This is a genomic window from Chryseobacterium sp. JUb7, assembly GCF_024806495.1.
Lineage (GTDB): Bacteria > Bacteroidota > Bacteroidia > Flavobacteriales > Weeksellaceae > Chryseobacterium.
Genome location: NZ_JANUFF010000006.1, coordinates 173,015 through 230,685 on the forward strand (window position 1 = coordinate 173,015; position 57,671 = coordinate 230,685).

43 protein-coding genes (2 of these 43 running past the window's edge) are annotated in these 57,671 nt (G+C 35.8%); 8 read left to right on the top strand and 35 right to left on the bottom strand.

Features of this window, described 5'->3' with window-relative positions; genetic code table 11:
* From M2373_RS13110 to M2373_RS13150, 9 genes are all read right to left on the bottom strand, one after another.
* Positions 1-91: the 5' portion of a PepSY-like domain-containing protein gene (locus tag M2373_RS13110; protein WP_259111439.1), read on the bottom strand. It extends 344 nt beyond the left edge of the window; only the first 91 of its 435 coding nucleotides appear in the window; the start codon lies at positions 89-91; its stop codon lies off the left edge, out of view.
* Between the two features lie 232 nt (positions 92-323).
* A complete protein-coding gene (locus M2373_RS13115) occupies positions 324-3,341 on the bottom strand; it encodes an efflux RND transporter permease subunit (RefSeq protein ID WP_259111442.1) in 3,018 nt (1,005 codons plus the stop codon).
* 95 nt (positions 3,342-3,436) lie between these two features.
* Positions 3,437-4,363 (bottom strand): efflux RND transporter periplasmic adaptor subunit, encoded by a 927-nt coding sequence (locus M2373_RS13120; RefSeq protein WP_259111443.1) that lies wholly within the window; start codon positions 4,361-4,363, stop codon positions 3,437-3,439.
* A 2-nt stretch (positions 4,364-4,365) separates the two neighbouring features.
* Entirely contained in the window at positions 4,366-5,538 is a 1,173-nt protein-coding gene (locus M2373_RS13125; protein WP_259111446.1) for a TolC family protein, read from the bottom strand.
* A 200-nt stretch (positions 5,539-5,738) separates the two neighbouring features.
* Positions 5,739-6,326 (bottom strand): phosphatase PAP2 family protein, encoded by a 588-nt coding sequence (locus M2373_RS13130; protein ID WP_259111448.1) that lies wholly within the window; start codon positions 6,324-6,326, stop codon positions 5,739-5,741.
* A gap of 14 nt (positions 6,327-6,340) precedes the next feature.
* Positions 6,341-8,299, bottom strand: coding sequence for an LTA synthase family protein (locus M2373_RS13135; protein ID WP_259111451.1), 1,959 nt, complete (start codon positions 8,297-8,299; stop codon positions 6,341-6,343).
* Positions 8,280-8,666: a diacylglycerol kinase gene (locus tag M2373_RS13140; RefSeq protein WP_259111454.1), complete on the bottom strand. Its 387-nt coding sequence runs from the start codon at positions 8,664-8,666 to the stop codon at positions 8,280-8,282. Before M2373_RS13140 ends, M2373_RS13135 begins: the two co-directional genes overlap by 20 nt.
* Positions 8,667-8,984: 318 nt before the next feature.
* Positions 8,985-9,887, bottom strand: coding sequence for an SDR family oxidoreductase (locus M2373_RS13145; protein ID WP_259111456.1), 903 nt, complete (start codon positions 9,885-9,887; stop codon positions 8,985-8,987).
* A gap of 40 nt (positions 9,888-9,927) precedes the next feature.
* Complete coding sequence (locus M2373_RS13150; protein ID WP_259111458.1) at positions 9,928-10,497, bottom strand: Crp/Fnr family transcriptional regulator; 570 nt, start codon at positions 10,495-10,497, stop codon at positions 9,928-9,930.
* A 549-nt stretch (positions 10,498-11,046) separates the two neighbouring features.
* On the opposite strand from M2373_RS13150, the gene M2373_RS13155 reads away from it, so the two are divergent.
* The 3 genes from M2373_RS13155 to M2373_RS13165 all read left to right on the top strand — a co-directional run bounded on the left by M2373_RS13155 (position 11,047) and on the right by M2373_RS13165 (position 14,937).
* Complete coding sequence (locus tag M2373_RS13155; RefSeq protein WP_259111461.1) at positions 11,047-11,847, top strand: AraC family transcriptional regulator; 801 nt, start codon at positions 11,047-11,049, stop codon at positions 11,845-11,847.
* 102 nt (positions 11,848-11,949) lie between these two features.
* Positions 11,950-13,356, top strand: coding sequence for a serine hydrolase (locus M2373_RS13160; protein ID WP_259111463.1), 1,407 nt, complete (start codon positions 11,950-11,952; stop codon positions 13,354-13,356).
* 69 nt (positions 13,357-13,425) lie between these two features.
* Positions 13,426-14,937 carry a serine hydrolase gene (locus tag M2373_RS13165; RefSeq protein WP_259111466.1) on the top strand — a complete coding sequence of 504 codons (1,512 nt, stop codon included), beginning with the start codon at positions 13,426-13,428 and terminating at the stop codon, positions 14,935-14,937.
* Positions 14,938-15,194: 257 nt separating this feature from the next.
* On the opposite strand, the gene M2373_RS13170 is transcribed toward M2373_RS13165, so the two are convergent.
* From M2373_RS13170 to M2373_RS13180, 3 genes are all read right to left on the bottom strand, one after another.
* Positions 15,195-16,277 (bottom strand): alkene reductase, encoded by a 1,083-nt coding sequence (locus M2373_RS13170; RefSeq protein WP_259111468.1) that lies wholly within the window; start codon positions 16,275-16,277, stop codon positions 15,195-15,197.
* A gap of 31 nt (positions 16,278-16,308) precedes the next feature.
* Complete coding sequence (locus tag M2373_RS13175; protein WP_259111471.1) at positions 16,309-16,758, bottom strand: nuclear transport factor 2 family protein; 450 nt, start codon at positions 16,756-16,758, stop codon at positions 16,309-16,311.
* 124 nt (positions 16,759-16,882) lie between these two features.
* On the bottom strand, positions 16,883-17,185 hold the full coding sequence (locus M2373_RS13180; RefSeq protein WP_259111474.1) for a helix-turn-helix transcriptional regulator: 303 nt from the start codon (positions 17,183-17,185) through the stop codon (positions 16,883-16,885).
* 290 nt (positions 17,186-17,475) lie between these two features.
* Here M2373_RS13180 and M2373_RS13185 point away from each other — a divergent pair, with 290 nt between their 5' ends.
* The 3 genes from M2373_RS13185 (at position 17,476) to M2373_RS13195 (ending at position 20,772) form a co-directional block, all read left to right on the top strand.
* Positions 17,476-18,600: an AraC family transcriptional regulator gene (locus M2373_RS13185; protein WP_259111478.1), complete on the top strand. Its 1,125-nt coding sequence runs from the start codon at positions 17,476-17,478 to the stop codon at positions 18,598-18,600.
* 159 nt (positions 18,601-18,759) lie between these two features.
* Positions 18,760-19,695, top strand: a complete 936-nt coding sequence (locus M2373_RS13190) for an alpha/beta fold hydrolase (RefSeq protein ID WP_259111480.1) — start codon at positions 18,760-18,762, stop codon at positions 19,693-19,695.
* Between the two features lie 30 nt (positions 19,696-19,725).
* Complete coding sequence (locus tag M2373_RS13195) at positions 19,726-20,772, top strand: serine hydrolase (protein WP_259111482.1); 1,047 nt, start codon at positions 19,726-19,728, stop codon at positions 20,770-20,772.
* A gap of 141 nt (positions 20,773-20,913) precedes the next feature.
* On the opposite strand, the gene M2373_RS13200 is transcribed toward M2373_RS13195, so the two are convergent.
* The 7 genes from M2373_RS13200 to M2373_RS13230 form a co-directional block, all read right to left on the bottom strand.
* Positions 20,914-21,546 (bottom strand): nitroreductase family protein, encoded by a 633-nt coding sequence (locus M2373_RS13200; RefSeq protein WP_259111484.1) that lies wholly within the window; start codon positions 21,544-21,546, stop codon positions 20,914-20,916.
* 65 nt (positions 21,547-21,611) lie between these two features.
* A complete protein-coding gene (locus M2373_RS13205) occupies positions 21,612-22,055 on the bottom strand; it encodes a nuclear transport factor 2 family protein (RefSeq protein ID WP_259111487.1) in 444 nt (147 codons plus the stop codon).
* Between the two features lie 134 nt (positions 22,056-22,189).
* Positions 22,190-23,197, bottom strand: coding sequence for a VOC family protein (locus M2373_RS13210; protein ID WP_259111489.1), 1,008 nt, complete (start codon positions 23,195-23,197; stop codon positions 22,190-22,192).
* Between the two features lie 202 nt (positions 23,198-23,399).
* A complete protein-coding gene (locus M2373_RS13215; protein WP_259111492.1) occupies positions 23,400-23,762 on the bottom strand; it encodes a hypothetical protein in 363 nt (120 codons plus the stop codon).
* Positions 23,763-24,040: 278 nt separating this feature from the next.
* Complete coding sequence (locus tag M2373_RS13220) at positions 24,041-24,898, bottom strand: SDR family oxidoreductase (RefSeq protein WP_259111494.1); 858 nt, start codon at positions 24,896-24,898, stop codon at positions 24,041-24,043.
* A gap of 116 nt (positions 24,899-25,014) precedes the next feature.
* A complete protein-coding gene (locus M2373_RS13225; protein ID WP_259111496.1) occupies positions 25,015-25,593 on the bottom strand; it encodes a Crp/Fnr family transcriptional regulator in 579 nt (192 codons plus the stop codon).
* Between the two features lie 78 nt (positions 25,594-25,671).
* On the bottom strand, positions 25,672-26,109 hold the full coding sequence (locus tag M2373_RS13230; RefSeq protein ID WP_259111498.1) for a hypothetical protein: 438 nt from the start codon (positions 26,107-26,109) through the stop codon (positions 25,672-25,674).
* A 329-nt stretch (positions 26,110-26,438) separates the two neighbouring features.
* Here M2373_RS13230 and M2373_RS13235 point away from each other — a divergent pair, with 329 nt between their 5' ends.
* Together M2373_RS13235 and M2373_RS13240 are read left to right on the top strand one after the other, a co-directional pair.
* Positions 26,439-27,191 carry a hypothetical protein gene (locus M2373_RS13235; RefSeq protein ID WP_259111500.1) on the top strand — a complete coding sequence of 251 codons (753 nt, stop codon included), beginning with the start codon at positions 26,439-26,441 and terminating at the stop codon, positions 27,189-27,191.
* A 153-nt stretch (positions 27,192-27,344) separates the two neighbouring features.
* The gene (locus M2373_RS13240; RefSeq protein WP_259111502.1) at positions 27,345-29,750 is read left to right on the top strand and encodes a hypothetical protein; all 2,406 of its coding nucleotides are present in this window, start codon (positions 27,345-27,347) and stop codon (positions 29,748-29,750) included.
* Positions 29,751-29,909: 159 nt separating this feature from the next.
* Here the strand turns inward: M2373_RS13240 and M2373_RS13245 are convergent, their stop codons facing one another.
* The 16 genes from M2373_RS13245 to M2373_RS13320 form a co-directional block, all read right to left on the bottom strand.
* Positions 29,910-30,587: a type 1 glutamine amidotransferase domain-containing protein gene (locus tag M2373_RS13245; RefSeq protein WP_259111504.1), complete on the bottom strand. Its 678-nt coding sequence runs from the start codon at positions 30,585-30,587 to the stop codon at positions 29,910-29,912.
* Positions 30,588-31,069: 482 nt separating this feature from the next.
* Positions 31,070-32,317 (bottom strand): hypothetical protein, encoded by a 1,248-nt coding sequence (locus M2373_RS13250; protein ID WP_259111507.1) that lies wholly within the window; start codon positions 32,315-32,317, stop codon positions 31,070-31,072.
* A 273-nt stretch (positions 32,318-32,590) separates the two neighbouring features.
* On the bottom strand, positions 32,591-36,646 hold the full coding sequence (locus M2373_RS13255) for a T9SS type A sorting domain-containing protein (RefSeq protein WP_259111509.1): 4,056 nt from the start codon (positions 36,644-36,646) through the stop codon (positions 32,591-32,593).
* Positions 36,647-37,226: 580 nt separating this feature from the next.
* Positions 37,227-40,433 (bottom strand): T9SS type A sorting domain-containing protein, encoded by a 3,207-nt coding sequence (locus tag M2373_RS13260; RefSeq protein ID WP_259111512.1) that lies wholly within the window; start codon positions 40,431-40,433, stop codon positions 37,227-37,229.
* Between the two features lie 19 nt (positions 40,434-40,452).
* On the bottom strand, positions 40,453-41,631 hold the full coding sequence (locus M2373_RS13265; RefSeq protein ID WP_259111513.1) for a hypothetical protein: 1,179 nt from the start codon (positions 41,629-41,631) through the stop codon (positions 40,453-40,455).
* Positions 41,632-42,071: 440 nt separating this feature from the next.
* Positions 42,072-45,272: a T9SS type A sorting domain-containing protein gene (locus M2373_RS13270; protein ID WP_259111514.1), complete on the bottom strand. Its 3,201-nt coding sequence runs from the start codon at positions 45,270-45,272 to the stop codon at positions 42,072-42,074.
* A gap of 19 nt (positions 45,273-45,291) precedes the next feature.
* On the bottom strand, positions 45,292-46,467 hold the full coding sequence (locus M2373_RS13275) for a hypothetical protein (RefSeq protein ID WP_259111515.1): 1,176 nt from the start codon (positions 46,465-46,467) through the stop codon (positions 45,292-45,294).
* A gap of 441 nt (positions 46,468-46,908) precedes the next feature.
* The gene (locus tag M2373_RS13280; protein ID WP_259111516.1) at positions 46,909-49,461 is read right to left on the bottom strand and encodes a T9SS type A sorting domain-containing protein; all 2,553 of its coding nucleotides are present in this window, start codon (positions 49,459-49,461) and stop codon (positions 46,909-46,911) included.
* A 694-nt stretch (positions 49,462-50,155) separates the two neighbouring features.
* Positions 50,156-50,938: an SDR family oxidoreductase gene (locus M2373_RS13285; protein ID WP_259111517.1), complete on the bottom strand. Its 783-nt coding sequence runs from the start codon at positions 50,936-50,938 to the stop codon at positions 50,156-50,158.
* Positions 50,939-50,991: 53 nt separating this feature from the next.
* On the bottom strand, positions 50,992-51,816 hold the full coding sequence (locus tag M2373_RS13290) for an amidohydrolase (RefSeq protein ID WP_259111525.1): 825 nt from the start codon (positions 51,814-51,816) through the stop codon (positions 50,992-50,994).
* Between the two features lie 25 nt (positions 51,817-51,841).
* Positions 51,842-52,171: an L-rhamnose mutarotase gene (locus tag M2373_RS13295; RefSeq protein ID WP_259111530.1), complete on the bottom strand. Its 330-nt coding sequence runs from the start codon at positions 52,169-52,171 to the stop codon at positions 51,842-51,844.
* Entirely contained in the window at positions 52,168-53,019 is an 852-nt protein-coding gene (locus M2373_RS13300) for a fumarylacetoacetate hydrolase family protein (protein ID WP_259111531.1), read from the bottom strand. Before M2373_RS13300 ends, M2373_RS13295 begins: the two co-directional genes overlap by 4 nt.
* Before the next feature lie 63 nt (positions 53,020-53,082).
* Positions 53,083-53,847, bottom strand: coding sequence for an SDR family NAD(P)-dependent oxidoreductase (locus M2373_RS13305; protein ID WP_259111532.1), 765 nt, complete (start codon positions 53,845-53,847; stop codon positions 53,083-53,085).
* Positions 53,848-54,013: 166 nt separating this feature from the next.
* Positions 54,014-55,654, bottom strand: coding sequence for a UxaA family hydrolase (locus M2373_RS13310; protein WP_259111533.1), 1,641 nt, complete (start codon positions 55,652-55,654; stop codon positions 54,014-54,016).
* Between the two features lie 147 nt (positions 55,655-55,801).
* Complete coding sequence (gene fucP / locus M2373_RS13315) at positions 55,802-57,082, bottom strand: L-fucose:H+ symporter permease (RefSeq protein ID WP_259111534.1); 1,281 nt, start codon at positions 57,080-57,082, stop codon at positions 55,802-55,804.
* Positions 57,083-57,471: 389 nt separating this feature from the next.
* Positions 57,472-57,671: the end of a RagB/SusD family nutrient uptake outer membrane protein gene (locus M2373_RS13320; protein WP_259111535.1), read on the bottom strand. Its footprint extends 1,339 nt past the window's final position; only the last 200 of its 1,539 coding nucleotides appear in the window; the start codon falls outside the window, past its right edge — the gene reads right to left on this strand; the stop codon is at positions 57,472-57,474.

Genomic DNA, 57,671 nt, shown 5'->3' on the forward strand with positions numbered 1-57,671 from the left:
CTTCTACTCCTTCGTTTTTTTCTTCTTTTTCCTGAGAATATGCAAAAGTGCTTATACCAACTAATGCCATTGCTAAAACTAATTTTTTCATTTTAATTATGATTTTTTATTAACGATGTGAAGTTGATATCCGATTCTGTAGAGATGCTGAATTTTTACATTACAACAAAAAAATATTCAAAATAAATCGTAAATGATTTTGTAATTATATAAAAAACAGATTTCATATTAAAAATTTTATATCAGCAAAATAAAAACCTAATTCTGAATAAATTCTGAATATTTATTATCGTCGACTCAATTATAATTATTGATATATACTTTTATTTAAAATGTATTTTACTCAATAATGTCGGCAAAACAATGAGTAAAAGCGGCAATGCAACAATAAATCCACCAATAACGGCAATGGCTAAAGGTTGATGCATCTGCGCTCCGGTTCCGATTCCTAATGCTAAAGGCATTAAGGCGATAATAGCTCCCAAAGCGGTCATTAATTTCGGTCGAAGTCTTGTGCTGATGGCGTAAATCACAGCTTCTTCTTTGGTTTTCGTTGCTAAACTTTCGTGGAATTGCAGGTAGGTAAAAATGGCATTTTCTCCAATGATTCCGACCATCATAATCAATCCGGTATAACTTCCGACATTCAGTGGTGTGTTTGTGAAATACAATAGCAAAATCCCTCCCGAAAGCCCTAAAATCGAAACAAATAAGATGATCAATGCTACCAAAACATTTCTGAATAAAAACAGCATCACCGAAAAAACCAATAAGCTGGAAACGACCAAAATAATTAATAATTCCTTAAACGATTGTTGCTGTTCTGCGTAAGCTCCACCATAAACGACAGAATATCCGCTTGGCAGTTTTATTTTCTGATCAATCTGTTTCTGAATTTCCTGAATCGTTCCGCCCAGATTTCCATTATCCAGCCTTGCTGTTACAATTCCTAATGTCTGTAAATCTTCTCTGTTGACTTCGGCAGAACCTTTTACAACGCTTACGATTGCAAATTCGCTCAAAGGTTTTAAAGTTCCGTTGGGTAAAACAATCATACTGTTGTTGACGTCGCTTAAAGACTGATTACTTTTTTCGTTGTACAATAATCGAATCGGCGTATATTGTACATTATCAAAAATATTTCCGGCTACATTTCCATCCAGATTTGCCTGCAACTGATTCTGAAAATCGGGTAACGAAATATTGTATTGCGCTAAAACAGGCAGTTTCGGAGTAACAACCATCGATGGCCCTGCAATCACAATTCCATCAAAAACATCGGCTGTACCATTTACCTTTTCTACAATTCCGGCTATTTTCTGAGAATAATCTTCAATCACTTTCTGGTCGGTTCCGAAAACTTTAATTTCAATCGGCTGTACACTGCTCATCAAATCTCCGAGCATATCCGTAATCACCTGTCCGAAATCTACGGTCAAGGGCAAACCTGAAGCATCTATTTTCGCCCGGATATCGTCGGTAACTTCATTCGTCGTTTTGCTTCTGTTTTTCTTTAACTGAATTAAATAATCACCCCGGTTTGGCTCCGTAATGAAAAATCCCATCTGAGTCCCTGTTCTTCGGCTGTATGCTACAACTTCGGGCGTTGAAGTGATAATTTTCTCGACTTCTTTCAATTCTCTGTCAGTTTCTTCGAGTGAAGTTCCCGGAGGAGAATTGTAATCTAAAACGATACTTCCTTCATCCATATCTGGCAAAAACCCGGTACTGATATTGGGAAGAATAATCGCTGTTAAAACAATTAATATTAAAATAAATGCGTAACTGAATAATGGTTTTCTGATAAAAAATCCAACCCATTTTCTTTCTTTTACGTCGTGATGCTCGAGATTTTTTTCTTTTTTCTTTCCTGATGACAATAATAAATAAACGACGGGTAATAAGATCCACGTTGTAAAAAATGAACAGATTAATGTGATAATCATTGTGTCTGTCATGACTTTAAAATAAGCTCCCGCAACACCGCTCATCAACATAAAAGGCAAGAAAATCACAATCGTACTGAGTGAAGATCCGATCATTGCTTTTAACAAATAATTTATTGCTTTTTGTACTAATGTTTTTGAAGATTCTTCGGGATGTTCCTCGTGGGTTCTATGGATTTGTTCAACCACAACAATCGCGTCATCAATAATTAATCCTATCGCTGCGGCAATTGCTCCCAAAGTCATGATATTGAACGTCTGTCCCATCGTATACAAAACAAGCATCGTAAGACTTAGCGTTATCGGAATCGTGATTAAAATAACGGCACTCGCCTTCCATGAACGAAGGAAAATAATCGCTACGATAATTGCCAAAATCAATCCTATCCATAAAGCATCGGTAACGCTTTTTATAGAATCATTCACAAAATCTGCCTGAACATAATAAGGTTTTAAAACAATATCTTTCGGTAACATTTTTTGAAGTTCTGCAATTTTTGCCTCCATTGCTTTGCTTAGATCAACCACATTTGCATTGGGTTGCTGAATGATGGCAATCAAAATGCTTTCCTGTCCGTTAGCATTTACTTTAATATATTGTTTCGCGTTATGAACATTGATTTGCGCAATATCACTCAACAGAACGATTCGGTTTCCATTATTGCTTACCACCAGATTTTTCAATTGATTTTCATTACGAATCTGCGCATCGGTAAGTGTTAAATATAAATAGCGAAAATCGGAGGAATATCCATTTGACTTAATAAAATTACTATTGTTGATCGCCTGTTCCACTGAAGCTGGAGTAATTCCCAATCTCGCCATCATCGCCTGATTCATCACCACACGAAATTCCTTGTCCTGACCGCCGATAATTCTCACTTCACTCACTCCCGCAACCTGTGAGAGAAAAGGTTTGATAGTGTAAAGCGCCAATTGTTTCAATTCAATCGGGTCTTTTGATGTTGAATTCAACGAATATCCCATAACCGGAAGGATCGACGGATTCATTTTTTCAACAGAAATATTGATGTCTGGTGGTAATTGGTTTCGAACTTCATTAACACTGCTTTCAATTTGCTGTTTGGCTAAATCAACATTCACATTCCAATCCATAAAGGCGGAAATTTCGCAACTTCCCCGGCTTGTGGTACTTTTTAAAACCTGCAAATCGGGAACTCTTTTCACAGCATCTTCCAATACTTTGGTGACACCAACTGTCATTTGATTCACAGGTTGTTGTCCTGCATCGGCTATGATTTTTATTTTCGGAAAAGTAATCTGAGGAAATAAAGCCGACTGAATTTTGGTATAAGAATAAATTCCGCTCGCCAAAATCAGGAAAATCAATACCAGCAAAGGACTTTTATAGGTTACAAAAAATGACTTTTTCATTTGTAGTTATATATTTTTTTTAAATTGCCAAATGGAATTCGCCAAAGTAAATTTTGTTATCAATCGAAGAGATTTCAATGGCTCATTTCATCGCATTAAGGTTTTTGGATTTTCACAGTTGCGGTATCACTCAATCCGAAATTTCCTGAGATAATTACTCGGTCTTTCGTGGTCAAATTCCCTGATTTTATCTGAATATATTTATCGGTTTCAACTCCTTTTGTGATCTCTGTTTTTACGGCTGTCGTATCATTGATTAATTTCATCACCCAAAAAGAAGACTGGGTTTCATCACTTACTACCGTCATTTTAGGAACGGAAATTCCAGAAGCTGAAGTTTTGGAAAAACTAATCGTACCAATCAGATTTTCAGGAATATTGTTGTTAGAAACTTGTAAAAGCACCTTCACAGTTTGGGAAACTGCATCAACAGAAGGCATCACTTTTGCGATTCTTCCCTGCAAAACTGTATTATCAGGTAAAGTAATCGGTAAAGAACCTTTATTTTTGATGATTTGAAGGTATTCGTAAGGCACATCGACCACAAAACCGAAACTGCTCGCGTCCGTGATTGTTGCCAAAACTTCCCCATCCTGCACATAATCTCCAATTTGATGATTCAACATGGCGACATAACCTGTTGCTGGACTTGTAACCGTAGTTGCTCCGTTAAAACGGAAAGATTTATCCAATTTATTGATGGTATTTCCTAATGCTCTTGCTTCTTTGGTCTGTAAACCGAAAAGTACCGAGCCTTTGCCAACATGATCTGCCAGTTTGATGGTCATTTTTGTGATATAACCGTTGCTGTTGGCTTTTACGTCAGACTTTAACAGATAAGTTGCTGTTGCATTCAACGTTATTGTATTATTGAGTTGAGCGGTATCGGAAGGATAAGCCACAGTGACTAATGTTTTAGGTTTTGTGTCTGTTGATGTTGCATCTGCAGGAGCATTTTCTGCGGTTTTATTACAACTCAAAACAATCAGAGAAACTATAATGAGGGTGATTATTTTTTTCATAATTATTGAATGATTAAATATTGTAACTGATTTTTCAGGTTGAATAAAGTTGTATTGTACTGAATGATATTTCCTTTGAGAATCAATAAATGATTAATGGATAAAATAAAATCCACCATTCTTACATCCCCTGTCGGAAGCTGTTTTGCATTGGCTTCAACCAACGTTTTGGCATAGGTAATCTGTTCATTCGCCTTGCTGATCATTTTATCATACTGTTCCATTTGGTTATTAACCTGAAGAATCTGCTGTTGATATTGTCTTTGAGTCTGTTCAAGATATTTCTTTCGGGTATCAAGTGATAATTGATTTTGCTGTAACAACATTTTTTTCTGATGACCATCATAAATCGGAATCGTGACACCAACTCCTACACTCATCCCGAAATTCTTATAAGGAGTTGTTGTAAATGAAGACTGATAACCGCTATCTGAAAATGCTGTGATTTTTGGTTTATAATTATATCGGATGATTTTTGCGTCATTTGACAACTTTAAGCTGTCCGCCTGAAAAGCTTTTGCGTACATACTTTCATCAAAAGAAGTTGGATTAAGTGTTTCGATGAAAGAAGGTTTTTCAACAGGTTCAAAAGCATCATCTACAATTCCTGACAGATATTTCAACAGAGAATAATTGTTTTGCCAGTCGGCTTTTTGTTGTTCTAAGGTTAATTCATTTTGCTGAAGGGTAACCTTGAATGTGAGATAATCCGTTTGTTTGAAAACCGCCGCCTGAGTCAGTTTTTTTAACACAATGTCTTCCTGATTAAGCAAATGAATGATTTCTTTACTCAAATTATATTGCTGCTGACTCGCGTAAGTCGCAATATATTGATCGGCAATCTGTTTATTAAGGGTTTGAAGACTTATATTTTTCTGCGCTAAAACCTGCGCAATACTTGCATTAATTCCGGCAAGCCTTGTATTTAAATTATTACGGCTGATAAATTCTTTGGCAACGCGAACACCTGCGAAAAGAGATTGTCCGTTGGTTAAAGCACTGTCGTATCCCCAACCTTTTATATTCGGAGAATATCCTGCAGTTCCTTCTCCGGTAACAATAAAACCATACGTTGATTTTAATTTTAAGCTGTCAATTTTATTGGAAATCACCTGATTATTGTAGTCGTTTAGAACAGGACTATTGTTTTTGGCTGTTTCAAGAAAATATAACAAAGTATTATTTGATTGCGCTTTTGTATTAAAACAACCAAAAAATACAGACAAAAACAAAAAACTGCGAATAAGATATGTTCTTAAAATATCCATGATGTGCTAATTATTCAGTAAAGATTATACACGATTCTGTAGAAATTCTGAATAAAAAAAAGATTGATCTCACGATCAACCTTTTCAGCTAAGAATATCTTAATCAGTTATTTATTTAAAGATGTATTACCCTTAAAAATAATTTTGAATATAGTCCAAATGGTTATGCCCGATAGTATTCCGACAATTGCCCCACCAATTACATCCGAAGGATAGTGTACCCCATTATAAATCCGACTGTAAGAGACTAGTATTGCCCAGAATAAAAGAACAAATTTTAACCATTTATAGGTTGAAGGCAATACCAAAAAAAGGAATATCAAAAGTCCAAATGCATTGGCACTGTGTGAAGAAACAAATCCATACATTCCACCTGGTCCCGCTTTACTCAAATGAATGAGAGGAATTAATGAAGGCTCGTGGGAAGGACGTAAACGCATTACTGTTTTTTTTATCAATCCGGAAGCTATCTGATCCGATAATGTAATGGTAATACCGATCGCCAGTAAAATATATACACTGAATTTTTTATAAATTTTAATCATAAAAAATAATAACACTGCATAAAAAGGAATCCAGAACAACTTGTCGCTTGCCCAATACATAATAATATCAAAGAAAGCACTGTGTTTTCCATTAATGAATAAGAACAATGCTGTATCAGATTTTTTTAAACTATCAAAAAGTGATTCCATTGGGCGCATTTAATTTATTTAGTTTTCATTTTTCCGTTTTTAAATCTTACACTTGCGGTCTGATAATAAGAAATTGTTTGAGAAGCTAATTCTTGATTTTTTGTTTTAATTTCTGATAAAGTCTGTTTTTCATTCCCTGAAACGGCAAATTGTTTTAATCTTTTCCTGTCATCAATCTGGGTAAAAATATTTCCTTTCAACATTCCTAAAGTCCGGTAATTACCTATGAAAGCACGTTCGTCTCCAATTTTCATCTGATTGATGTCTTTTCCGTACAAACTTGTATTGTAATTCCAGCCCAGATATCCGAATAAAGTTGGCATCACATCGATCTGTGAAGTTAGACGGTCAATTTTTTCAGGCTGCTGATTAAGGTTATAAATAATCGCAGGGATATGATGTCTATCAATATTAATTTCCCATTTTCCGGCACTGCTTGCACAATGATCAGCAACAATCACAAAAACAGTATTTTTGAACCACGGCTTCGTTTTCGCAGCGGCAATGAATTTTCCTAAAGCATAATCTGTATATTTCACAGCAGCATTTCTATCACCTTGTGGAAGGTCGATTTTTCCGGCTGGGAAAGTATAAGGTTTATGATTAGAAGTCGTCATTACAAACTGGAAAAATGGTTTGTTGGCTTTACTACTGATATCTGCATATTTTATCGATTGGTTGTAAAGGTCTTCATCACAGATTCCCCACGCATTTTCAAATTTCACCTCATTATCGGGAATTGCAAATCTTTGTGTTTTGATTTCGTCTGATAAAGGATTTCCTCGATTCCGGTCAACGATGTCAAAGCCTTGCCCTCCGAAAAAATTATTCATATTATCAAAATATCCATCGCCGCCGTAAATAAAATAAGGCTGATAATTTTTTGATTTTACGATGGTGGAAACAGAGAATAAATTCTGATTATTTGGTCTTCTTACAATACTGTTTCCCGGTGTTGGCGGAACAGACAATGTTAAAGCTTCCATTCCTCTTACCGTTCTGGTTCCTGTTGCATACAGGTTGGTAAAGAAAATACTTTCGTTTGCAAGCTTTTCATAATTAGGCGTAAGATTATCTTTATTTCCAAAAGTGCTCAAAAAATCAGCACTGAAACTTTCTATGGCAATCAGTATTATATTTGGTTTTTGCTCCTGTCCTTCCTTAGTAATTCTGGAAATATCATCATATTTTGTTGATGTATAATTTTGATTTTCCTGTAAAAGGGTTCTTTTAACGATGGAATATGCTTCTTTTTCAGAAAGTTTTGGATAAAACGTTTCGTAATCCAATTCGTTGGATTTAAATGCGGTCACAAATGAAAATGCACCATTCTTCCCCACTTCGTTCATCACAAGATTGTTGCTGAAATCTGCCTGTTTGTTTTTCATTACAAGCCCTAATATTATTGCAATTGCTAAAACAGGAACGGCAAAAAACAAACGTTTACTGATCGAAATTTTACTTGAAAAGGTTTCTTTGAAAATATTTAGTTTTTTAAATATAAAAAATGTAGAGACGATCAATCCTATTAAAACAACTCCAATTAAAGGTAAAGGATATGACTGGTTGATGTTTTCTACAACTTCATATGTATAAATCAGATAATCTACCGCAATAAAATTAAATCTAACGCCAAATTCATCCCAAAACGGAATTTCTGCCAGTAAGCTGAAGTAAATAATGATGAAAATTAAGATGAGATAAAAATAGGTAAAACATTTATCAAACAAAGATCCGATCCACCTTTTTGGGAAAATTAATAAATAGACAGCATACAAAAAAAGAAATAATGACCCGATGGTAAGATCATAACAAAATCCTGTGAAGAAAGCTCTTAATATATACACTAAACTCAGGTCTGCGTCTCCTGCGGACCATAAAAGAAGTGTTATTCTTACCGCAAATGATAAAATAACATACAAAGCGAGAACACTGAAAAGTGCAGAAAACCTGCTACGAAATAAATTTTTCATATAAATAGGGGTAATAAATAATAATGAGTATAATTAAAACAGAAGTAACTGCAAACGTCATCGCTCCGGAAGCAATATCTTTTATGAAACCTATTTTTTCATGATATTCGGGATGGATAAAATCGCATACTTTTTCTATAGCTGTATTAAGGCTTTCTGCTGTAAGGATCAGTCCAATTCCAAAAACCTGAAACATCAATTCTATTTTGGAGATTCCAAAATAAAACCCCGCAATCATAAGAACTAGACCTACGACCGACTGGGTAATGATGGAATGCTCGGTATTTAACAACAGAAAAGCACCTTTTACAGTATAATTGAGACTTTTAAGCCTTCCTTTCAGAAAACTATCGTTTATATTTTTCATTCAATTTAAATATCAAAACAATGTGAAATACAATCAAGTACTATCTTAAAATTAAAATACATCAATAAATCAATCGGTAAATCTAAAGTTGAATTCTGAATAAATTTTGAATTTTTAATATTTCAGGAAAAATGTATAAATATTAAAAACAAATCTGCTTGTAAAAACGTATGTCTGCTTCACAAATAGACAAATGGCGCCACTTTAATATAAGTGGCGCCATTTTTAATAATCTACAAAATATTTGATTTCATGTAAATAGCAACATTGAAGATGTGGTCTCTGCCGTTTGCCAGTTTGGATTAATCTATATATTCATTAATCTAATAATTCCCCCATCCCAAACTTGATTAGACCTTTCGCAAACTGTTCTGCAACTGCCTGATTTGCGGCATCAATATATTCTCCTGTTATCGGATCAACAACAGTTCTCAGAGGTCTTTTTCCTTTTTCGGTAGTGATCAGTTTTACAATGGCATCAGCGACATCCTGCGGGTTGGTTTTATGAGTTTGAATCAATTCACCAAGAGCTGCAACCATTTTATTAGGAATCTCAGCGATCGCACCATACCCTTCAAATACTGACTGGTCTGAAGCATACGTTGTTTTTTGTGACATTTCAGTTGGAAAAGCACCCGGCTCTAGGATGGCAACATCAACTCCCAAGCGTTTAACTTCGTAATGTAGTCCTTCGCTTAGTCCTTCCAAACCAAACTTCGACGCGGCATACACTGTTGCGAAAGGAAACGAAACCCTTCCAAATCCGCTGGTTACATTAATGATCAATCCATCTTCCTGTTTACGCATAGCCGGCAATACCTGCTTCATGAATCTCCATGGTGCGAATACATTCACATCAAACATGCCCTGCACATCAGAGATGGTAAAGCTTTCCGCCACACCATTCATTGAAAATCCTGCGTTATTGATGAGTACATCAATAGAATCTTCTTTAGCAATAATAGTTTCTACAGCTTGCTCAACACTTTTATCATCTGTAAGTGTGACATCGAGAACAGTTACGTTTTCAAGTGCCGAGAGTGCCTGTGCTTTATCTGCATTTTTGCCTTCGGTATCTCTCATTGTGGCGTAAACCTTGTGACCTAATGCTGCAACGCTGTGTACGGTCAACCAACCAAAACCACTATTTGTTCCTGTAATCAATACGATTTTTCTGCTCATCTTTTTATTTTTTAAATGACTGATGCAAAGGTTGTTCAACTCAAGTAAAAAACATTTACCATTTGGTAAAAAGCAATATTTAGCGGATATTTTTCCTGATTCTGCTGAGAGACTGTTGGGTAATGCCAAGATAAGAGGCTACCTGCGAAAGCGGAACACGATTAACAAGTCCCGGAAATTGATTGATAAACGATAAATAGCGGGTTGTAGCATCTTCAGAAACCAGCGGGCTCCTCCTTTCTAACGTTTTCATCAGACAGTTTTTCACGATAAGATTCTCTATATCTTTCCAGCCGACAATGGTATTTCCAATCTCGTCCCAGTGCTTTTTTGAAAAAACAAGCAACTCGCAATCTGTTATAGCCTGAATATATTCTGAAGTAACCATTTGCATCTCAAATTTTTGCTGATCCGAAACGAAATTATTTTCCTCCACAAATGAATGGGTAATTTCTTCGCTTTTATTGTTGTAATAGCAGAATCGGGTTACCCCTTTTAGAAGAAATCCAACATAACGAGGGATTTTCCCGGCCTCCGAAAAATATTCCTCTTTGTGAAGCTCCATTTTTTCTGCCTTACTCAGGATCAGCTCAATCTGTTGGCTGTTCAGGTTGCCAAATTGTAATATGTAGTTGACGAATGCTTCCATGATGCAAATTTCGGGTTTATTGAGTAGAACATATTTACCAAATGGTAAAAACTTTATTTAGAATAAAAATCAATCAAATCAACAACAAAGTATTGAAAGATATAATTATTGAATACATTATGAATAAAATAAAAAATTCTTGAACAAAAATTATGATAAAACATCAAATATTTTAATTTGGTAAGAATTAAATTTGTGTTTCTATTAAAAACTATGGATAAATACAGCTTTTTGGAAATAACCGCTTTTATTGGAATCTTTCTTGTATTTTTTCTTGCGTTGTTTTTATTGACTGTAAAAACTAAATATAGACTTGCCAATTGCCTTCTCGCTTTTTTTCTTTTTACAAATGCCGTTGATGCCATTAAATTTTTGATGCGAGAATTTCCCGTGGATTATATCAACCTTGAGGCTTTTCGTTGGAGTATCAATTATTTGGTTCCAGCATCCTTTTATCTCTATGTACTATCGATTTGTTTTTCCAACTTTCGATTAAAACCGAAACATTTATGGCATATCATTCCGTTTGTTGCTTTCAATTTATATTTAATGTCGGGGATATATTTTGAAGATAGAGCTGCAAAAGTGAGTTTCATCAATGCGATGAATCAAACGTCTATCATGCAATTTTTTTATTTTCTTTTTGAATTTCTATTTCAGGTGTATTTTATTGCCTCATTTTTGGTTATAAGAAAGTCTAAAACCGTCTATCTTGAGAATTATACGAATCCAAATATCTCTACTCTTAATGCACTTTATAAAATAACAATTCTATATTATCTCTTACATTTTATAGTGCTTATAAGATGGCTGGTTACTTTTATTTTTGGTTGGGGCGAGATCCGAGCCTGGATTGTAACGCTTGATGGGTTTGCATTTTTATTCTGTACTTGCTGGTATCTATTTACTGCATTAAACAATCCTGAGCTTTTCAGAGGAGTGAATTCCGATCTAAGGCCCATTACAGGAGCTATTCCAAAACAAAAACTTAGTATTCCGGCAGATGACGAAAAAAATAAGCAAATTGAATTCTTAAAAGATTTTATGTTGGAAAAAGAACCTCATCTGGATTCATCTTTAACCATTCAGGATTTATCTGAACAAGTAAAAATCCCTGTAAAAGATTTATCTACTTTGATTAACCTTTATATGGATAAGCACTTTTTCGATTTCGTAAATGAATATAGAATTGAAAAAGCAATGCAAATTCTTAAAGATTCTTCTCAAAAAGAACTGACTGTTTTAGAAATCTTGTACCAAGTTGGTTTTAATTCTAAATCTTCCTTTAATACTTCTTTCAAAAAATATACAGGAAAAACACCAACAGATTTTAGAAAAGAAGCTTTGTAAAATCAAATTATTTTTCAAAAATGAGTTCGATTTTTTTTATTCGGTCGCGTTCTGAGGGTTTTTAAAGCATATTTGCAACAAAATATAAAATCAGAATCTATTATGAGAAATTTCCTATTTGCAGTTTTGGTGCTTTTATCAATTTCTGCTTTTAGTCAATCTAAAACTGAATTAAAACAAACAGTACCTCTTGAAAATATAAAGGATCAAATTGACTCCGTCATGACAAAATCTTATCAAAGAGGTTTATTCAACGGAAATATTCTTATTTCTAAAAATAATAAAATCATCTATCAAAAATCATTTGGTTTTACTGATGAAACAAAACAAACATCTTTAAACAATACGTCAATATTCAACATTGGTTCTATTGCAAAGGAATTTAATGCTGTTGCCGTCATGATTTTGGTTGAACGTGGTCTTCTTAATCTTGACGACAAGGTATCTAAATTTAATTTAGGATTACCCAAATGGTCAGAAAAAGTTTCTATACGTCATCTGATTAATTATGCAAGTGGTATTCCTCCAATCGAACAATTAAAACCTGAAAATGACGCGGATACATGGAATATTTTGAGAAATAATGATAATTTACTGTTTGAACCTGGAACTAATTACAGATATGACAATGGAAATGTATTTTTACAAAGAAGGATCATTGAAAAGGTCACCGGAATGTCTTACCAAGAATTTGTCACTAAAAATATAATTAAGCCTTTGAAAATGACCAATTCAGTATTTGATCCCTCATTTGGCTCTAAAAATAGAACTTCTTGTTATGACTTTGACAATATCCGATGCCCGGAATTGAAATTTATTAGCGGCTGGCTTTGGATAGATATCAATGATCTCAATAAATGGATTGAAGCTATGAACTCTAATCGTTTAATTTCCAAAGCATCATTTCAAACTCTGTTGAATAATCCATACGCAAAAGAAGAAGGCGGATCGCTTGGTCGATTCTATGAAGAAGAAGACCTACAACGACACAATGGAGTTTCATATAAATTTGAATCGATCTTTTTAAATGATTTTAAAAATAATATAACCATAATTTTAGTATCAAACAATCTCAATAGAGTTTGGGATTTAGGACATATTATTCACAATTTAATGTTAGGAAAAGCTTATGAAATTCCGAAAAAATCTGTTTATCAAGCGATAAGAAAAGAAGCTCTAGACAACATACATAAAGCGATAGAGACATACTATTTACTCAAAAAAAATTCTAAAAGTGAATATAGTTTTGAGAACTCAGGTGAGCTTAATAAATTAGGATATGAATTATTAAGACTCGGAAAAATCAATGAATCTATAACCATATTTAAATTGGCTACGACTGAGTTTCCTAAAGATGCTAATCTTTTCGATAGTTTAGGGGAAGCTTATCTTACAAATAAGCAATACGATTTGGCATTAGATAATTATAAAAAAGCAATCAGTCTTGGCGGAACGAAAGGGAATGCTGAAAAAATGATAGAAAAAATAGAGAAAGAAATGGGGAAGTAAAATTCTCCCAAAATGTAACAATACCTTTCTCCAGATTGTCTTATTAATTAGATAATCAATTATTTATATATGAAAAAACTAAACCTACTCCTACTGCTGTCTTTATCATTACATGTTTTTGCACAAAATGTTAAAGATAAAATACAAACATTTGAAGATAATCTGCTTAGTTGGGATACATCGAAAACTAAAAAATGGACTTTAAAAGAAAGAATGGCTTTCTACAATATGAATGCGGTAAGCTTCGCGGTCATAAAAGATTATAAAATAGAATGGGCAAAAGCTTATGGTTATGCAGATGTTGCTGAAAACAGAAAAGCAACTACCCAAACACTGTTTCAAGCGGCATCTATCTCCAAATCTATCAACAGTCTTGGTCTTTTACAATTGGTTGAGCAAAGAAAATTAGGTTTAGATGATGATATTAATAACTATTTAAAAACCTGGAAATTTCCATACGATTCGGTTTCAAAAGGGAAAAAGATTTCTATTGCAAATCTGTTGAGCCATAAAGCAGGTTTGTCTGTCCACGGTTTCGGAGGTTATCAAAAAGGAACAGAATTACCTACAATAAAACAAATTCTTGATGGACAAAAACCAGCCAATTCTTCAGCGGTGCGGTCTGTGTTTGAGCCCAATCTTAAATTCCAGTATTCTGGCGGTGGAACAACCATTTCACAATTAATTCTTGAAAATACGACAGGTGAAAAGTATGAAGATTACATGTTGAAAAATATTCTTTTACCCTTGGGGATGAATGAAAGTTCTTATAACCAACCTCCTTCTCCAGATAAAGAAAAACTACTTGCAACAGCTTATAATAACGGGAAAGAAGTAAAAGGAAAATATCATATCTATCCTGAAAAAGCCGCCGCCGGTTTATGGACCAATCCAAACGATCTGGCAAAATATATCATCGAAACCCAATTGTCACTAGTAGGAAAATCAAATAAAGTTTTATCAAAGGAAATGTCTTTGAAGAGAATTGAGAATAATTACGGTGTATTTCTAAATGATTTCAAAGGCACAAAATATTTCGGACATAGTGGTGGAAATGAAGGATTTGTATGTTACTATATTGGAAGTATTGAAGATGGAAACGGTTTAGCAGTGATGACTAACGGTAATAATTTTAAGCTGATAGAAGAAATCCTTTTAAGCATTGCCAGTTTGAACCAATGGAAAAACTATCCTATCGAGCCACAAAAGGAATCTATTAGATTAACAATCAGAAAAGAATGCTTAAAAAATATTGATAAAGGTATTGAACTTTACAAAAAACTGAAAAAAAATACACCAGATGGCTATAATTTTGACAACGAAAATGAATTGAACGAGCTTGGCTATGAATTTCTAAGAGATGGAAATGTGGACTCAGCTATTAAAATTTTCAGCCTTAATGTTTCTGAATTTCCTCAATCAGCCAACGTTTATGACAGTCGCGGGGAAGCCTATTTCAATAAAAAAGAATATCAGTTATCAAAGGATGATTATCAGAAATCATTAGAGCTAGAACCAGCCAATCAAAATGCAAAGGAAATGATTTTGAAAATCAGCCCTTTTTTATCCAATAAAAAATAAATCATACTTTTAGTATTTGGTGATGGCCATTATTTTTCTGAAAAATTTCCCGGTCGTAGCTGCGAAAATCATCTAAATCTGCTGTTAGATACTTCGGCACTATCTATAGATGATAAAAGGCAATAGAAGTAAACTAAAGGTTTGAAGATATATGTTTATCTTGATCACCATCAGATGAATGGCGCTACTTTAAAACAAGTAGCGCCATTTTTTTTTAATTGAATGTAATTATTCCGTTATATATTGAGAATCATTAATTACAGAAATTTATAGTCTGTATATCCCTTTGCTCCTCCTGTGTAATAGGTCTCTCTATTATTAGTATTCAATGGCGAATTATTTGCGAAACGCTCAACTAAATCAGGATTACCGATATACAATTCACCGAATGATACAAGATCTGCAATATCATCTTCAATCGCACTATTAGCAGTTTGCGCATTGAAACCTTTATTGATCATCAATGTTCCTTTATAAATAGATCTGAAATGTTTTGCTGTTGAAAGAACCAAAGCAAGAGGATCCGAAGTTGCGGCCATTGTAAATCCTGATATATGAAGATATGCCAATTTGTAATCATTAAATCTATCAACCAAAATATCATAAAGAGCTTCAGATTCATCATCCAATACAATTCCGAAAGTTTGGTCTAATGAAGGTGCAATTCTCACTGCTATTTTCTCCTGTCCGATAGCATCACTCATGGCATCCAATACTTCAAAAAGAAATCTGATACGATTTTCTATTGAACCTCCATAATGATCAGTCCTGATATTTGAACATTTAGAAAAAAACTGATGAAACAAATAACCATTAGCCGCATGCAATTCAACACCGTCAAAACCGGCTTCTATGGCATTAGCTGCAGCCTTTTTAAAATCATTAATGACTTCATTAATATCTTCGGTTGTCATTTCACGGGGTGTTTTTGTTTCTTTAAAGCCCTCTTTCGTGTATGCTGTAAAATGACCATTGATTGCCGATGGTGCTATTGCTTCTTTTCCGTTGAGCAAATCAGGATGTGTAAGTCTTCCCACGTGCCATAACTGGGCAAAAATTGTCCCACCTTTCTCATGCACGGCTTTCGTTACTTTTTTCCAACCTTCTACTTGCTCCTCTGTATAAATACAAGGAACATTAATATAACCCGAAGCCGTATCATTAATGTAAGTACCTTCAGAAATTAAAAGTCCTGCGGAAGCTCGCTGCGCATAATATTCCGCAATAAGGCCTGTGGCAACATTTCCTTGATTATCTGCTCTACATCTGGTCATAGGAGCCATTACAACTCGGTTTTTCAATTTTAATTCTCCAGAATCAAATCCCTGCAGTAATTTCATAAATTATTTTTAGTAAGCTATTTTAAAATGATTATTTTTTGTCATTGAATGGCCAAACAACATCTAATGCACTGCTTGTTATAAACCACTGTTCATCAATTTTTTTATATTCATCACGATAGATTCCGAGCAATAACAACGGATTTTCGCTAGGTTCTCTTCCTGTTACGCTGTCTATAAGATAACAGCTTCCACTTGCAGAACCGTCATCATTAAGTTCTATTAAATGGTTTGAGACCAAATGAAGAAAAGGATAGCGCTCTCTTTTATAGACATCATACTCTTTAAAAGCTTTTTCAAGACCTGCTTTTATTTCCTTTCTTCCATTCCAAGGTTCTCTATCCGTTTGGCAAATAGCATCTTCGGAGAATACCAAGGATGCGGTTTCAATATCGTTTTTATCTAATGCGTGTGCGTATTTAATTCTTAAGTTCCTGATTTCTTCGATTATCAAGAGCTTTTCTATTGTACGGTTGTCCATTACTATTTAATTGTTTAATTATTACTGATTATTATTTATGTTAATCTTTGATAGAGTCATCATTTGCCAAACGCATCCATTATATTACATATTTGTAATTGTCGATATGTTTATTTAAATTTTTTTATTTTATAAAATCGAGATATTCATCGATTGTTTTCTGATTTCTTTTAAAATAGGTCCATTTGCCCAATCTTTTAAGTTCTAAAAGGCCACATCTTACCATACCGTTTAAGTAGTTTGAAATAGTAGATTGAGACAAACCCGCTTTCTCATATATAAAGCTCAAGCAAACACCTTCAGAATTAGGAATATTAGTTGTATTGGGAGGAAAGTTTGCCTCCGGTTGTTTTAGCCATTCCAAGATCTCCAAACGAGTACCGTTAGATAAACACTTCCCTATTTCTATTGCCTGTTTTAAATCCACATGGCAAATATATCGATAATTATCGATATGTAAATAATATATTAAAATTTATTTTAACTTTTGCAACTTTCGGTATTATTATAAAAGCTGAATTACCCAAATAAAAAAAGGTCTCAAAATAAGATATAATCTTATTTAGTAGACAAATTTAATGATCATACACTTTTTCTTAGGAAGATCTATTAAATGTAAGATGTACTAAACGTTGTTGTGATTGTATTCATGAGAAAAAAACTTCAAAAACAACCATTTTTCTTTATCACTTATATCCTATTTTTACAAAAAAACTAATGGACAAACTGAATTTTCTGGAAGTTATTGCTGCGATTGCTGTTTTTGTATCGCTGCTGCTTGCCGTATTTTTATTAACGGTAAAAACGGAAAGAAAACTGGAAAACAGGTTATTTGCAGCGTTTCTTATCATCAATGCCATTGATATCAGCGGACTTTTTATGCATCTTTTTGTGGATAGCTATAATCTGAAAACGTTCAAAATATCTGCTTATTTATTGGTAATGCCTCTTTTCTATCTGTACGTGAATGCCGTTTGTTATTCAGATTTTACCTTAAAAAGAAAGCATTTACTGCACCTCATCCCTTTCATTGTTGCCAATTTAATTTTAATTCCTAGACTTTATCTGGCAGAAGGCCCTGCTAAAGAATATTTTTTCAAACATCTGTGGAACTCCCCTGAAATGTTTTTGTATCAACTCATCGGGGAGCTGCAATATTTCTTTTATATCATCGGCGTATTTATGATACTTAAAAAATATAAAAAGATTTATCTTGAAAATTACACCAATCCAAACACGCTATTATACAAATGGTTATCTCAGCTTACAGCAACTTTCTTATTCATCCATTTATGTATTATTTTAAAAAACATTGTAAGATATACACAGCATAGAGATCTGTTTATCTGGCTGAATATTGTGGCGGGAACGGTGTTTTTACTGACGGCCTGTTGGTTTATATTAAAGGCATTAAACTATCCTGAACTTTTTCGCAGAATTGATTCCACCTTACAGCCGACAAAAGATTTTGCTGAAACGCTGGAAACTGAACATAAAACCGACGACGCAAAAAGTCGTCAAATCGAGCAGCTTAAAAAATTTATGGTTGAGAAAGAGCCTTTTTTAGAACCATCATTAACGATTCAGGAATTGGCAGATCAGGTGAAAATTCCGGTTCGTGATTTGTCTGTTTTAATTAATCATCACATCAATCAGCACTTTTTTGATTTCGTGAATGAATACCGCGTTAAAAAAGCAATGACCATTCTAAAAGATCCCACAAAAAAAGAACTAACGGTCTTGGAAATTTTATATGAAGTGGGGTTTAATTCAAAATCTTCGTTTCATACCTCATTTAAAAAATATACCAACCAAACGCCAACAGCATTCAGAAATAACTAATAATCAATCAACTGCAAATACTCGAACTTTGTATTGAAGATAATCGGACTCATTTTATTGATTAAAATGAGTCCGACTTTTTTTATATGGACTTTTCTCAAAACTTTCTACAGCATATTTGTACCAGCCTATTTAAAGTCAAATAAAAACTTAGACATCATGAAAAAAGTAAGTCTTTTTATCCTAACATTATTATCAATATTTTGTTTAGCACAATTAAATCCCGTAAAAATTGACACTATTTTAACCACCGAAATTGGCGGAATAAAACAAGTCATAGAAATTAAAACGGATGATACCAATAAACCTATTCTCCTATTTTTATCGGGCGGGCCGGGAAGCTCAATGATGAAAAACGCGGATTCTTTTACCCATATTTTAAAAAATAAATTTACGATTGTTCAATGGGATCAGAGAGATGCCGGAAAAACGTTGGAATTAAATCCTTCGCCCATCCAGCCGTCAGTAGAACTCATGGGAAAGGATACGCATGAAGTTATTAATTTCCTGCTCAAGAAACTCCATCAGAAAAAGCTTTATTTATTAGGCAGTTCTTGGGGAAATGCATTGGGCTTTTATATTGTTAAGAATCATTCCGAATTATTACACGCTTATTTTGCCGTAAATCCGGTAATCAGTCAGTTAGCAAGTGAGAAAGAATTGCTTACAACATTAAAAATTCATTTTAAAGATAATCCTGTTGCTACGGAAGAATTATCAAAAGTACATTTTCCTTTTACCAATGACGAATCTATGTTTTACTTGAGAAAGTGGCTTTTTTACAAAGATGGTAAGAAATATGTAACCTCTGATGATTTCAAAAAAGGCTTTCTTCAATGGTCAAAAACCTGGTCTCCTGCATGGAACGAAGTGATGAAAATTGATTTGCCAAAAACTTTTAAAAAAGTCGACTGTCCCGTTTACTTTTTTGTTGGTAAAAATGATATTCAAACGTTAACTTCCATTACAAAAAGGTATTACGAGCAGGTAAAAGCACCCAAGAAAGATTTATTTTTATTTGAAAATTCAGGGCATCAAATTCATAAAGATGAATCTGAAAAATTTCAAAATACAATCCTTAAAACATTAGATTAATATATTCAATTAAGCTATAAAATCATTCCCATGAAATATTTAACCATTATTTTATTTTTTGTCTTAGTTGGGTGTAAAAGTAAACAGCAAATCAATACACAAAATATAGAGAATGCGATTACGAAAAATGCATTGCAGTTATTAGAGGATAAGAGATTTCATTCTGTTTCCATTGCCGTACTTAAAGATGGAAAATCGACCATAAAACATTTTGGAGAATTAACGATTGGAAAAGGGAACAAACCCAACGATTCTACATTGTATGAACTGGCTTCTGTCACTAAAACTTTTACAGGTTATGTAGCTGCTAAAGCCGTACTTGATAAAAAGCTCAAGTTAGATGATGATATTAGAATCTATCTAAACGAGCCTTATCCGAATTTAGAATTTAAAGGAGAACCCATAACAATCAAACACCTCATCACCCATACCAGTGGATTTCCTAATATGCCTTTAAAAAGCGAAAATAAAAAGGCTTTTTTTGAAGGATTAAAACTCATTAAAATTGAAACGAAACCCGGAGAAGTCTATTCCTATTCAAACACTGCTCCAGAGCTGACAGCCTATATCCTTGAAAAAGTGTACCAAAAATCTTTTGAGGAACTGGTTATTGATTTCATTTTGAAACCCAATACAATGGATCAAACGAAGTTTACACTCAATGAAAATGATAAAACAAGATTGGTAAAAGGTTACAACGATAAAAACGAGTTAATGCCTAACTTCAACAGAACTTTATGGGGTGGAATTTCAGGATTACACTCAACGGCTCCAGATTTGGTAAAATATATGAAATTGCAACTTGACAATTCAAATCTTATTGTAACCGAATCTCATAAAAAATTACATAAAGAAGGTACTGATTTTTGGGAAGGCTATCATTGGTACATCATAGAAAATGATCATCAATTAATGTACAGACATCACGGAGGTATCTACGGAATGCAGAATTGGTTTGTGATTTATCCGAAACAAAATATAGGAATTTCCATATTGACAAACACCAGTTTTAATGAAACAGGAAAAATTTTAGAAAAAGTAGTTGACAACTTGTATGATGACATCAATGTAAACTAAAAACAAACAGCAGTTTGATAAAATGGCGGGGTAAATGTTAAATTCGCCAACAATAAATTCTAAACTAACAAACTGACAATCAACACACTTAAGAAAATACAGTCATTGAGTACTTTATTACATCTAAAATTAATCCGATTATTAAAGAAAAGTAACAAATTCCTCAAATGGCTTACGTACCTTTTCGAGCGTAAGATTCCAGTCGTTTTTCTGATCTCTGTATCCTAATGCCAGCAACATAGAACTCCTTAACCCTTTGGATGAAAGTTTCAAAAATTCGTCGAGTGCTATCGGATCAAAGCCTTCCATCGGCGTCGAGTCTATACCTTCGGAAGCCGCTGCAACAATTGCTAAACCTAATGCGATATTCGCCTGCTTTGCTGCGTGATGAAAGTTTTCTTCAATACTCATATTCCCAAAGAATGTCTTGGCAAAACTTCGTTGTTTAGCATAAGAATCCGTTTTTTTATCTTGTTTTAAAATAAGGTGATCAAAAACGTGGTCGATTCTTTCCTTGGTATATTCGTCCCAAGCTGCAAAAACCAAAAGATGGGATGATTCTACAATTTGCGGCTGATTCATTGCAATGGGCAATATTTTCTTTTTGAGCTCAGGATTGCTGATAACGATAATTTCATAAGGCTGTAATCCAATGCCCGAAGGAGCCAGGTGAGCTGCTTCCAAAATTTTATTGATTTTTTCAGAAGGGATTTTTTTTCCTGTCATTCTTTTGGTCGCATATCGCCATTGAAGAAGATCGGTTATATTTTTCATAATATTAAAAAAAGCTTGATTAAACGGGAGTGAACAAAACATATCATTCACTCCGGTTTTTAAAATTAAAATAATCCTAATTGCCCCATTAAAATAGTTCCGGCGCTGTAACAGTGAAAAGATTTTACTTTCCCGTTCTCGATCTTAAAGACATCACAACACGGTACTTGAATTGTTTTCCCTGTCGGCTCTATCGTTCCTGAAGAAAGCTGAAGATGTCCCTTATGGGTTCCATTCAGAGAAAGTTCTACCACAACCGTATTTTCATCCTCCAAAACATAAATGTCATATAGTTCCCGGTGCATATCCGGAAAAGCTGTTGCATATACCTCTACTGTTTTACCGATATCTTCGCCATAATACTTGGTTCCTGCAGAAACATCCCAGAAATAACCGTCTTCTGCAAATAATTCTACAAATGCTTTGGCATCCTGAATTTCTGCTATACGGTATAATTCGCGGATTAATGTTTCGTTTTCCGAATTTTGATTGATTACTGATGCTTTCATAATGATCTTATTTTTAAATGTTAATAATGGAATCTGATTAAAAATTTGTAAAAAAGAGAATAACAATCCTACAGATGAATATTTGTTCATCGCTTATTTTTACCTAAAAAACTTGTTTGTGATTTTAAAAGAATTTACTTTTTGTTATCTACGAAAACATAAAGCTTAACTGCTTTTCCATTTTCGAAAACAAAGAGATCCATTCCGGTAACAGCGTCAGGTTTTTCGGGAGTTCCGTTCTGCCAGTACAGTCTTGCAATGTTGTGATTAACATCGATTGATTTGATATGAGAAAATCTGGACAGAGGATTTTTCTGCTGCAATCCATCCACAAAACCATTAATTTCTTTGTGCCCGACAGCAACAAAATGACTGTCTATCATTTCAATATCAGCTGCATAAATTTTTGACATTAATACTTCACGTTTTTTAAGGTCTCTCTCGTTCCAGATTGCTAAATGGCCTTCTACTAAAGAACGAATTTCATTCTCAGTAAGTAGGTTTGAATCTGTTTTTTCAGTTTTGTTTTTCACAGCATCTTTTGGTGACCATAAAATTGTTCCCGGATTATTTTTCTCATAGCCTTTTCCATTGGGGTAAGAAACCAACTCCATTTTGGAACCCCAAGGTGTTGCAAAATAAACCCAAGTCTCCCCTTCCGTATCGCCTGAAGGCATCAAAAACGGTTCTCCTAAGAATTGTATTCCCTTACTTTTCAGATAAGCTACACTTTTGCTGATATCATTGGTGTAAAAAGCAATATGACTGGCTCCGATGTCATCTCCTCCCGGTTGCTGTGTGCTTCCTTTGTTGTCTTTATATTCGAATAATTCTATATTGGCTCCTGTTCCCGCTTTTACCATTTTGATGGTTACAGGACCTGTTTTGGGTTGCATATGATTGTTCTTTTTCCAAGCATCATCCAAGGGAATAGGTCCTAAAGTCGTTACAGCCGAAAATCCCAAAACATCAGTAAAAAAGTTCACTGCCTGCTTCATATCCGGAACATTGATTCCGACGTGATCTATTCCAAGAATCCCTGTTTTTTCCTGTGCGGAAGTGTTTGCAACTGCTGCTGATAATAAAAGTGCACTTGCTACAGCTGTTGTATTGGCTTTAATTTGTTGTTTTAAATTGTTCATTGTGATCATTTTTTTGTTGTTATTTATAAAGCAAATTTCCAACATTCAGCAGCCTTTTTCCATTGATAAAAGCTTGAAAAAAAAACAAACAAATGTCAATGAAATTGATGATTTTAAATATTATTAAAACAAAGAAGGCTGGAATAAAAATATTCCAACCTTTAGTTTATTAAAGCCTTATTTAGATTGTTTGATTATCCTGTTATTGCAAGAGAGCTCCGCAATCTGTTCCCAAATTTTCCATTTTTTCTTTTAGCTCCATTTTTTCAGCCTTTTGTATCAGTTCTTTTGGAGGAGCTTGTCCTGGTTTTGTGTTGCTTAGTTTGTAAAAGATTTTAAGTTCATCTACAGTCAGTTTTTCACCTAATTCTTTCGTAAAACAATCGGCAAAATTTTCGGATTTGTCTTTAGGAGAACCATCTGCGATCATTTCTTTAGCCATTGTATTTCGCAGTGACTTTAGCATAGACTCTTTGGTTTCTGCAGGTTTTGATTTCGACTGTGCCATTGCTACACCAGATCCACTCATGATCATCATGCAGAATGCAAAAAATAGTTTTTTCATTGTTATTTCGTTTAAAGGTTAAAAATAGGCTATTTTCTGATAATTGAATTATTGTCAGTAATAAAATACTCCTCCAGAATATCGAATTGCATTGTCGGAAATTCCGATAAGTTAAAACTGTTTTTTGGAATGAGAAACTTTGTATTTCAAGAGATTGCTTTACTTCGATAAGCTCAGCATAAATTCCAAGCAGGATTAAGCTCCAAATAAAAAACTCCATAAAAAACAAAAGCTGGAACGAAACATTCCAACCTTTGAGTTATTATTTAAAATTTTAATTATTCGCTGTATCTGGCAAGCCATTTCGCTTTCAGTTCGGCTCTGGCATTGATGAATTCCAGGTCTGTTCCCTGCGCCACGGCATCAAGTGGAAAACGTAAAGGGCGGGCACCTTCTTTCATTTGAATTAATTCCAATATGCCGTCTGCAATGGTTTGTGGATTCATATTAAATTCTTTCATCTTGCCGAATAATGCTGCTCCAATAGCATTGAATTGTTCCGTTGCCACCGGATCATAAAGTGCTGCAATCTCAGTTTTGTCGGCATTGACACCGGCCTTTTCACCTGTATTCATTTCTGTCGGATAAACTCCGGGCTGTATGGAAACATTGTCAATATTAAATTGTTTTAATTCATCCTGCAAACCTTCTGTTATGCTTTCAACTCCAAATTTCGATGCAAAATAAGGAACCATAAAAGGAGAAGTATGAGCACTTGCTCCGGAAGTTATATTGATAATTAAACCACTTTTATTTTCTCTCATAGAAGGCAATACGGCCTGGTAAGTCCGGATAACCCCATAAAAATTGACTTCAAACATCTGGCGGATTCTGTCCAGACTATACGCTTCCAATAATCCGAAACCTGAAACGGCAGCATTGTTGACCAATACATCAATTTTGCCATATTTTTGGATTACTTTTTCGAAAGCATGGGTTACCGAAGAATCGTCTGTCACATCAATTTCAATCACTTCTAAATTTGGAAGAGCTCCTAATTCTTTGGCCACGGCTTTGTTTTTTCCTGAAATACCGCGCATTCCCGCGATTACGGTATAACCTGCGTTGGCAAGTGTTGTTGCTGTCAATTTTCCGAAACCTGTGCTTGTCCCTGTTATAAAAACTGTTTTATTCATTTTGTCTTATTTTTAATTGTTATTTTAATAAGACAAAGATGCTACAACAGGAAGCCTTTTTCCATTGACAAAAGCTTGAAAAAAAAGCAAACAAAAGTCAATGAAAACGAGGGGTTTTATTTTTCGACCCTGTTTCTACGCAGTCTGGTAAGGGTTTCCGGGGTGATCCCAATGTAGGAAGCAATCATATGCTGTGGAATACGATTGACAATGTGAGGATATTTTTCAAGGAAATTCTGATATTTTTCTTCCGCTGTAAAACTGATATTGGCTAAGATTCTCCCCTGAGAAACGATAAAGCTTTTTTGAATAATCTGATTAACCAATTGATTCAGTTGGGGAATTTCTGCACATAGCTTTTCAAAATCCGATTTTTCGATTAAGATTAATTCCGTAGGTTCAATCGCATCGATATTCAGGCGGGATGGAGTTCCATTAATCAGACTTTCGCGATCTCCCGTCCAGTAGTTTTCCGGAGCAAAATTAATGATATGCTCTGTTCCGTTTTCAGCGATCGAAAAGGTTTTCACCAAACCTCTGCAAATAAAAGCATTGTAATGCCAAACCTCTCCTTCCTGTAAAAGAAATTGTTTTTTGCGGAGTTTTTTAGGCTTGCATACAGATTCTATCAATTGCATTTCCTGTTCAGAAAGATCTATTTTCTCGGTAAGGTATTTTAGGAAAATCTCAAACATTTTATCATAGCTATTTCACAAATTTAATCAAAATAAAAAGTTTTGACGATAAATATCAATATCAGAAACCTATAAATATTAGAAATCATTTGCTGTGATGAAGCAGGCATCAATTTTTGTTACTTTTCCTGTAGGATTTAAGGCTTGTAAATCTTCATCATCCGCTAATTCATTTAAAAATTTCTCTTCAGAATCAGCTGTTCCAAAAACAATCCATGGCTTTCCGGACTCTGTCTGCATATAATACACCGGAAGCTGCTGCTGCCCGAACTTTAAGTAAAAAACATCGCCAATCGGAAAACCATGCAATTCTCCTATACGTTCAAAATCATTACAGTTTTCCCGGTTTTTGATAGATCTCAAAAGTTGTGAACGACATTTTGATTCGATTTCCCAACTCTCATCTTCATCATTTTGAGATGCATTATTGAATTCCGGTAAAATAGTACGCAGCACAAAATATCGTGTATCATCAATTGTTTTATAGATACTGAAAATATCATATCCTCCAGCCATTACATTTATTTTTCTGATTAATAATTTTTGTTTCAGCTACTTTCAATGCAGCTTACAGCAAAGTTTAAACAATTTTCGCATTAATAATAAAATTTTCAAAAAAAAATTAATAAGTTGTCGTAATAAATTAAAGCAATTTTTTTACACTAAGAATTTATCCAACATTGCAAAAAAACTCTCATGAAAAACTCAAAACTAATTTTAGCGGCAGCCTTAATGGTATTCTCAGCAATTAATATCAATGTACAAAAAAAGATACAATGAAGCTATACCAAACGGATGGCTTCTTTTTTGTCCAATTATACATTTCATCCGCAAATTAATTGAATATGATACAAAAAATTGAATCCATTCAGAAAAAACTATTTGACGGAAATGAAGAACAATGTTTAAGCGAGGTTTTTGAAATCGGAACTCAAAAAATTAAATTAATTGATTTCTATAACAGTCCGTTAAGGGAATTAAAAAAAGAAATAGATGAGGAAAGTTTTAATACATTAATTCAAGAAAATAAATTTAATCGAATTAATAATAGTTTTGTTGAAAAATATACCTCTGAAAATGAATTAGAAATTCACTATCTGGAAAATAATGATCTCATCTACTTATTTTCTTATGGAGAATATCAACCAGGAAGATATATGCTTTTCTTAGAAGGAACCTGGCAATCGTTGTATAAAAAAGTGAATACGATTAAAATAGATGTAGATATAGAGAGGGAAGAAACAATTCTGTTATTTAAAATAAGTATATGCAATTTGTCCGAAAAAATTATAAAATCCAATATATCCGATGATTCAGGAGGCTTTACAAGGAGAACCGTAAACCTGTATGATGAGCATCAAAATAAAGTAGAAAGAGGAGTAAATTACATATCGCCAATAAAATATACTGAAAACGTAATTACAATTGAAATAGGAAAATCCGCTCAATTTGTTTTAAAGGCCAGATGTGAAGAATTATACAACAGTCTGTTTCTTGATTTTAAAGGAGTAAATTTCAATGTTGAGAAAAATAAAACGTATTATTTTCAGATGGAATATCTTGATTCAAAATCGGATATGATACCTTTCACTATCTAAGATATTTTAAGATCGAGACTTCTAATATTTTTTTATCTACCCACAAATAATTAATTAAAATCTCCTTAATTTTTCAGATTAGACAATAAATATCAATTTTATACGTCTTTAATTGAGTATTTTAGCAATGGATTAAAATGCGCTAAGATTTTTATGAAAAATATTTTCTTTCTACTGCTTATTTCAACGGTACAGCCTGTATTATCACAAACGAAACTGGAAAAAGCAATCACAAATCTTGAGAATAATTACGAACAAGAAAAAGTATATCTCCTTACTGATAAATCACAATATGCCGCCGGCGACCAAATCTGGTTCAAAAGTTTTGTATTTGATGGTTATAACCGTTCTGATTTGTCTACTACTCTTTTTGTGGAATTATACGACTCTGATAAGAAATTAATAGACTGGAAGACCATACTTCTTACCAATGGCGAAGGCAGCGGAGATTTTAAACTCAAAGAAAATCTTCCGGAGCAGGTTTATTTCGTAAGGGCTTATACGCCTTATATGAACAATTTCAGTGAAGATTTTCAGATTGTAAAAACGATTCCTGTTTACAATCCGAATGCAACTGAAACATTAGAGATTTCTAAAAATTCTGACTGGTCTGCGAAAGCTTTCCCTGAAGGAGGAAATTTTATTGATGGTATGCCTACGAAATTCGCTGTAAGATTATCAACCAGTAATTCTTTTCCTGAAAACTGGAGCGGAAAAGTAATAGATGCACAAAACCCAAAAATATCTATTGCTACATTTAAATCTTTTGATAAAAATGTCGGGGCTTTTAAGATAACTCCCGTTTTAGGAAAAAAATATCAGGTTATTATTCAGGACAATATGGGGAAAAACCAGACCATCGATCTGCCTCCTGTTGCCGACAGCGGTATCAATCTGGAAGTTTACAGCTCGAAGGAAGGAGTTAAATATACCTTAAAAGGAGTCAATTTAAAACAGCAGTTCCAAAATTATAAAATTGTCGGAACCATTAATAATCATCTTGCCTATAAAGCCAATATCTCTAAGTTAACGAATGAAGTATCAAGTCTTATTCCTACGAAAATAAGCAATGGAAACAACGGGATTTTACAATTAGCCATCTTTGATGATCAGGATAACCTCGTTGCAAAGCGACTTTGTTTTATAAAACCCAATAATTTAAGGATTGAGAAGGCCACAATGATCGATCAGAGTTTAAAACAAACTCCAAGATCTTTCAACAGTATTGACCTTTCTCCTGAGACGCATTTTAAGAATTATACCGTTTTGGTAAGTGAAGATGACGGCACCAACAGTCCGGAAGAAGAAAACTTATTGAGCGGTCTTTGGCTGACAGGAGATTTTACCTCAAAAATAGATGCTCCGGCACAGTATTTTTCTAAAAATGCCAACAGTGAAGCCCTGGACGCTTTGATGATTTCTGAAACCTGGAAAAGATTTGACTGGAATTCAGTACTTAACGGATCTGTACCGACCATAAAAAACAATGCTCAAAAATTTCTTTCATATAAAGTAAAACCTGTTAAAGACAATGGTTTGATGAAAGATACCAATGTAAATTTAATGTTGAAATTAGGTCAGAATGAGCCTACTATAAGTCAATTCCGAACAGATCAGAACGGATATATTTATTTAAACAGTCTTAGCTTTGATGAACCTTTGAATGTTTCATTATTTATCAATTCAGAAAAGAATAAAGAAGTGAATAACGATAATTTATTCGTCACGGTAGAACCCCTTGTTAATCCTACAGAATTTAAAGGCAATTTGCCTGCTACAAAATACAAACTGGTGAAAGCTGCCGAAAATAAAAAGCTTCCACAATCAATTTCCAGAGCCATCAACACTCAGAAAAACATAAAAAAAACACATGAGCAGATTGAGCAGATTGAAGAGGTAAAATTAGTAGGAAAAAAGGCGGATCCCAAAGAAGAACTCGACAAGCAACTGTCTACAGGAATGTTTAGCTCTCTCAATACCACTATATTCGATTTTGTAAATGAAGATCAACATGCCGCAGGATCAAGCAATATACTAGACTGGCTGCAAGGAAGAGCGGCGGGCTTAACATTTCAAAGGGATAATTCAGGGGTGAATGCACCTTATATTCGTGGTCAACAGGCTAAATTATATTTGGATGAAGTACAGACCGACCCCAGTATGATTTCAAGCCTTCCTATAAGCAGTATTGCGATGGTGAAAATTATTAAAGGATCAGGATTAATAGGTGATGCTGTAGCGATCTACACCATGAGAGGCAATATGAAATCTAAAAATAATGAAAAAAAGCAAACAGAAAATAAAAATTCATCTTTAGTAAAAGGTTATGATAAACCTTCAGAATTTCCTATTGAGATGCTGGATAATGATGATCCTTCAAAGAAAATCGACAATGATACCAGAGAAACACTCTATTGGAATCCTAATTTATTTGACAGTGATTATGTTCCGCCAAGAATTAAATTTTTCAATAATGACACTGCAAAACAATATAAAGTTCTGATCATCAGTTTCGATGAAGATGATAATTTACTTTATGATCAGCAAGTTTTAAAATAATATTTTCCTAATCAATTAAATTTAAGACTGAGGATTAATCATATTTTCATCAGAAATAGTACTTACTGTCACTTAAAAGATAGCTACGGGATTTATAAAGTCGGCTGATTCACAGATGAATCAGCCGAATTTTATTTTTAAACAGGCCGTGAAAAGTGTTTATATAAGCTTCAACAGTTCTTCTGCAACTTTTTCAGAAGAAGCAGGATTTTGTCCTGTAACCAGCTTTCCGTCTACTACCGCATATGGATTCCAGTCTGCGATCTTACTGTATACTCCTCCATTCTTCTTTAACATATCTTCTACCAAAAAAGGAACAATTTCTGTCAGCTGAACAGCTTCTTCTTCTGTGTTGGTAAATCCGGTCACTTTTTTACCGTTTACCAGATATTCACCGTTTATTTTTACATCCTTTAAAACTCCGGGTGCGTGGCATACAAATCCTACAGGTTTATCATTTGAATAAAAATCAACAATAAGCTCTTGAGAAACTTTATCTTCCGCCAGATCCCATAAAGGACCATGTCCTCCCGGATAAAATACAGCATCAAAATCTTCGCTTTTCACCTCTGATAACTTATATGTATTTTTCAATTTATCCTTTAAAATAGTATCATTATCCATTCTTCGTGTAGCTTCCGTTTGAGCGGAAGGATCTTCACTTTTCGGATCAATAGGCGGAAGGCCTCCTTTTGGAGATGCAAGTGTAATCTCAACACCTTTATCAGATAGTGCATAATAGGGAGCTGCTAATTCTTCTGTCCAGAATCCGGTCTTCAGACCTGTATCTCCTAATTCATCGTGACTCGTAAGTACAAATAAAACTTTTTTACTCATTTTTATATTTATTTAATTTTATATTACAAAGTTCATCATATTTGTTTTTTAAAAACAGGATTTAAGTCACTATTTCTGTGTGATCCAAATCACAATTCTGTAAAAGCAAAATAGAAAAACATGCCATTCGGTCATAGATAACTGATCAATCACCACTTTCAAAAGATAATATTTTCCAGAATCTGATCTTCTAATTTATTAATTTAAGACTGAAATCAATCATATCTTAATCAGAAATAATACTTAGTACTCTGAAAAACAAGGGTCCATATTTTTTATTATTACCTCCCGTTGTACATTTTGCAAAATTTTGGTATTAGATTCGTCAGTTCGAATGTTTTTTCGTAACAAAGTGGAGAAAAAATGTACTCGAACTGACGAAAACAAATCAAAATGCACAACAGGTCATTACCAGAAAAAGTTAATAAGCATTATTATAACAATGACGCTTATCTGTTTACAAATCAATGATTTAAAAATAATTATTCGTATTTAGAAAAATCAACAGCAAATATACATCGGTTGACCTGGCTGCCATTCTGTGCTCCGGCATTGGGTTCATATTCCGTCAGACTCCACAGATATCCATATTGGGATTCGTAATAAAGAGATTCGGCTCCGTAGGGCCATCGATAGCGTACAGTATCATCAGCTCCATCGGTATACCTTGCCAGTCTTGCATTGGAACCATAAGAGTTACTCGGAGATCCGGTACAGGAAAGCCATGTTCTGTTTCCTTTTCTGAATACGCCCTGAATGCCATGGGCATGATTATCCGCAAAAAGACTGTTTTTGGGAGCTACCGAAACAATTCCTGAGTTTTGCAGCATACCATTTGCGTCAACAGGAAAACCAAAAACTTGAGGAACAATACTTGCATCCGCGCTTCCTGCATAATATTGTCCTGTCCAGAACTGAGTCCCTTCATCATTCACCTGAATCGTAGAAAAAGGACTGGCATTATTGATTTTTTGATATCCAATCTGAGGTAAGATATATCGATAATTAAAGGCGTATAAATTACCGTTGGCATCTTTACCACATCTATCATTGGTCGTGTCGCCTGTGCTTACTTCAATTATTTTATTTAAATCAAATACACGAACACCTAAATTGGTGCTGCTGAGATATATTTTATCTTTAAAATAAGCAATTCCACCGGCATGTACATTCAATGGGGCGTAAGAGCCATATTGTGAATAAGTTGTCACATTTGCCGGAACATCTTGCTGCACCAACAAAATATGACGATATGTAAGATAAGTAGGTGAACTCGGACTAATATCAATAAGGGTAATGCGGGAGCCTTTATATTCAGCATCATCTTTTGCATACCAACTCACCAACAGATAGCGAACACCATCTTTGGTAAAACCTGCAATTCCTTGAGGTCTCCAGATTGATGTCGTTTCATCATCGGTATTCCAGCGGATTCCTCTTACTCTGTTTTCCTCAGGAATGTTGAATCCATAAACTTCGGTGTAAGAACTTCCGCCTATCGCCTGACGGTTTTTGTCGATCTGAGATGGATTTAAAAAGCTAAAGCCCGAACTGATATAGCTGCCTGTATCTACATAAGCATTGACACTTACGTCTATAGCCGCTTTGCTAACATTGGCTTTTGAGGAAAACTCTTCCTCCATTGAAGTTGAGGAAAACTCATCATTTTGGCATCCGATGGTCGTTATCGCAAACATAAATAGCCATCCAATTAGTTTTTTTTGAATCATAATTAATTTTGTCTGTTTTTAATAGTTTTTAAATTGCTTGCGAAACTATCAGATTCTTTCGTTATTTAGATCACGACATTATGAATTATGTATTAAATTTATGATTTCTGCATTACTTTATCTGCTGGTTATGATCAATATAATCAAAGAAGTATTATTCTTTATTCAAATAAAAATATTGTAAAAAAAATCAGCGTGCACAAATCCGTACACGCTGACTATAATTAATTTAAACCTAAACTAAAATTAATATTGTAAAGTCTAATTTTAAATTTATTTTTTGATAACTTTTACTGTTTTCACAATGCTATTTGCTGTATTTACCTGAACCAGATAAACTCCTGATGCAAATCCTGAAAAATCAATTGTTCCTTTTGTATCATTTATAACTTTAGTTGTTACCAACTGCCCCGCTGCGTTGTAAACTGTCACGGAAGCAATTTTTTCGTTATAAGAAACATTTAGATAATCCTGTACCGGATTCGGGAAAACTTTCAAATGATCATTGTTTGATCTTAATGAAGTTTCATCCACCGCTAAAGCACTTGTAGGACAGGCGACAGGAACAAAAATTCTCCTTTGAACATATGTGCCATCTCCTATCTGACCAGTACTATTATTCCCACAACCTGATAAAAATCCATTATTATCTATTACAAATGTATTGAATGAACCTCCTATAACAGTCTGTCTGTTAGTAGAATTTCCTATTTGCATTGGAGTAGTTTTAGAGTCTATAGTTCCGTCTCCCAATTGTCCAACATCATTTAATCCCCATGTCCAAAGTGTTCCATCGGTTTTTATTCCTAAAGAAGTATAAAAATTGTTAGCATCAATACTCTGCCAATTTGTGGATGATCCAATTTGTATAGGACTTGTTTTACTAGTTGTAGTTCCGTCACCTAATTGTCCGTTACCATTAAGTCCCCAAGCCCATAATGTTCCGTCGGTTTTTAATCCTAAAGAATAATTAAATCCGCCAATTATACTTTTCCAATTTGTAGCTGTTCCTATTTGTGTTGGAGTAGATTTATTTACTAAAGTTCCATCACCTAATTGTCCATTACTATTAAGTCCCCAAGCCCATAATGTTCCATTAGCCTTGATTGCAACAGTGTGCAGTACTCCAGGTGCTACAATTTTCCAATCATTTGCTGTTCCTATTTGTGTTGGAGTAGAAATATTTACTGCAGTCCCATCTCCTAACTGTCCGTTATCATTAAGTCCCCAAGCCCAAAGTGTTCCATTGGATTTTATAGCCATTGTATAATTGTCTCCAGTTGCAATACTTGTCCAATCATTTGCTGTTCCTATTTGTGTTGGAGTAGATTTATTTACTAAAGTTCCATCACCTAATTGTCCATTATTGTTATATCCCCAAGTCCATAAAGTCCCATCGGTTTTTAATGCTATAGAATGGAATTTACCTGCAGATACTTTTGACCAATTATTGGCTACTCCAATTTGTGTCGGGGTAGTCTTTTGAATAGTCGTTCCATCTCCTAACTGTCCATAATTATTGCCTCCCCATGCCCATAATGTTCCATCGGTTTTTATTCCTAATGAATAAGTATCCCCGGGACTAAAGTTTTGCCAACAACCTGTTGTAGATGTAGGAAGTGTAGTAAATGAACCTCCTGCTATCCAATTAGCCTGACTCTGACTGCCGGATCCACAATTAGAGCTTACCCACCAATAGTAAATAGTATTAGGTAATAAATTTGTCAAATTTGCCGTTGTGGAAGATGTAGCTCCACTTATACCGCCAATCGTTGAATTTGTACTGTAAAGATACTGATAACCTCCGCTAGGAGCCGATGTTGGTGCCACCCAATTAAGGCTAGCTGATGAAGAAGTTATGTTAGAGCTGTACAATTGACTCGGCGGGTTACAAACTGCTGTTACCGGACAAGTGATAGAAGTGAATGAAGTTTTATTCACTATAGTACCGTCTCCCAATCTTCCTCCTTCGTTATTTCCAGTAGCTTTCAAAAAAGCATCATTATCTAGGGCAAGAGTATGATATGCACCTGCAGAAACGATGTTAAAGTCGGTAGCATTACTTACAGAAATTGAGTTTGAACTATTATTGGTAGTGCCGTTACCCAGCTGTCCATAATTGTTTTGCCCGCAAAAAAACATATTTCCAGGTGTTATTGTCCCTACCGTATAATACCATCCTGCATCAATACTTTTAATCTGATCAAATACTGGAGCTGGTGTAGATCTGTTGTTATTGGTACCATCACCAAGTTGTCCCTCGGTATTTCGTCCCCATGTATAGAGAGAGCCATTTGCATTGCTTGCTACAGAATGATAAGCTCCCGCTGCAATATTTGTCCAACCTGTAGCAGTTCCTATTTGTATAGGTGCTATTTTATTTACCGTTGTACCGTCACCCAATTGACCTGATCCATTGGCTCCCCAAGCCCAAAGTGTTCCATTGGTTTTTATGGCTAGAGAAAACTCAATACCAGTTGCGATACTTCTCCAATTAGTTGCTGTTCCTATTTGTGTAGGTACAATTTTAGTTACAGTAGTACCGTCTCCTAATTGTCCGTTATTATTATATCCCCAAGCCCAAAGTGTTCCGTTTGTTTTTATAGCTAATGTATGATTGCTTGCTATATCAACCTCTGTCCAGTCGGTAGCGGTTCCTATTTGTGTAGGGATATTTTTGTTGATCGTAGTTCCGTCTCCCAGTTGACCTGTCCAGTTGTAGCCCCAAGCCCAAAGTGTTCCATCTGTTTTTATTGCAATTGAATACAGAGCACCTGCAACAACTTTTTTCCAATTATTGGCCAATCCTATCTGGGTTGGAGCATTTTTATCAACAACTGTTCCATCACCTAGCTGACCAAACTGGTTGCTTCCCCATGCCCAAAGTGTTCCATCTAATTTTACTCCTAAAGAATGGGTACTACCTGCACTAATTTTCTGCCAACAACCCGCAGGAGGAAGAGTTGTAAAAGATCCTCCGGGAATCCAAGCGCTTTGATTGGATCCGCAATTTGACATTACCCACCAGTAGTAAGTAGTGTTAGGCAATAAGTTGGTTGCATTGGCTGTTGTTGAAACAGTATTTCCATTGGCTGCTCCCATAGTCGGAGATGTACCATATGCATAAACATATCCTCCGGTAGGTGCTGTTGCTGACGGTAACCAATTTAAAGTAGCCGTTGTAGAAGCAATATTAGAAGTATATAATTGCGTCGGAGGATTACAACTTACAACACAGGCAACCGGAACAAATGAATATCTCTGAGTAGTCGTGCCATCACCTATTTGTCCTGAATCATTAGCTCCACAGCTTGATAAATATCCATCTACATTTATAAAAAGTGTATTTTTTCTGCCTCCGACAATCATTTGTCCATTGCTTACAGTTCCGATATATGCTGGTGAATTTTGATTTGTTCCTGTACCGTTTCCTAATTGTCCAAAACTATTATCTCCACATGTATAGGTATTTCCGTTAGAAAGAATGAACATAGAATGTCCGTTACCCGCTGCAATACTTTTAACCCCTGTAGTAATTACTGTAGGTGTATTTTTATTGGTATTGGTATAATCCCCTAACTGACCGAAATCATTTTGACCCCAAGCAAAAAGAGTACTACTTGTTTTATAAGCTAACGAATGGTTAAGACCTGCAGCAATATCTTGCCAATCTGTTGCGATTCCAATTTGAATAGGGTTAGATTTGCTTGTATTGGTACCATCACCTAGCTGTCCTGCTCCGTTACTTCCCCAAGCCCAAAGTGTCCCATTGGTTTTTATGCCTAGTGTATGATATCCTCCCAGTACAACTGTTTTCCAGTTCGTAGCTGTGCCAATTTGAGTCGGAGTCGTAATATCAGCGGTAATTCCACCTCCCAATTGGGCAGTTCCGTTATTTCCCCATCCCCAAAGTGTTCCGTTTGTTTTTATAGCGACTGTCTGAGCAATTCCTGCGCTTACACTTTGCCAGTTGGTGGCAGTTCCTATTTGCGTCGGAACATTTTTACTGATTGTAGTTCCGTCACCTAATTGACTGCTGCCATTATATCCCCAAGCCCAAAGTGTTCCATCGGTTTTTATAGCAACAGTATGCGAGCTACCAGCCACTACTTTTGCCCAATTATTAGCCGTTCCTATCTGCGTTGGTTTATTTCTACTTGTCGTAGTTCCGTCTCCCAACTGGCCATTACCGTTAAGACCCCATGTCCACAATGTTCCGTCTTTTTTTATTCCTACAGAATGGCTGAAGCCTGAGCTCACGCTTTGCCAGCATTGGGCAAAAGACTGCAAGCTGATTAGCAGCAATAAGAAATAAAGAATTTTCTTCATGTTTTAGTTTTAATATTGTCCTACTCGTTTAGCTTTTCGGTTTCGCTTCGTTTGAATGGTTTCTGAACTCCATAAAAATAAAAATGTTTCAAAATCAAATTAATTCATATAAAAACATGAATACTAATTGATGAATAATCGTTGATTTTAAAATATTTCCGTGATAAAATAAAGTATCATCATTACTGATAAAACATAAAATCCCCTGTGGTATCGCTAGAATTCCTGTTTTATTTTTAGACAAAAAAATAAAATCATGTTGTAGTAAACATCATTTGTAGCTCTAAAAAAATGAGGATTTATACTGTTTTAAATTGTTGGAAACAATGAGTATTGATGAATTAAAAAAATGAAATAAGGTGTGTTTTTTTCAATTTTCATGGTTTAGTTGGTTTTCAAATTTAGGTTTTAGTTTTTTAGTAAAAAGAATACGATCAACCTCGATTCTAATTGCTGACTGCAAAAATATGTCTTTCTTATGGATCATCAAACAGTTAACAAAAAAATAATGGCGTCACTAATTTAAGTGACGCCATTTTTATATACTCTATCTTTTATTTAGAGTCTTTTTCATCAAAACTTATCGTTTGATTACTTTTACTGTTTTCACCGTATTATTACCTGTATTTACCTGAACCAGATAAACTCCTGATGCAAATCCTGAGAAATCAACTATTCCTTTCATATCATTGATCGCTTTAGTCGTTACCAATTGTCCTGCTGCACTGTAAACTGTTACTGAAACAATTTTTTGATCATATGAAACATTCAAGTAATCCTGTACCGGATTCGGGAACACTTTCAGGTTATCATTCTTTGATACTGTTGAAGTTTCATCTACTGCTAAATTACTTACAGGGCAGGCAACAGGTACAAATATTTTCTTTTGAATATTTGTTCCATCCCCTATTTGACCATAATCATTACGACCAGCTCCCGATAAAAATCCATTAGTGTTTATTGCAAGTCTGCTAAACATATTGGAGGCAAAACTTTTTCGATCAGTAGCTGTTCCTATTTGTATAGGAAGAATTCTGTCGGTTTTCGTTCCGTCACCCAGCTGCCCGAAGTTATTGCCACCCCAAGCCCAAAGTGTTCCGTCTGCTTTTATTCCCGCAGAAGAGTAATAGTAATCAGCATAAATACTCTGCCAGTTGGTTGCAGTTCCGATTTGTATTGGAATATAACTGTCGTTCAAAGTTCCGTTCCCCATCTGTCCGTAGTTATTATCTCCCCATGCCCAAAGTGTTCCGTCTGTTTTTAATCCTAAAGAATGAAAAAATCCTGCACTCACACTTTTCCAGTTGGTTGCGGTTCCGATTTGTGTGGGGCTTAAACTATTATTTGTGTTTCCGTTACCCAGCTGACCATTGATATTATATCCCCAACTCCATAGGGTTCCGTTTGCTTTTATGGCGAGAGTATGTTGTGATCCTGGTGCAATAATCAGCCAGTCAGTTGCGGTTCCGATTTGTACCGGAGTCATTCTGTTGACTGTCGTTCCGTCTCCCAATTGTCCATAGAGGTTGTATCCCCATGCCCAAAGCGTACCGTTGGATTTTAAAGCAACTGTATAATTATCTCCTGCAGCTATACTTACCCAGTCTGTTGCTGTTCCGATTTGTGTAGGTACCGTTTTATTGGTGATGGTTCCATCGCCTAACTGTCCTGAGCTATTCATCCCCCATGTCCACAGCGTTCCGTTTGATTTTAATCCGACCGAATGAAGATATCCTGCAGCTATTTTCACCCAGTTATTTGCAGTTCCTATCTGTGTCGGGATCTTTTTTGAAACTATAGTTCCGTCACCCATCTGTCCTTGAGCATTCTCTCCCCAGGTCCACAGCGTACCATCTGCTTTAAGTCCCATTGAATGAATATATCCGGAACTCACACTTTGCCAGCAACCTGTAGCTGTTGTAGGAAGCGTTGTAAAAGAACCACCCACAATCCAATCACCCTGACTTGATCCGCAACGGGATGCCACCCACCAGTAGTAAGTTGTATTAGGTAATAAGTTTGTTAAATTTGTCGACTCAGAAGGTGAAACTCCGTCTATACCGCCAACGACAGGATTTGTACTGTACAGATACAGATATCCTCCAATAGGGGTTGATCCGGATACTGTCCAGTTGAGAGTAGCAGACGATGAAGTAATATTAGTTACTGAAAGTTGCGTCGGAGGAGCGCAATTTGAAGGACAGGCAGTATAAATAAACGAATTTCTCTGACCATTTGCTCCGTCACCCAACTGTCCTGAACCATTTGCTCCGCAAACCTTTAAAAAGCCGTCAACAGTTTTTTCAATAATATGATATGTTCCGGCAGAAATCAACATACTGCCTGAAGAGGCTCCCAGTTGTCCTGGTGATGTAGTCATTGTTCCGCCAGTGCCGTTACCCAACTGTCCGTTGGAATTGTTACCCCATGACCAGAGTGTTCCATCTGTTCTGTTGGCAAAAGTAAAACTATTTCCTGCAGTTATATTCTGCCAATTGTTTGCTGTTCCTATCTGAGCCGGTGTCGTTTTGTTTGTGGTAGTTCCGTCTCCTAACTGTCCTGAGCTATTCATACCCCAAGTCCATAACGTTCCGTTTGTTTTAGTTCCTACAGAATGATAATTGCCCGCATCTACATTTTTCCAGTCAGTACCTGTACCAATCTGGACCGGACTAGTTTTTAATGTCGTACTGCCATCACCTAACTGACTGTTGCTATTATATCCCCATGCCCAAAGGGTGCCATTTGTCTTTATGGCAAGAGTATAAATATATCCTGAGGATACGCTTTGCCAGTTTGTGGCAGTTCCGATCTGTGTAGGTACATTTTTATCGACGATCGTGCCATCACCAAGTTGTCCATATCCATTAGAACCCCAACCCCAAAGTGTACCATCTGTTTTGATCGCTAGTATATGAGTACTTCCGGCATCAATACTCTGCCAGTTCGTTGCTGTTCCGATTTGAATTGGGGTATATTTATCTGTTTTAGTTCCGTCGCCTAATTGTCCGAAATCATTTTGCCCCCATGCCCAAAGCGTTCCGTCTTTCTTGATAGCAACAGTATAATAGCCTCCTGCACTAATACTTTTCCAATTTGTTGCCGTTCCTATCTGGATAGGAGCATTTCTATTAATTGTAGTTCCATCTCCGAGCTGTCCGTTAGAATTATTTCCCCAGGTCCATAATGTTCCGTCTGCTTTAATTCCCACCGAGTGTTCACCTCCTGCAGCAAGAGTGTCCCAACAACCTGTAGAAACTGGAGGAGTCTGCACATTAATTACATTTTTGAAAACTGGTCCCCAAACACCGGCATTATCTTTAATACGAACATTAAAAACATGCAGTCCGGAAGTTGGTAAAGCAATTCCTGTTTTCGTCAATTGCTCAAAAGAACTGTCAAAATTACCATCAGCGGCTAATACCGGAGTTCCGTTTCCTGTTCCCGGATCAGTATCCCAAAAATACTCGGCTTGTGAAACAGCCATTATGGTAGAGGTCGGATTTTGCTGAACATTAATAATATTCGTGAAAACAGGACCCCAAACACCTGTATTGTCTTTGATACGGATACAGAATTTATGCAAACCGCTGCCAGGTGTCGTAATTCCTGTCTTGGTCAGTTGTTCAAAAGCACTGTTGAAATTCCCATCGGCAGCCGAAACAGCAATTCCGTTTCCTGTGCCCGGATCGGTATCCCAAAAATACTCGGCCTGGCTTACGTACATTTGTGCGGGGCACAAAACGATCATAAGCAAAGCGATTATACTATAGATATATTTATTCATATTGTTGTACGATTAACGATTATTTAGAAAAACCAGATCCTGTAATATTTAATGTTCCGCTGCTAATGGTTCTCGGAGTCAGCAAATAATTCACCTGAGGTTTGCCACCACTGTCAGTCGGCCAGTAATTTGCCCAGCTGTTTGAACCTCCATAATGACCGGCATCATTTCTTGTTAAATCTAAATCGGTGTAACTTACATCTGGATTTCCGGCATTTACATTCATACCCGTTACCGTGTATGCTGCATTATCAAAGTTCATATTTACAGATCCCGAATTGTTACTCTGAGTCATATTACCCTGCGTTACAAACGGATTGGTAAATACATTATAAGTAGCTGTCACTGCAGCAGTATTACTGTTATTCTGAATACAGGCACTCGTTTGACCTACCACAAAAGAAGCCGCATTATTCATGATGGCAATATTTCCGGAATTTGCTATGTTCAAATTGATATAAAATGGAGCAACATCACCAGCATTAGGCTTGTAGACAGTATTGTTAACAATTTCGTTCGAACTGCCTGGTTTAAGAGAGAACACATAAAATCCAGAGCAAAAATTATTGTAAAATTTAAAATTGTAATTGGGTTGAGAATTCTCTATACTAATATCAGATTTATTTCCATAGACTTCTATATCTGTGGTTGCAGGAGTGGTATCTATCTCAATAGTGTTTGCAGCAATAGACTGTGCTTTGTTAGCTGTAATTCTTCCATGGGAAAAAACCAAACTTCCTCTAACAGTAGATCCTGAAATGTTGGTTGTTGTATTTGTTTTATTAGTAAAAACATTATTCAGATAACAGTTATACAGATTAATGGTTGTTCTTCCACCGGTTGTCGGTCCGCTTGCTGTTATATTATAAATACTAAAGTCTCCTGAACTCAAACTACTGATATTCACTACCCTTCCTGCTGCAGGATTGATCGTAATAGTTCCCTGAATAAAATATCTGTTATAAATGGTTTCAGAGACAAAAGTCAGTGATTTATTGATGGTAAGATTTTCTACATATGCAGTTCCATTCGTTTTAGGCTGAATGATGATGCGGTCTCCGTCCGCAGCAGCCGTGATAGCAGCACTTACTGTGGAATAAGATCCGCCAGCGCCGCCATTTCTAACATACAGATCGGCAGCAAAAGCCGTCGTGCTGAATAAACCTGTTAAGGCAATGGTAAGTAATTTCTTTGTCATAATAGTAAAAAGATAAATGGTTTAATATTTAAATATTTTTTGATTTTAAGAGATATTCTGAGTCGCGTAATTTCCTGATATCTTTACATTGATTTCAGGAAATAGACGAATAAGAAATATCAATCTGATATAACTTGTATCTCTAAAAAATTGAGGAATTAATATTGTTTTAAATTGTCGGTAACAATTCGTTCTGATGAATTAATGAAACGAAATACGGTGTAATTTTTCTTCATTTGCATGGTTTAATGAGCTTTCAATTTAGGTTTTAGTTTTTTTAGAAAAAGAATACGATCAACTGCGATTCTAATTACTGGCTGCAAAAATATGTCTTTCTTATGGATCATCAAACAGTTAACAAAAAAATAATGGCGTCACTTAAATTAGTGACGCCATTTTTATATACTCTATCTTTTATTTTAGAGTCTTTTTTTCAAAGCTTATCGTTTGATTACTTTTACCGTTTTTACTGTATTAGCAGTATTTATCTGAACTAAATAAACTCCAGATGTAAATCCTGAGAAATCAACAGTTCCTTTCATATCATTGATCGCTTTAGTCGTTACCAACTGTCCTGCTGCACTGTAAACTGTTACTGAAACAATCTTTTGATCATATGAAACATTCAAGTAATCCTGCACCGGATTCGGGAATACTTTCAGGTTATCGTATAATACCGTTGCGGTTTCATCTACTGCTAAATTACTTACAGGACAACCAACAGGAACAAGGATTTTCTTACTGATATTTGTATTATCTCCTAATTGGCCATAATTATTGTTACCACAACTTGATAAAAATCCACTAGTATTGACAACAAGAATATTATCTACATTCGCAGCAACAACCTGTCTATCAGTAGCGTCACCAATCTTTGTTGGGCTCAGCCTATCTATTGTTGTTCCGTCACCTAATTGCCCGGAATTATTTCTACCCCATGCCCAAAGTGTGCCATCTGTTTTTATTGCTACAGAAGAGTAATCGTAATTAGCAACAACACTTCGCCAGTTGGTTTCGGTTCCGATTTGGATTGGAGTATAACTAATTGTCTTAGTTCCGTTACCCAATTGCCCATAAAAATTATATCCCCATGACCAAAGCGTTCCATCTGTTTTAATACCTAATGAATGCACAGATCCTCCGGCAACATTTTTCCAATTCGTAGCTGTTCCTATTTGTATTGGGCTGGTTTTGCTTACCTGAGTTCCATCACCTAATTGGTAAGTTAAATTATCTCCCCAACCCCATAATGTTCCATCAGTTTTTATCGCAAAAGTATGCTCTGATCCGGGTGCAATAGTTTTCCAATTATTTGCTGTTCCGATTTGAACCGGAGAGGATTTGTCTATTGTAGTTCCGTCACCAAGTTGACCACGTAAATTACGTCCCCAAGCCCAAAGAGTTCCATTCGATTTCAAAGCTATTATGTAATTATCACCACTGGCAACATTTACCCAGTCCGTTCCTGTTCCAATCTTCACTGGAGCCAATCTAGTGCTTGTCGTTCCATCTCCTAATTGCCCATATAAATTTTGCCCCCATGCCCATATTGTTCCATCAGCCTTTAGTGCAATAGAGTGATAGTTTCCGGTTGCTATTTTTACCCAATTATTTTCAGTTCCAATTTGTTTAGGAATTTTTTCTGAACTTACACTTCCAGTTCCCAATTGTCCGGAACTATTATTTCCCCATGCCCATAATGTACCGTCTGCTTTTAGACCTACAGAATGAATATATCCTGAACTTACACTTTTCCAGCAGCCTGTTGCAGATGAAGGAAGTGTCGTAAAAGTACCTCCTGACATCCAATTTCCCTGGCTCGTTCCACAATCAGAAGCCACCCACCAGTAATAAGTAGTATTGGGTAATAAAGTAGATAGATTTACTGTATTAGATAGCGTACTTCCATTTATACCTCCAACGATTGGGTTTGTACTATAAAAGTACATGTAACCTCCATTAGGTGCAGATTGTGATGTTGTCCAGCTAATTGTAGCTGCTGAAGAAGTAATGTTGGTCACTGAAAACTGTGTCGGAGGCGTACAAACTGAAGGACAGGCAATAGAAGTAAATACATTTCTTTGAATATTTGTATCATCACCCAGCTGACCAGATTCATTTCGCCCGGAAACTTTTAAGAAGCCATCAACATTTTTTTGAAGCGTATGAAAACCTCCGGCAGAAATCAACACATTATCTGATGATGATCCTACCTGAGTAGGTACTGTAGTAATCGTAGATCCGCTTGTACCGTTCCCCAATTGTCCATAATAACTATTGCCCCATGACCAAAGTGTTCCGTTTGTCTTTATTGCAAAGGTAAAAACGCTTCCGGCAGATATATTTTGCCAATCGGTATCCGTTCCTATTGGAGTTGGAGTATATTTATCTGTAGTTGTTCCGTCACCTAATTGCCCGCCTGCATTGTATCCCCAACCCCATAGCGTTCCGTCTGTTCTCATACCTATAATATGCTCGCGGCCAGAAGACACATTTTTCCAATTCGTAGCTGTTCCCACTTGAACCGGATTAGTTTTTACTGGTACACCAACACCCATTGGCTGACCATAAGAATTATAGCCCCATTCCCAAAGGGTACCATTTGCTTTAATAGCAACACTATGAGACCATCCTGCTGTAACAGTTTGCCAGCTCGTTTCTGTTCCTATTTGTGTAGGTACAACTTTCTCTACAGTTGTGCCAATACCTAATTGCCCGGAACTGTTAGAACCCCAACTCCAAAGTGTTCCATCATTTCTAAGGGCTAGTGTATGGTACTGGCCTGGTGCAATACTTTTCCAATTCGTGGCTGTTCCGATTTGAGTGGGAGTCAGTTTATCTATTTTAGTTCCGTCGCCTAATTGTCCGAAATCATTCAGCCCCCATGCCCATAATGTTCCATCTGCTTTAATAGCAAACGTATTATAACTTCCTGCAAATACTTTTACCCAATTATTCGCTGTTCCTATTTGAGTTGGAATATTAGTTGAAACGATGGTACCATCTCCAAGCTGTCCTGTAGAATTATTTCCCCACGCCCACAATGTTCCGTCTGCTTTAATTCCCACCGAGTGTTCACCTCCTGCAGCAAGAGTATCCCAACAACCTGTAGAAGTTTGAGTCTGCACATTAATAACATTTCTGAAAACTGGTCCCCAAACACCGGCATTATCTTTAATACGAACATTAAAAACATGCAGTCCGGAAGTTGGTAAAGCAATTCCTGTTTTCGTCAATTGCTCAAAAGAACTGTCAAAATTACCATCAGTGGCTAATACCGGAGTTCCGTTTCCTGCTCCCGGATCAGTATCCCAAAAATACTCAGCCTGTGAAACAGCCATTATGGTAGAGGTCGGATTTTGCTGAACATTAATAATATTCGTGAAAACAGGACCCCAAACACCTGTATTGTCTTTGATACGAATGCAGAATTTGTGCAAACCGTTACCTGGTGCAGCAATTCCTGTCTTGGTCAGTTGTTCAAAAGCACTGTTGAAATTCCCATCGGCAGCCGAAACAGCAATTCCGTTTCCTGTGCCCGGATCGGTATCCCAAAAATACTCGGCTTGGCTTACGTACATCTGTGCGGGGCACAAAACGATCATAAGCAAAGCGATTATACTATAGATATATTTATTCATATTGTTGTATGATTAACGATTATTTAGAAAAACCAGATCCTGTGATATTTAATGTTCCGCTGCTAATGGTTCTCGGAGTCTGCAAATAATTCACCTGAGGCTTGCCTCCACTGTCTGTCGGCCAGTAATTTGCCCAGCTGTTTGAACCTCCATAGTGACCGGCATCATTTCTTGTTAAATCTAAATCGGTGTAACTTACATCTGGATTTCCGGCATTTGCATTCATACCACTTATCGTGTAATTGGTATTATCAAAGTTCATATTTACAGATCCTGAATTGTTGCTTTGAGTCATAGCTCCATCTGTTACAAACGGATTGGTAAATAGGTTGTAACTGGCTGTTACAGTAGCATTATTATTGTTTTTAATACAAACATTGGTTTGACCTACCACAAAAGAAGCCGCATTGTTTATGATGGCAATATTTCCGGTATTTCCATTATTTAAATTGATGAAAAACGGAGGTACATCACCTCCATAAGGGTCATAAATCGTATTATTGATAATTTCGTTTGAGCTGCCTGTCTTTATAGCATAAACAAATACGCCGCGACAAAAATTATTATACAATTTAAAGTTATAATTTGACTGTGAGTGCGTTATCCCAAAATCAGATTTATTGCCATAGACTTCTATATCTGTGGTTGCAGGACTTGTATCTGTTGCAGTAGAACTAATAGAAATTGACTGTGCTTTGTTAGCTGTAACTCTTCCATGGGAAAAACTAATACCTCCTGAAACCGTACTTCCAGAAATGTTGGTCGTAGTATTGGCTTGGTTGGTAGCAACATTATTCAGATAACAGTTATACAGATTAATAGTCGTTCTTCCACCGGTTGTCGGTCCGCTCGCCACTACATTGTAGATGGTAAAGTTTCCTGAACTCAAACCACTGATATTCACCACCCTGCCTACTGCCGGATTGATCGTAATAGTTCCCTGAATAAAATATCTGTTATAAATGGTTTCAGAGACAAAAGTCAGTGATTTATTGATGGTAAGATTTTCTACATATGCAGTTCCATTCGTTTTAGGCTGAATAATGATGCGGTCTCCGTCCGCAGCAGCCGTGATAGCAGCACTTACTGTGGAATAAGATCCGCCAGCGCCACCATTTCTAACATACAGATCGGCAGCAAAAGCTGTCGTGCTGAATAAACCTGTTAAGGCAATGGTAAGTAATTTCTTTGTCATAATAGTAAAAGATAAATGGTTTAATATTTAAATATATTTTGATTTTAAGAGATATTCTGAGTCGCGTAATTTCCTGATATCTTTACATTGATTTCAGGAAATAGACGAATAAGAAATATCAATCTGATATAACCTGTGTCTCTAAAAAATTGAGGAATTAATATTGTTTTAAATTGTCGGTAACAATTCGTTCTGATGAATTAATAAAACGAAATAAGGTGTAATTTTTCTTCATTTGCATGGTTTAATGAGTTTTCAATTTTAGGTTTTAGTTTTTTTAGAAAAAGAATACGATCAACTGCGATTCTAATTACTGGCTGCAAAAATATATCTTTCTTATGGATCATCAAACAGTTAACAAAAAAATAATGGCGTCACTTAAATTAGTGACGCCATTTTTATATACTCTATCTTTTATTTTAGAGTCTTTTTCATCAAAACTTATCGTTTGATTACTTTTACCGTTTTTACTGTATTTTTATCAGCATTTACTTTAACCAGATAAACTCCGGATGGTAAAGCAGAAACGTCAACCGATCCTTTATTATCATTAATTGTTTTAGTAAGAACCTGTTGTCCAGTTACACTGTAAACCGCTACTGAAAGAATTTTTTGATCAGACGAAATATTCAAAATATCCTGTACCGGATTTGGGAATACTTTTAGATCATCACTGTTTGCTACTGTTGAAGTTTCATCCACTGCTAAAGCACTTGTAGGGCATATAAGCTGAGTAAATGTATTTTTATCAATATTAGTACCATCGCCTATTTGTCCATGATTATTAGCGCCTGTTACTTTTAAAATGCCATCATTATTGATAGATAAAGTATGCCATCCTCCTGTAGAAATCATCATATGAGAATTGTTTCCAAGAACAATCCAATTTGATGTACTGGTTGTGGTATTGTTACCAAACGATCCAGTATTATTATTTCCACTGGCAATTACAGTTCCTGATGTTGTAATGGCTATGGTATTAAAACCTCCTGTAATAACTTTTTGAATTCCATCAGATGCTAAAAAGGGTATTGATCTGTTAATCGTAGTTCCATCCGCTAACTGACCTGATCCGTTATATCCCCAAGTATAAAGCAGACCATTTAGCTTTCTCCCCACACTATGAGAATCTCCTGCGGCCACATCTGCCCAATCAGTACTGGTTCCTATCTGTTTCGGCACAAATCTGTTTGTCAACGTGTTGTCACCCAATTGTCCATGACCATTATAACCCCAAGCCCAAAGCGTACCATCCGTTTTTACCGCCAGTGAGAAGAAAGAACCTGCAGCAATACTTTTCCAATTGGTTCCCGTTCCTATTTGAGTGGGAATAAGTCTATCCACCCCTGTTCCGTCTCCCAGGCCTCCATCTATATTCATTCCCCAAGCCCAAAGTGTTCCGTTTGATTTTAGACCTAAATTGTGACTATCTCCTACCGCGATATCTTCCCAGTCAGTCGCCGTTCCTATTTTTGTTGGAATGGTTCTATTAGTTGTAGTTCCGTCTCCTAAAAATCCAAACTGGTTATATCCCCACGTCCAAAGTGTTCCATCTGCTTTGATAGCAACGCTATATTTCTCACCTGCAAACACTTTTTTCCAATTCGTTGCCGTCCCTATCTGGAGCGGAGTATTTCTCTGAATATTAGTTCCATCACCCAATTGAGCATTGCTATTATCACCCCAAGCCCAAAGCGTTCCATCAGTTTTTATTGCCAATGAATGGAAAGTACCTGCGCTTATCGTTTTCCAGCATCCCGTTTGGATCGGCAGTGTCGTAAACGCTCCCCCGGGAACCCAAGTACTTTGGCTAGAAACACAATTTGCGGCAACCCACCAATAATAAGTTGTGTTTGGTAACAAATTAGCAACATTTGTAGTTGTAGAAGTAGTGGCAGTAGCTGAACCTGTCATCGTAGGACTCGTACTATAAACATAGTAATAACCTCCATTGGGTGCTGATGTTGAAGGCAACCAGTTAAAGGTAGCCGTTGTAGAAGTGATATTAGAAGTATACATCTGGGTTGGAGGATTACAAGTTGATGTACTTCCTGGTGCCATTTTCACTAAACCGAGCTGCAACGTTCCCAACCAGACCGTTCCAGAAGATTGGGTTCTTACTGCACTAAAATAATCATCCGGCAACCCCTGATTCGTATTTGCTTTAGTATAAGTAGTACAGTTTGTAAAGTTTTGTACACCTGAACCATTAAACCCTATCCACACCTTGCTCGTACTGTCAACATCCAAAGCATTCAGCTGATATCCTGCCAGACAAGAAGTGCTTTGATAGATAAATGTTAGGTTCGTTCCGCTTGTTGTTAAAGTAATTAAGCTATCAGAACCTTTTATATAAATTGTATTATTGGCAATTCTCAATATTTTTTGAGTTCCCTGTGCAATAAAATTGAAATCTGTACCATTAAATTTGTACAATACTCCCCCATTAGTAACCCACACCCCGTTATTACTGTCAGTAGCTACAGAATTAAGATTGGATACTGAATTATAAGTAGTCCAGGTAGTTCCGTTAAATTTTGTAAGTCCTGCAGGTGTTACTATCCAAAGGGTATTTTGTCCGTCAACAGCGATGTCAATAATTTCGTTACTTGGAAGTCCGGAATTGGAAGTCGTAAAATTCGTCCACGTACTTCCGTTATATGAAATAATACCATTGAACTGAGAAGCCATCCATTTTCTGCCCTGACTATCAATTTCAATTTTTAAAATTGAGTTGGATGCAATACCGGAGTTAGTGGTATTATAGTTGGTGAAAGTAGTTCCGTTAAAAGTCGAAACCCCATTATACGTTGCAATCCACAGCAAACCGCTTGAATCGGTTTTAATATCAGCAATATAATTGCTTCCTATTCCTGAATTTGACGTATTGTAAGTTGTGTAGCTATACGTTTGTGCAAATGCAGAAAGTGAAATGAGGATTAAGAGTAAAAAGTAGAGTTTTTTCATCGTTTTTAATAAAATAATTCTCTTCATGTTTAGTTTTAAATATTTCCCCTACTCGTCTAGCTTTTCGGTTCCGCTTCGTTTGAATGGTTTCTGAACTCCATGAAAAATAAAAATGCTTCAAAATCAAATTGATTCATCTAAAAACAAGAGCTTTAATCAATGAATAAGCGTTGATTGTAAAAATATTTTCGTTGATAAAAAAGTAGCATTGTTACTGATAAGACATTACATTTCCTTCAATATTCATTAAAGCTTCTCCTTGATTTAAGGAAATAATCAAATAAGTCATATTGGTTATATATGACCAGGCTCTAAAGAAATTTTTAAAGATTTAATGCTGTTTTAAATTGTTTGAAACAATCAGTATTGCTGAATTAACAAAATGAAATGCGGTGCGTTTTTTTGATTTTCATGATTTAATTAATTTTCAGATTTAGGTTTAGTTTTTTTAGTAAAAACATTATTTCATCAGCGATGATTTTATGTTTTCGAATGCAAAAATAGAGCTTTCTAGTGGACTATCAAATAGTTGATAAAAAAATAATGGCAATTTAATCTACATGTGGTATCTGTCAATTTTAAAGACAATAATCTACTTTTGGAAGTTAGAGGTTGATATGTGAAACAAAATGGCGTCACTTTAGATCAGGTGACGCCATTTTTATTAAATTTTGTATTATTTTCAGAAAACAATATTTACAATACATCTCTATCGTTTAAATTATCCTAAGCTTCTGTCCAGATGTACATATCCTCCGTCCACATGAATCAGTTGTCCCGTTGTATGAGAAGATTTTTCTGATAAGAGAAATGCTGCCATGTTCGCAATCTCCTCTGAAGTTGTCATGCGTTTTTCCAACGGAATTTTTGAGGTTATGCTTTTCAGTTTTTCCTCAGGATTTTCAAAAGTAGAAATCCAGGATTGATAAAGCGGAGTCCACGCTTCCGCTACAATAATAGCGTTGACGCGGATTTTATAAGGCAAAAGTTCAACTGCCCATTCTCTTGTTAAGGCATTTCTTGCCCCATTGGCTGCGGCATAACCAGATGTTCCACCTTGCCCAGTCTCCGCGGTTTTACTTCCGATATTTAAAATCGAACCTTTACTTTTTTTCAAGTAAGGAAGTGCATGATGAACTAAAAGATAATAATGGACAACATTTTTGTGATAAGATGCCATAAATCCCTCGTAAGAACCATTTTCCAGTCCTACTCCGTCGTTTACACCCGCATTGTTGACGATTCCGTCGATTTTTCCGTATTTCTTTACAACCTCATCGATGGCTTTTTTACATTCCTCGGGTTGAGAAAGTTCGGCAGTAATAAAATCTGCCTTTCCTCCAAGATCTTTGATTTCCTGAATGGCTTTTTTATTGTCAGTTTCGTTTCTTCCGATAATGATTGGAAATGCTTTTTCTTCGGCTAAAACTTTTGCAATGCCATTTCCAATACCTTTTGCGCCGCCGCTTACAATAATTATTTTATGATTGAGATTTAGGTTCATAATTTCATGTTTTTTTAACGCAAAGTGCGCAAAGATTGGGTCATCCCATTTATTTATAAATTATAAAATTTCACAGCATTTCCAGAGAAAAAACGTTCCTGTTCTTCTTTTGAAAACTGACTCACATATTTTGAAATCAATTCCATCCACAAAGCATAATTTCCTCCTAATAGCATCACAGGCCAGTCACTTCCGAAAACCAAACGCTTAATTCCAAACTTTAAAAAGATACAATCTAAAATTTCAGAAATTGATTTTTCATCAATACGACTCACGTTTCCCTGAGTTAAAAGTCCTGAAATCTTGCAATATAGATTAGGATTTTGGGCAAGCTCTGAAATATTCAATTTCCAATCTTTTAAATCATTTATTTTCAGATCCGGTTTTCCGCAATGGTCTAAAATAAAAGGCTGATCAGGTAATTTTCCCGAAAGCTTTACAGCATCCGAAAGCTGATTCTGCTTCAACAAAATATCGAAAGTATAACCATACTGATGAAGCAAAGCGATTCCGTTAAGTACTTTTTTTTGTAGCAGAAAACCGAAATCTTCTCCTTCAGCAATATGTCTGAAACCTTTAATGAGTTTTTCAGACTGATAATTTTGAAGTGATTCTTCCAACTTTCCGGAGGTCAGATCAATCCAGCCGACAATTCCTTTGATGAAAGGATTTTCTAGAGCTAAATTCACCAAAAATTCAGTTTCTTTATCACTTTGATCGGCCTGAACGGCAATACAACCTTCAATATTATTTTCTTTTAAGGGTAAAGAAAAATCTTCCGGCAGAAAATCTTTTCGGATGGCGGTCATTTCGTTCGTAATCCAGGCATCCCGAACCGGATCAAATTTCCAGAAGTGTATGTGAGAATCAATAATCATTTTTATCCGTTTTCTTAAAAAGAATTTACAATGAAAATACTTTATCCATCAACTGCCATTTTTCTCCAGGCTTAGAATTGGGTAACTGTTGTTGAAATTTCGACATCAATCCTTCCCATTCCTGAACTTTCGGGTTGTTTTTATCCAATTCATTTTTAGCTTCAAAAGAAAAATTTTCATCAACCTCAATAATCATTAACAATCGATTTAGAATCCGATAAATTTCCATATGTATAATTCCGGAATCCAAAATACTCTGTTTTATTTCCGGCCAAACATTTTGGTGATATTTTTCGTATTTGGCAATCAGTTCAGGATCATCGACCATATCAAGGGCTAAACAATATTTTTTCATCCTCCGTACGATTTTACGTTTTGACTACTGCTTCCTAAGCCATCAATTCCCAATTCAACCACATCACCCGGTTTCAGATACCAAGGCTCAGGTTTTTGCCCCAAACCAACACCTGCAGGCGTTCCTGTGCTGATAATATCTCCCGGAAGCAAGGTCATAAACTGACTGATATAGCTTACCATAAAAGGAACATTAAAAATCAGATTGGAAGTGTTTCCGTCCTGTAAAATTTGTCCGTTAACCTTCAGCCATAAACGAAGATTATGTACATCTGCAATCTCGTCAGGTGTTGCAATAAATGGTCCTATCGGCGCAAAAGTATCGCAGCTTTTTCCTTTTACCCACTGTCCGTTTCTTTCCAGCTGAAAAGCTCTTTCACTATAATCGTTATGTAAAACATATCCGGCAATATGATCAAGCGCATTTTCTTCAGAAACATAACTCGCTTTTTTTCCGATGACAATACCCAATTCTACTTCCCAGTCTGTCTTTGTACTGTTTTTTGGAATAATCAAATCATCATTCGGACCTACGATTGCAGTGGTAGCCTTAAAAAATAAGATCGGTTCCTGTGGAATCGGAGCATTGGTTTCTGCAGCATGATCTTTATAGTTTAATCCGACACAGATAATTTTTGATGGTCTGGCCAAGGGAGATCCCAATCTTTCATCGGGAGAAACTTCAGGTAGATTCTGTGTATTTATTTCAGATTTTAAATTCTCTATGGCATCACCGGAAAAGAAGTTCTCATCATAATCTTTAACCAGATGAGAGACATCATATCTTTTTTCACCAATAATAACTCCCGGTTTTTCCTGTCCCGGTTTTCCGAATTTTATTAATTTCATTTTTTAAATTTTTAAAGGCTTAATTTTTTTTAACGCAAAGGGCGCAAAGATTTTTACTTTAATTTAATTATTCAAAGTGGTAAAACCACCGTCGATAGGGTAATCTACACCAGTGATGAATGAAGCTTCGTCACTGCATAGATACAGTGCTAAAGAAGCAACTTCCTCAGGTTGAGCCATTCTTCCAATCGGTTGGGTTTTTGATAGTTTTTCAAACATTTCTTCGATGTTATCAGGATAGTTTTTCTGTAAAAATCCATCTACAAAAGGCGTATGCACACGCGCCGGAGAAATAGAATTACAACGTATATTTTCATTGATATAATCTTTGGCAACGCTCATGGTCATGGCTTTTACAGCACCTTTTGCCGTACTGTATGCAAAGCGGTCGGGAATTCCGACTAATGCCGCAATAGAAGCCATATTAATAATCACACCACCACCAGATTTTCTAATCTGCGGAAGACCTGCAAACAAGCAGTTGTAAACTCCTTTGATATTCACATTGTAAATTCTGTCGAAATCTTCTTCTGAAGTCGTATCCGCTTTTCCGATGTGTGCTATTCCTGCATTATTAACCAAAATATTGATTGCTCCGATTTCACCGAAGACTTCTAACACATCTTTCTGTCTGGAAACATCACAAGCATAAACGTTTGCATTCCCTCCGGAAGACTGTATTTTTTCCAGCGTTTCCTGTCCGTTTTGTTCTGTGATTTCGAGAATATAAACTTCCGCTCCATTGGCAGCAAGCTGAATGGCAATCGCCTGCCCTATTCCGCTTCCTCCGCCTGTTACGACTGCTTTTTTATTTTTTAATGAAAACATTTTTATTAAATTTTATCTTTTATTTGGTATTTTATTAATCATCTTTAGTTGAGATGAATTTGTTTTTAAACCACCCCGTCAAAAATTCTTTGAATTTTTGCCACCCCTCCTTTGGAGGGGAATTTTTGAGCGTTTTACTTTTAACTTGGCTCTTTTTACTTTAAATCTACAGACTCACCCCTCTTTTCCAAGGGATAAAATCATCCTGATTCAATGCTACCGCTTTAGGAATAATATTTCCACTGGCAACTTCGATACAGAAGTCCAGAATATCCTCGCCCATTTCCTGAATGGTTTTCTCGCCACGTACAATTGCCCCCGTATCAATATCGATAATATCAGACATTTTCTTTGCTAAAGCTGTATTAGTCGCTACTTTGATGACAGGACAAACAGGATTTCCGGTAGGAGTTCCCAAACCAGTCGTAAACAGAATTAACGTCGCACCCGAAGCTGCTTTTCCTGTAGTAGCTTCCACGTCATTTCCAGGTGTACAAACCAAGCTCAATCCCGGTTTTGTTGCAGGTTCCGTATAATCCAAAACATCTACAACAGGAGATGAGCCTCCTTTTTTCGCTGCACCAGCAGATTTTATGGCATCGGTGATCAAGCCGTCTTTAATATTTCCTGGTGACGGATTCATGTAGAATCCTGAACCGACTGCATGTGCCAGTTCATCATATTCCGTCATCAACTTAATGAATTTCTCCGCAGTTTCTTTATTGACCGCACGATCGATTAACTCCTGTTCAGCTCCGCACAATTCCGGAAATTCCGCAAGTAAAACTTTAGCGCCCAAAACAGAAAGTATATCTGCTAAATGTCCAACAGCCGGATTGGCAGAAATGCCACTGAAACCATCACTTCCGCCGCATTTTACACCAACACAAAGTTTGCTGAGTGGCGCATCTTCACGCTCAATTGTATTGATTTCCAAAAGACCTTTCAGTGTTTCAAAAATGGCACTTTTGATCATCGTTTCTTCACTTACCGCTTTTTGCTGTTCGAAAACCAATAATGGTTTATCAAAATCAGGATTTCTGTTGTATAAATCTTTTTTAAAATTATCAATCTGAAGATGTTGGCAGCCCAAACTCAGCAAAGTAACTCCCGCAACATTAGGATGATCCGCATAAGATGCTAAAAGCTTACTCAGGGTATCCGCGTCCTGTCTTGTTCCGCCGCATCCGCCAGTGTGATTGAGGAATTTGATCCCGTCTACATTTTTGAAAACTCTCTCTTTCGAAGGAATATTGGAAGGAGAAAAGTCAATATCATCAAGACTCTCCCCTTTAGAAATTGCTTCTACCAATTGATGAGTGTAGGTTTTGTATTTTGCATCAACTGCATATCCCAATTCATTGTACAAAGCTTCTTTAATCATATTAAGATTTCTGTTTTCACAAAAAACAGTCGGAATAAAAAGCCAGTAATTTGCCGTACCCACATCACCATTGGAGCGGTGATATCCTTTAAAAGTTTTATGCAGAAATTTTGAGACGTCAGGTTTTGTCCAATGATAATCAACATCACGGTAATAGTAAGGATCTGCAGCGTGTTTTGTATTTTCTGTTGTCATTCGTGTTCCAGCTGCGAGATCGTACTGAACTTTACCCACCAAAACACCATACATAAAGATTTCATCCCCTTGTTTCATATCATTCATAAAGAATTTATGTTTGGCAGGGATTGTTTCTAAAGTTGTGTAAGTAACTCCTTCGAAAATAATTTTGGTTTCTGCCGGAATATCCTGCAAAGCGACCAAAACATTGTCTTTATTATTTATTTTTAAAATTAATTTGCTCATTTTTAGGTTTTCCTTTTATACGCTTTGTTCGTTTTTAATGCAAAGTGCGCAAAAACTCTTTTTAATATTGTACTGTATATTTTTCGTTCGCAAAAGCGCTCTGCTCAGCAAAGACTACATACGTTCCGGTATTTTCTTTAAACATAATTATTGCGAGGCTTTTTTATTTCTGAATCTTAATGAGAATAAAAGCACAATGACAAAACACAATAACGGAATAACATAAGACCAATGAATATTCCCTGAAATATCTGTAATTTTACTTGCAACAGGTGGTATAACAGCCCCTCCAACAATGGACATAATTAATAAACTGGAGGCAGATTTTGTTTCTGCACCAGCTCCCTCAATTCCCAACGCAAAAATTGTAGGAAACATGATCGACATAAAAAACGTTAATGCAACAAGCGCATACAAAGTCGAAATTCCTGATCCCAAAATAACCCAAATGGTGAGAATGATACTGATGACACTATAAATAGCCAGCAGTTTTTGTGGAGAAATATACCTCATCAGAAAAGTTCCGGCAAAACGTCCGATCATGAATAAAAATCCGGCTACTCCTGCATAATATTTAGCGTCCTGACCTTTCATATTGACGGCATCTTCAGCAAAAACTAAGAGAAAACTAAAGACATAAATTTGTGCCCCGATATAAAAAAACTGTGCAAGAACACCCCATCCGACATTTTTCACGCCTAAAACCTGTAAGAAATTCTTTGTTGACTTTTCTTTACTTTCTGTTACTTCCGGTAGTTTTGCTATAAAAAATAAAACCATAACCAGCAGAATAACCAGTCCCAATATAATATAAGGTCCTTTTACCAATGATGTTTCAGCATGAATGTAGGCTAATTTTGCTGCCTGATCGAGTCCGGCAAGCTCGTCCTGCGATTTTGGTTCTTCGCCCAAAATAAAAATGCCCCCAATAATAGGTGCAACAGACGCTGCTAAACCATTGAAAGACTGGGCAAAATTTAATCTTTGGGGAGCTTTTTCAGGAGCACCCAATACCGTGATGTAAGGATTTGCTGCGGTTTCTAAAATTGCCAAACCGCATGACAATACAAAAAGAGCTCCCAGAAAAAATGGATAACTTATGGTGTTGGCAGCAGGAACAAACATAAAACATCCGACTGCAAAAAAGAACAGACCTACGAGAATTCCGGTTTTATAGCCGTACTTCTGAATAATCAGTCCGGCAGGAATGGCCAGTAAAAAGTACGCTGCAAAAACAGATGAATCGACCAACGATGCCTGAAAATGATTCAGTTGAAAAGCACTTCGCAGATGTTTAATCAAAATAGGATCCAGATTATGGATAAATCCCCAAAAGAAAAACAGACTTGTTATAAGAATAAGTGGAAAGCCGAAACTTTTCTTTTTTAATGCAGAAGAAAACGCATTTCCAGTTTGGGTATTATTCATTGATTTGGTTTATAAATTAATATCTGTTGGCTTATTAAAATTGAAGAGATAACGAACTGCATAATGAATATTTTAAACTCAATTCCCTGCTTATTTCCCTCTACTATTTAAATATTTTCTGGTTTTTTAAAAGTATAAAAAATTTACAAAATAAAAACTGTTCGTACAGGATAGTACAAGACAGTGTAAATATTCCGCACTTTTATTAAGGATTTACCATTCGATTCTTTATTTAAAACATGAAGATGAAATTTTGAATAAAAAATAAATATATCTCCTTTAAGTGAAAATAGTTTAACTGAAAAATTGTTGAAAAAATAATTTTACTGAACGCCATATTATGACAAGAGCTGCAGAAATACTGCAGCTCATTTATTTAATAAATATTTTTATGGATTTTGTTCATATCCGGCTACCTGAATTTGAGATAAAGGAATCTGGTACAGATAATCATTCGTTGTGATTGTAAAGTTGTAGTTTAAATCTGCTGCTGCCTGATTAATAACTGCCACAGCAATATTCCAACGTACTAAATCATGCCAGTATACCCCTTCCCCTGCAAATTCCACTCTTCTTTCTCTGCGAAGAG

What these genes read in the sequence shown, in the direction of transcription:
- M2373_RS13220 (WP_259111494.1), bottom strand. Translation starts at nt 24,898, where the DNA reads ATGAATAAAACAGTTTTTATAACAGGGACAAGCACAGGTTTCGGAAAA.
- M2373_RS13130 (WP_259111448.1), bottom strand. Translation starts at nt 6,326, where the DNA reads ATGGAATCACTTTTTGATAGTTTAAAAAAATCTGATACAGCATTGTTC.
- M2373_RS13210 (WP_259111489.1), bottom strand. Translation starts at nt 23,197, where the DNA reads ATGAACAATTTAAAACAACAAATTAAAGCCAATACAACAGCTGTAGCA.
- M2373_RS13200 (WP_259111484.1), bottom strand. Translation starts at nt 21,546, where the DNA reads ATGAAAAATATAACCGATCTTCTTCAATGGCGATATGCGACCAAAAGA.
- M2373_RS13185 (WP_259111478.1), top strand. Translation starts at nt 17,476, where the DNA reads ATGGACAAACTGAATTTTCTGGAAGTTATTGCTGCGATTGCTGTTTTT.
- M2373_RS13255 (WP_259111509.1), bottom strand. Translation starts at nt 36,646, where the DNA reads ATGAAGAAAATTCTTTATTTCTTATTGCTGCTAATCAGCTTGCAGTCT.
- M2373_RS13120 (WP_259111443.1), bottom strand. Translation starts at nt 4,363, where the DNA reads ATGAAAAAAATAATCACCCTCATTATAGTTTCTCTGATTGTTTTGAGT.
- M2373_RS13285 (WP_259111517.1), bottom strand. Translation starts at nt 50,938, where the DNA reads ATGAACCTAAATCTCAATCATAAAATAATTATTGTAAGCGGCGGCGCA.
- M2373_RS13245 (WP_259111504.1), bottom strand. Translation starts at nt 30,587, where the DNA reads ATGAGTAAAAAAGTTTTATTTGTACTTACGAGTCACGATGAATTAGGA.
- M2373_RS13290 (WP_259111525.1), bottom strand. Translation starts at nt 51,816, where the DNA reads ATGATTATTGATTCTCACATACACTTCTGGAAATTTGATCCGGTTCGG.
- M2373_RS13250 (WP_259111507.1), bottom strand. Translation starts at nt 32,317, where the DNA reads ATGATTCAAAAAAAACTAATTGGATGGCTATTTATGTTTGCGATAACG.
- M2373_RS13175 (WP_259111471.1), bottom strand. Translation starts at nt 16,758, where the DNA reads ATGGACAACCGTACAATAGAAAAGCTCTTGATAATCGAAGAAATCAGG.
- M2373_RS13205 (WP_259111487.1), bottom strand. Translation starts at nt 22,055, where the DNA reads ATGAAAGCATCAGTAATCAATCAAAATTCGGAAAACGAAACATTAATC.
- M2373_RS13135 (WP_259111451.1), bottom strand. Translation starts at nt 8,299, where the DNA reads ATGAAAAATTTATTTCGTAGCAGGTTTTCTGCACTTTTCAGTGTTCTC.
- M2373_RS13295 (WP_259111530.1), bottom strand. Translation starts at nt 52,171, where the DNA reads ATGAAAAAATATTGTTTAGCCCTTGATATGGTCGATGATCCTGAACTG.
- M2373_RS13150 (WP_259111458.1), bottom strand. Translation starts at nt 10,497, where the DNA reads ATGGAAGCATTCGTCAACTACATATTACAATTTGGCAACCTGAACAGC.
- M2373_RS13165 (WP_259111466.1), top strand. Translation starts at nt 13,426, where the DNA reads ATGAAAAAACTAAACCTACTCCTACTGCTGTCTTTATCATTACATGTT.
- M2373_RS13225 (WP_259111496.1), bottom strand. Translation starts at nt 25,593, where the DNA reads ATGTTTGAGATTTTCCTAAAATACCTTACCGAGAAAATAGATCTTTCT.
- M2373_RS13170 (WP_259111468.1), bottom strand. Translation starts at nt 16,277, where the DNA reads ATGAAATTACTGCAGGGATTTGATTCTGGAGAATTAAAATTGAAAAAC.
- M2373_RS13300 (WP_259111531.1), bottom strand. Translation starts at nt 53,019, where the DNA reads ATGAAATTAATAAAATTCGGAAAACCGGGACAGGAAAAACCGGGAGTT.
- M2373_RS13265 (WP_259111513.1), bottom strand. Translation starts at nt 41,631, where the DNA reads ATGACAAAGAAATTACTTACCATTGCCTTAACAGGTTTATTCAGCACG.
- M2373_RS13115 (WP_259111442.1), bottom strand. Translation starts at nt 3,341, where the DNA reads ATGAAAAAGTCATTTTTTGTAACCTATAAAAGTCCTTTGCTGGTATTG.
- M2373_RS13140 (WP_259111454.1), bottom strand. Translation starts at nt 8,666, where the DNA reads ATGAAAAATATAAACGATAGTTTTCTGAAAGGAAGGCTTAAAAGTCTC.
- M2373_RS13215 (WP_259111492.1), bottom strand. Translation starts at nt 23,762, where the DNA reads ATGAAAAAACTATTTTTTGCATTCTGCATGATGATCATGAGTGGATCT.
- M2373_RS13305 (WP_259111532.1), bottom strand. Translation starts at nt 53,847, where the DNA reads ATGTTTTCATTAAAAAATAAAAAAGCAGTCGTAACAGGCGGAGGAAGC.
- M2373_RS13280 (WP_259111516.1), bottom strand. Translation starts at nt 49,461, where the DNA reads ATGAAGAGAATTATTTTATTAAAAACGATGAAAAAACTCTACTTTTTA.
- M2373_RS13240 (WP_259111502.1), top strand. Translation starts at nt 27,345, where the DNA reads ATGAAAAATATTTTCTTTCTACTGCTTATTTCAACGGTACAGCCTGTA.
- M2373_RS13310 (WP_259111533.1), bottom strand. Translation starts at nt 55,654, where the DNA reads ATGAGCAAATTAATTTTAAAAATAAATAATAAAGACAATGTTTTGGTC.
- M2373_RS13230 (WP_259111498.1), bottom strand. Translation starts at nt 26,109, where the DNA reads ATGGCTGGAGGATATGATATTTTCAGTATCTATAAAACAATTGATGAT.
- M2373_RS13160 (WP_259111463.1), top strand. Translation starts at nt 11,950, where the DNA reads ATGAGAAATTTCCTATTTGCAGTTTTGGTGCTTTTATCAATTTCTGCT.
- M2373_RS13195 (WP_259111482.1), top strand. Translation starts at nt 19,726, where the DNA reads ATGAAATATTTAACCATTATTTTATTTTTTGTCTTAGTTGGGTGTAAA.
- M2373_RS13190 (WP_259111480.1), top strand. Translation starts at nt 18,760, where the DNA reads ATGAAAAAAGTAAGTCTTTTTATCCTAACATTATTATCAATATTTTGT.
- M2373_RS13270 (WP_259111514.1), bottom strand. Translation starts at nt 45,272, where the DNA reads ATGAATAAATATATCTATAGTATAATCGCTTTGCTTATGATCGTTTTG.
- fucP (WP_259111534.1), bottom strand. Translation starts at nt 57,082, where the DNA reads ATGAATAATACCCAAACTGGAAATGCGTTTTCTTCTGCATTAAAAAAG.
- M2373_RS13235 (WP_259111500.1), top strand. Translation starts at nt 26,439, where the DNA reads ATGATACAAAAAATTGAATCCATTCAGAAAAAACTATTTGACGGAAAT.
- M2373_RS13155 (WP_259111461.1), top strand. Translation starts at nt 11,047, where the DNA reads ATGTCGGGGATATATTTTGAAGATAGAGCTGCAAAAGTGAGTTTCATC.
- M2373_RS13275 (WP_259111515.1), bottom strand. Translation starts at nt 46,467, where the DNA reads ATGACAAAGAAATTACTTACCATTGCCTTAACAGGTTTATTCAGCACG.
- M2373_RS13260 (WP_259111512.1), bottom strand. Translation starts at nt 40,433, where the DNA reads ATGAATAAATATATCTATAGTATAATCGCTTTGCTTATGATCGTTTTG.